Raw genomic sequence first — 55,199 nt, forward strand, 5'->3', positions numbered from 1 at the left:
TGCGCCTGGGGCAGCAGCTTGGCCTGGACATCGGCCGGCAGGGTCAGGTGCTCCGCGCGGATCGGTCGGGCATAGCCCTGGGCCAGGTTGATCTGGCCGGCGTCGGAGAAGATGTACTCGCGGGTCAGCTTGGCGGCGTTGGGGTGCTTGGCGTACTTGTTGATGATGGTGGTGTAGCCGGAGGTCACCGAGCCATCGGAGGGGATCAGCACCTCGAAGCGCGAGCGATCGATCTGGTCGCGATAGTTGAGGGCATTGAAGTCCCACACCACGCCGACTTCCACTTCACCCTTCTCGAGGTTGGCCACCACCGGGTTGGTGAAGGCCAGGCGGCCCTGCTTGGCCAGCTTGGCGAAGAAATCCAGCGCCGGCTTGATGTTCTTTTCGTCGCCGCCGTTGGCATAGGCCGCCGCCAGTACGCCGCTCACCGCCTGGGAGGCCGCGCTGACGTCGCCGATGGTGACCTTGTAGTTGCCCTTGAGCAGGTCGGCCCAGGAATGGGGAACGTCCTTGACGGTCTGCTTGTTGACGATGAAGGCGATGGTGCCGGTGTAGGCCAGCGCCCAGTGACCGTCGCTGTCCTTGGCCCAGCTCGGGACCTGGTCCCAGGTGCTGGGTTTGTAGGGCTGGGTAACGCCCTTCTGCACGGCGATGGGGCCGAAGGAAGCACCGACGTCACCGATGTCGGCGGAGGCGTTCTCGCCTTCGGCGGCGAACTTGGCGATCTCCTGGGCGGAGCTCATGTCGGTATCCTGGTGCTTGAGTCCGTACTTCTGCTCAAGGTCCTGCCAGGTGCCTTTCCAGTTCGCCCAGGTATCGGGCATGCCGACGCTGTTCACCTCGCCTTCCTTGCGGGCGGCGGCTTCGAGGGCTTTGAGATCGACGGTATCGGCGAAGGCGGTACCGGCCTGTACCGCAACGGCTGTGGCCAACAGGGAAGCAAGCAGACGGGTCATACGGGCGCTCCAGGGATTAGGGCTTGGTCTAGGTCAGCAAGACACAGGCCAATCTAGGGCCGGGGTATGACGATTTGATGGCAATCCGCCCAGGTTCTCTGCTGGCACGGGCGCTGCAGTCGTCACCAAGCGGTCATCTGGCCGTCTTAGTCTCCAACCAAACCCTAGTCGAGGCGTTACGGGTGCACCAATCTGAAACTGGTCTAGTCCAAAGAAGTGCGCCAGGTGCCGGCGCCATCCGCCAGGCCCTGCAGGAGCAGATCGCCCACGGTCTGCTGCCGGCCATGGAGCGCCTGCCGTCCGAGCGCCAGCTGAGCGAACTCTTCGCCACCACCCGCATCACCCTGCGCGAAGCCCTGCTGCAGCTGGAGGCCCTGGGGCTGATCTATCGCGAGGAACGCCGCGGCTGGTTCGTCGCCCCACCGCGCCTGGCCTACAACCCCCTGGCGCGGACCCATTTCCATGCCATGGTGGAAGCCCAGGGTCGCCGACCGGCTACCGAGGTGCTGGCGGCGCGGCAGATGCTGGCCTCGGCGGAGATCTGCCGCCTGCTGGAGTTGCCGGCGCTGTCCAGCGTCTATCAGATCCGCCGGGTCCGCCGCGTGGATGGCCGACTGGTGCTCTATGTCGAGCACTACCTCAATGCCGCCTATTTCCCGGGCCTGCTGGAGCACGACCTGCAGCGCTCTCTCACCGAGCTGTATCGCGACCGCTACGATATCCGCTACGGCGAGGTGCGCTTCGAGATCCTGCCCACGGCGCTGCTGCCGGAAGCGGCCCAGGCGCTGCGGGTGGCCCAGGGCAGTCCGGCGCTGCACATCACCCGCATCAACCACGACCAGCAGGGACGCCTGATCGACTGCGACCTGGAATTCTGGCGGCACGACGCCATCCAGGTCAGGGTCGAGGTGCCGGACTAGACCGGCGTCAGAGCGGCAATTCGCTGCTCGAATAGAAGGCCGTCAGTACCTTGATCAGATGGCCCAGGTCGTGGCTGCCGGCCAATTCGCGGATGGAGTGCATGGCGAAGGTGGGCAGACCGATGTCCACGGTGCGCACGCCCAGCTGTCCGGCGGTGATGGGCCCGATGGTGGAGCCGCAACCCATGTCGCTGCGCACCACGAAACTCTGCACCGGCACCCCTTCGCGCTGGCAGAGGTCGCGGAAGAAGGCCGCGGTCTCGCTGCTGGTGGCATAGCGCTGGTTGGCATTCACCTTGATGACCGGTCCGGCGTTCAGTTTCGGGCCGTGGTTGCCATCGTGCTTGTCGGCGTAGTTGGGGTGCACGCCATGGGCGTTGTCGGCCGAGATCAGCAGCGAGCGCTGCAGGGTGCGGGTAAAGGCATCCCCGACGGGCAGCAGGCGCTGCAGCACCTGTTCGAGGAAGGGGCCGTCGGCGCCGCAGCAGGAGGTGGAGCCCACTTCCTCGTGATCGGTGCAGACCAGTACGGCGTTTTCGTTGCCCTCGTCGGCCAGCAGGGCTTCCAGACCGGCATAGCAGGACAGCAGATTGTCCAGGCGCGCGGCGGCGATGAAATCGTCTTCCAGGCCGACCAGGGCAGCGGGCTGGACGTCATAGAAGCTCAGTTCGAAATCCAGCACCTCGGCGTCGTCGAGGCCGTGCTCCTGTTGCAGGCGGGTGGCCAGCAGGGCGCGGAAGTCGCGCCGCTCGCCGGCCGGCACCTGGGCCAGGATCGGCGGCAATTCGTTCTGGGCGTTGATGGCCCAGCCCTGGTTGGCTTCGCGATTGAGGTGGATGGCCAGGTTGGGAATGATCGCCAGCGGCTTGCGGAAGTCGATCAGTCGACTCTGCACCCGGCCGCCGGCGCGAAAGGTCACCCGGCCCGCCAGGGACAGGTCGCGGTCGAACCAGGGCGCCATCAGCATGCCGCCGTAGACCTCGACGCCCAGTTGCCAGAAGCCCTGCCGTTGCAGCTCCGGCTGCGGCTTGACCTTGAGGCAGGGGCTGTCGGTATGGGCGCCGACCAGGCGCAGACCGCGCTCCAGGGGTAGGGCGCCCAGGCGTACGGCGATCAGCGAGGAATCGTTGCGGGTGACGTAGTAGCGGCCACCCGGCTGCACGGACCAGCTCTCGCGCTCGTCCAGGCGCTGGTAGCCGGCAGCTTCGAGACGGCGGGCGAGGGTGGCGGTGGCATGGAAGGGGGTGGGGGAACTGGCGAGGAAATCGATGAGGCCTTGGATCTGATCGGTACGCATGGACGACTCCGGACGACAAGGTGTCCAGTCTAGGTTCTGGACCCGGGGGAGTCGAGCGTAGCGCCGGGTCCGGCGGCACCGCCTTGCTCAGCGGCGTTGCAGCACCAGGTGATGGATGTGCCAGTGCTTGGGCCGCCCGACCGCGGTATGGCCGTCCTCTTCCTCTTCCCGGTGCAGGAGGACGTCCCAGTCCTGGAGAAACCGCCGCAGGGCCGCGGCGTCGACTACCGTCACGCCCTTGCTGGCCCAGCTGTCCCGCTCGCCGAAGAGCTGGCCACAGAACAGACCACCCGGACGGACCGCCGCCGTGATCCCGTTCCACAGCGCGGGGAAATGGGCCGGTTCACAGAAGGGCAGGGCGAAGCTGGAATTGAGGAGGTCACAGCGGGGGAGGGTGACCGTCTCGAAGCGGGCCTGGCGGGTTTCCAGGCGCCCCCGCAGCAGGGCCGGCGTGCGCTCGCGCAGCGCGCTCAGGGCCTCGGGCTCGGCATCCAGGGCCAGCACCTGCCAGCCCTGCTCCAGCAGCACCAGGGTGTCGCGACCGGTGCCACAGCCCAGGTCCAGCGCCAAGCCTGGCGGACTCGACCAGGACGAGAGCGCCTGCAGCAAGGTCTCACGCGGACCGCCTGCGGCGGTGGCGGTGTAGTAGGACGTCCATTGCGACAAGCGGCGTTCCTCCGGTCGAGTGCCTCAGTAGGCCAGCGAAGGATCAGAAAGGCGCGGGACTGGTAAAGCTCATCCGCTCGCCCGAGACGGGATGGGTCAGCGTCAGCAGGCTGGCGTGGAGGCAGAGGCGGGGCCGGAGCGCCAGCGCCTCGCCCTGGGCATAGAGCTGATCGCCCAGCAGCGGATGACCGATGCTCAGCATATGGACGCGCAACTGGTGGGAACGGCCGGTGATGGGGGTGAGTTCCACCCGGCTGTAGTGACCGTAACGCTCCAGCACCTGCCAGAAGGTCAGGGCATGGCGCCCCAGTTCGTGATCCACCACGTGGCGCGGCTTGGTCGGCGGGTCGTAGCGCAGCGGCAATTCGATGCGACCGCTGTTGGCCTCCGGCTCGCCCCAGCAGAGGGCGCTATAGGCCTTTTCCGTTTCCCGGTCATGGAATTGCCGGGACAGCTCGCGGTGGCTGTCGGCATCCCGCGCCAGCACGATGACCCCGGAGGTCTCCCAGTCCAGGCGGTGGACGATACGGGCCTCCGGATAGCCGTTTTCCTGCAGGCGGGTCACCAGGCAGTCACGGTTGTCTTCGGCGCGACCGGGGACCGATAGCAGCAGGGTGGGCTTGTCGACCACCAGCAGGGCGTCGTCCTGGTGAATGATACGGATGTTGGAGAGGGGCATGGGCTTCCTGGGGGCCTGCTTGCGAAGCCGGCCCGCGCCTGACGGGCGCAGCGGATTCGACATGGCTTAAACGCCAACGGCGGCCCTGGGGCCGCCGCTGTCCTGCAAGACGCGCCTTAGCGGTCGGGCAGGGTGATGTTGAGTTCGAGGATCGAGCAGCTGCCCTGGTTTTCCAGTTCGACCTGGATCTGGTCCTGCTCGATGGGCACGTACTTGCGGATCACTTCCAGCAGGTCCTTCTGCAGTTGCGGCAGATAGTCCGGCTGCTCGTGGCGCCCGCGTTCGTGGGCCACGATGATCTGCAGCCGCTCCTTGGCTATCGAAGCGCTGTTCTGCTTCTTCCGATCGCGAAAGAAGTCGAAGATGCTCATTCGCCACCACCCCCGAACAGACGTTGCAGGAAGCCTTTCTTCTTCACGTCGAGGAAGCGATAGGCCACTTCCTTGCCGAGCAGTCGCTCCACGGTATCACTGTAGGCCTGGCCGGCGTCGCTCTGTTCGTCGAGAATCACCGGAATACCCTGGTTCGACGCCTTGAGCACCGCCTGGGATTCGGGGATCACGCCCAGCAGGCGAATGGACAGGATCTCTTCCACGTCCTCGACGCCGAGCATTTCGCCCTTGGTCACGCGCTCGGGGTTGTAGCGGGTCAGCAGCAGGTGTTCCTTGATGGCTTCCTCGCCCTTTTCCGCGCGCCGCGACTTGCTGGCCAGCAGGCCGAGCATGCGGTCGGAGTCGCGGACCGAGGAGACTTCGGGGTTGGTCACCACGATGGCCTCGTCGGCGAAGTACATCGCCAGGTGGGCGCCCTTCTCGATGCCGGCGGGGGAATCGCAGACGATGAAATCGAAGGTCTGCTTGAGTTCGTTGATCACGCGCTCGACGCCATCCTGGGTCAGGGCGTCCTTGTCACGGGTCTGGCTGGCGGCCAGCACGAACAGGTTCTCGAGACGCTTGTCCTTGATCAGGGCCTGGCTCAGGGTGGCTTCGTTGTTGATCACGTTGACGAAGTCGTACACCACGCGGCGCTCGCAGCCCATGATCAGGTCGAGGTTACGCAGGCCGACGTCGAAGTCGACGATGACGGTCTTGTGGCCGCGCAGGGCGAGACCGGTACCGATGGCGGCGCTGCTGGTGGTCTTGCCGACGCCGCCCTTGCCGGAGGTGACTACGAGTACTTTGGCCAAACTGATTCACCTTGATCGAAAGTAATAACTGAAGCGACTCGGTGCCCTCGGTGACGAGATTGCAGGCAGTGTCGCGCTTCGTGTTGCCGTTGGCGGCTTAGGCGCCAACTGCGAAAAATTCGCGGAAGTATCCGTTAAAGACGGGTGATGTTCAACACATCTCCCACCAGGCTGACCTGCACCGGATTGCCCCATTGTGGATGGCGTCGCAGGTCTTCGGCGACCTTGTACTGGCCGGCGATGGAAAGCAGTTCCGCGGTCAGCTGCTGGCAGAAAATCCGCGCTTTAGTATCACCTTTGACGCCGGCCAGTGCCCGGCCGCGCATGGGGCCGTAGACATGAATGTTGCCGTCGGCGAGCAGTTCGGCGCCCGGGCTGACCGGTGCCAGCACCACCAGATCACCGGCCGGAGCATAGAGCTGCACGCCGCCGCGCACCGGTGCGGTGATGATCTTGGTGGGATTGATCGGCGGGGCGGGCGGTACGACCGGTTTGGGCGGTTCCGCCGGCTTCACCGGTTCGCGATCGCGTGGTTCGACCTGGCGCTCGCGGCCGCCGGAGCTGGGCGGCAGGATCGGCAGGTCGTAGTCGTTGGCGGCGGCCAGGTCCCCGCTGCGACTGGCACGCAGGGCCAGGGTGCGCAGGCCATGACGGCGGCAGAGATCGAGGAGGGCGCCCAGGTCGAGCGGGCCGGCATCCTCGGCGAGCTTGTCCAGGCCCAGCACCAGCGGCGTTTCCTGGAAGAAGTTGGGGGCCTGGGCGACCTTCTGGGCCAGTTGCCGGTCCAGGCGCCCCAGGTCGTTGCGGAGAAGCTCCAGCACGGTCACGGCGAGCATGTTGCCCTTGAGCTGGAAGACGGAGTCGCTTTCGGAAGGATCGGCTGCGGTCATGGTGGGTACTTGTGCTTGGATGGCGGGACTTATAGCGGGATGCCCCGCGTGTCGCAACCCTCACCGGGTGCGGGGGGCCGTGACTGTGAAGGCTACGGGAAATCTGCGCGAGGCCTGTAGAATGGCGCGACTTTTTCATGCAGGAGTTCCGATGGAGCGGCCGTCTTTCCGCCTCGCCTTTCTCAATCCACGTTATTGGCCGCTCTGGCTGGGGCTCGGTCTGCTCTGGCTGGTGGTGCAACTGCCCTACGCCGTGCTGCTGCGTCTGGCCCGGGGACTCGGCTGGATCTTCTATCACGTCGCCGGGCAGCGCCGAGCCATCGCCCGCCGCAATCTGGAACTCTGCTTTCCCCAGCTCGACGAACAGGCGCGTGACCTGTTGCTCAGGCGCAACTTCGCCAGCAGCGCCATGGCCCTGCTGGAGATGGCCATGAGCTGGTGGTGGCCGCGGCAGCGCCTGGCCCGGCTGGCCCACATCGAAGGCCTCGAGCACCTCCAGGCCGCCCAGCGCGACGGGCAGGGCGTGATCCTCATGGCGCTGCATTTCACCACCCTGGAAATCGGTGCGGCGCTGCTCGGTCAGCGGCACACCATCGATGGCATGTACCGCCAGCACAAGAATCCGGTGTTCGACTTCATCCAGCGCCGTGGTCGCGAGCGCCACAACCTGGACGCCACCGCCATCGAGCGCGAGGACGTGCGCGCCATGCTCAAGGTGCTGCGCGCCGGTCGTGCCATCTGGTACGCGCCGGATCAGGACTACGGCGCCAAGCAGAGCCTCTTCGTGCCGCTGTTCGGCATCCAGGCGGCGACGGTGACGGCCACCACCAAGTTCGCCCGTTTGGGGCGGGCCAGGGTGCTGCCCTTCACCCAGGAACGCCTGGCGGATGGTTCGGGTTATCGCCTGGTGGTCCATCCGCCGCTGGCCGACTTCCCTGGCGACAGCGAGGAAGCCGACTGCCTGCGCATCAACCAGTGGGTGGAGCACTGCGTCAGCCAGTTGCCCGAGCAATACCTCTGGGCCCACCGGCGCTTCAAGACCCGCCCGGCCGGTGAGCCCAAGCTCTATCCGAAGAAGAAGCGCTAGATGAGTTTGGGCGGCGAAGGGCGCACGGGGCTGATTCTGGCCGGCGGTGGCGCGCGGGCCGCCTATCAGGTCGGGGTGGTGCAGGTGGTCGCGGACACCCTGGCGGTCCGTTCCGACAATCCCTTTCCGATTCTCGTCGGTACCTCGGCGGGGGCGCTGAACGCCGCCGTGCTGGGCTGTGGCGCCCTGGATTTCGGCCGCGCGGTGGATCGCCTGGCGGCGGTCTGGGCAGGGCTGGACACGGCGATGATCTATCGCAGCGACTGGGCGGGGGCGACCCGCCAGGCCGTGCGCTTCGGGCTGCAGACGCTGTTCGGCGCCTGGCGCCAGGAGCCCCTGGCCCTGCTCGACAACGCCCCGCTGCGAGCCCTGCTCAGCCGCGAGCTGGATTTCTCCGGCATCACCGCCGCCTTGCGCCAGCGCGCCCTGCGCGCCGTGGCAGTCACGGCGTTCGGTTACGCCTCGGGCCAGGCGATGACCTTCTATCAGAGTCATGGCGCCCTGGATCCCTGGTTTCGCCATCGGCGCGTCGGGGTTCCGGCGCGGCTGGCGGTCGACCACCTGCTCGCCAGCACGGCCATTCCGCTGTTCTTTCCGCCGGTGAAGGTGGGGCGTGAATACCTGGGCGATGGCTCGGTGCGGCAGACGGCGCCCATCAGTCCGGCGCTGCATCTGGGGGCGGATCGCATCCTGGTCATAGGGCTCGGCGCGCCCGGGGGGCACGAGCACGGCCTGCAGGGTCGGCCGCCGACGGTGGCGCAGATCGGCGGCCACCTGCTCAACAGCACCTTCGTCGATGCCCTGGACAGCGACACCGAAACCCTGCGGCGTCTCAATCTGCTGAGCAGTGCGCTGCCGGCGGGGGATCCGGTCAGCGGACGGTTCTGCCGTCCCGTGGAGATGCTGGTGATCGCGCCCAGCCAGCCGCTGGCGGATATCGCCACCCACCATCGCAAGCGCCTGCCGCCGGCCTTGCGGCAGTTGCTGCGCGGCGTCGGGGTGAACCGGCCTTCGGGCAGTGCACTGCTCAGCTATCTGCTGTTCGAGGCGGCCTATTGCCAGGAACTCATGGCGCTGGGACGGGCCGATGCCCAGGCCCGCCTACCGGAGCTGCGGGCCTTTCTCGCCGGCGCCTAGGCCTTATTCGGCGATCTGCAGTTCCCGCGCCTTGGTGTAGAAGTAGCGGATCTTCTCGTACTCGAAGGGCGAGTTGAGCTGGCCGTATCTCATGTCGGTCACGTACCTGAGGTTGATGCCGCGCAGCACCATGATCTCCGGATGACGACTGCTCTCGTCGCTGACGTTGAGGAAGTTGATCTGCGCCTCGGCGGCGAAGTCCACCGCCAGGCCACCGGTGTCGCGCAGGTTGGACGGGCCGAGGATCGGCAGCATCAGGAAGGGACCGTCACCCACGCCATAGAAGCCCAGGGTCTGGCCGAAGTCTTCCGGCTGCTTGATCAGCCCGACGCGGGTCGCCGGATCCCACAGGCCGAACACCCCCACGGTGGTGTTGAGCAGCAGCCGGCCGGTGGTGTCCAGGGCGCGGCGGCCCTTGAACTGCAGCAGGCTGTTGAGCAGGTTGTTGACGTCGCCCAGGTTGCTGAAGAAGTTGCTCACGCCCGAGCGGACGAAGCGCGGGGTGATATAGCGATAGCCATTGACCACCGGCAGCAGGACCCACTCGTCCAGCCGATAGTTGAAGTGGTAGACGTGGCGGTTCCAGGATTCGAAGGGGTCGTAGACGTCCAGCGCCACCAGTGACGCCCGTTCGAATTCGCGCTGGTCCAGCCCCGGGTTGTACTTGAGGGTCGACAGCGGATTGCTGAAGCCGTCGGCGCCCACGGGCGCGGCCGGCATGGTGTCCGAGCCGATGGTCAGGGAGGAGGAGGGCGGCGGGCTCGATTCGGCAGCAAATACCGAGGCACTGGCCATCAGGAGAAGAGCGAGCAGGGACTTAACCACGGGCGAAGAACTCCAGCATGGCGTTCGCGTTGACGCGGTAGTTGAGATTGCCGCAATGGCCGCCGTGGGGATAGACGGTCAAGCGATCGCCAAAGGTCTTGCGCAGGAAACCGAGGTCGCCCGGGCCGAGGATGATGTCGTCGGCATTGTGCATGACGCCGATCTTCGGGCTGCTCTTCAGATAGTCTTCCAGCGCGGTGAGGCTGGACTTGCGCGCCAGATCGTCGAGGTTCTGCCCCTTGAAGTTCTTTTGCCAGAACGGCATCACCTGCTCGGTCATGTAGCAGTCGAAATCGCACTGCAGCGAACGGGCGAAGAAGCGCGTCAGGCTGGTGCCCTCGCTGATCGGGTAGGTCGGCGGGGTGATCAGGCCGCGACGGTTGATCAGGTCGGAGGTAAAGGCGATGTCGGCTGCCGAGAAGCGGAAGGACGAGCCGATCAGCATGGCCAGTTCTTCGTTGCTCAGCCGCTCCGGCGAGCGCTGGAAGTCGCGCACCACGGCGTCGTTGAAGTCGACGTAGCCCTTTTCCTGGAAGTAGCGGGTCAGCTTGGACAGGATCAGCTCGTAGAAGGTGCGGTTGTTGGTGACGCCCTTCACCTCGGTCTGCACCAGGCGATCCAGGTTGCGTACCGAGGTAAGCAGATTGACCGGCGGATTGACCATCAGCACCTTCTTGAAATTGAAGCTGCGCTGGCTTTCGTCCAGGTAGGAGACGAAGGCGGCGTCCAGGCCGCCTAGGCTGTAGCCGGTCAGGTAGTAGTCGGTGACGGGCAGCTTGGGATGCTGGGCGCACACCGCCTGCATGGCCCGATAGAGGTCCTCGGCATCGTGCGGGGTGTAGCCCGGGGTGGCGGTGCGCGACACCGACACCATGAAGTCCCAGCTGGTGGGCGAGGACAGCTGCACCACGTGGTAGCCGGCCGCGTAATACAGCCGCTTGAGGTATTCCTGGGTGCTGGAAGAGTAGTTGGCCCCGGTGCCGGCGATCAGGAAGATCAGCGGCGCCGGATGGTCCTGGCGGGCGAGGCGGTAGTGGAATTTCTTCACCGGCCAGAAGTTGCCGGGCAGCTGGTATTCCCGCTCCGGACGCAGGTTGAGACTGTAGTCATCCTGGTCGATGGTGCTTTCGGGCGGCAGCTCGGGGCGGAATTTTTCCGGCGTGGTGACGATGGTGGCTTCGAAAGGATTGACCAGTGGATAGCCATAGGTGGCGGCATCCACTTCGGCGGCCGCGTGCGCGGTACCCCAGAGGCCGGAAAACAGCGCGCCCAGCAGGGCGGCGACGCGCAACGGAAGACGCATGGACAGAGTCCTTTCAGAGGGCTTGAGAGCGTAGGTAAGACAACGACTCGCCGATAGGTTGCATCGGCAAGCGAAGGTTTCTGCGAGGCGTCGATTACAGAGCGGTCGACGGGCTGCGTCAAGCGACATCGGATGTCGCGAAAAGTGCAGCTCTTGTCGCTAACCGGTCGTTATGCGTCGTCCAGGCGGTAGTGGCCATCTTGCATTGCCCGAATGATGGGGGTGGGGCAACCGCCCGACTTCCATAGCGAGAGGACTGCTGCATGAGCATGGTGAAGAAACTGTTGGGACTAGGACTCGGTGTTGCGCTGACCTCGGCCATGAGCCTGGCCCAGGCGGCCAAGCCGGAAATCACCATCGGCTATGTCGATGGCTGGGCCGATAGCGTGGCCACGACCCATACCGCAGCTGAAGTGATCCGCCAGAATCTGGGCTATGAGGTCAAGCTCATGCCGGTCGCCGCCGGCATCATGTGGCAGGGGGTCGCGCGCGGCAAGCTCGACGCCATGCTCTCCGCCTGGTTGCCGGTCACCCACGGCGCCTACTACGAGAAGATGAAGGACCAGGTGGTCGATCTGAACGTCAATACCCCCGATGCCAAGATCGGTCTGATCGTGCCGGAGTACGTCAAGGCCAACAGCATCGCCGATCTGCAGGCGCAGAAGGCCGACTTCGGCGGCCGGATCGTCGGTATCGACGCCGGTGCCGGGGTCATGCTCAAGGCCGACCAGGCGATCAAGGATTACGGCCTGGACTACAAGCTGGTGGCCAGTTCGGGCAGCGGCATGATCGCCGAGCTGACCCGGGCGGAAAAGGACCAGAAGCCGGTCGTGGTGACGGGCTGGGTACCGCACTGGATGTTCGCCAAGTGGAAGCTCAAGTTCCTCGAAGATCCCAAGGGCGTGTTCGGTGGCTCCGAGCATGTGGACACCGTGGCCAACCCGGCCCTGGAAGCCAAGGCCAAGCCGGTCTGGGATTTCCTGAAGAAATTCGCCTGGCAGCCGGGTGAGGTGAACGAGGTGATGCTGGCCGTGGAAGAGGGCAAGAAGCCGGAAGAGGCCGCCAAGGCCTGGATCGCTGCCCATCCGGATCGCGTGAAGTCCTGGCTGCCCTGAGGGTTGGCCGAATGAAGAACGGGCCCCGCGGGGCCCGTTTTGCTAGCTGTGCAGCTGCTCGGCCGCGTACAGCGTGTTCTCCAGCAGGCAGGCCCGCGTCATGGGGCCGACGCCACCCGGGACCGGGGTGATCCAGCTGGCGCGTTCGCAGGCGCTTTCGTATTCGACGTCGCCGACCAGGCGGCCATCGGCCTGACGATTGATGCCGACGTCGATGACGATGGCGCCGGGCTTGATCCATTCACCCTTGACCAGTCCGGGCTTGCCCACGGCAACCACCACCAGGTCGGCCTGGCTGACATGGTGCTCGAGGGAGCGGGTGAACCTGTGGGTCACGGTGGTGGTGCAGCCGGCCAGCAGCAATTCCAGCGCCATGGGGCGGCCGACGATATTGGAGGCGCCGACGACCACCGCATCCAGACCATAGAGGTCGACGCCGGTGCTGTGCAGCAGGGTCATGATGCCCTTGGGCGTGCAGGGGCGCAGCTGGGGATTGCGCTGCGCCAGCCGGCCCAAATTGTAGGGGTGGAAGCCGTCCACGTCCTTGTCGGTGCGGATGCGCTCCAGCAACCCGGTGGCGTCCAGGTGGGCGGGGAGGGGCAGTTGCAGCAGGATGCCGTCGACGCCGGTGTCGTCATTCAGACGATCGATCAGGGCTTCCAGCTCGGCCTGGCTGGTAGTGGCCGGCAGGTCATGGGCATAGGAGTCGAAACCGACCTCTTCGCAGTCCTTGCGCTTGTGCGCCACATAGACGCGCGAGGCGGGATCGTCGCCGACCAGGATGACGGCGAGGCCAGGGGCGCGCAGTCCGGCGCTACGACGTTGAGAGACTCGCTGGGCAATATCCTGGCGCAGGCGGGCGGCAATGGACTTGCCGTCGATCAGTTGGGCGGTCATGGGCGATTTCTGGTGGTGACGGAAAAGGGTCGGCTATTTTCGCATGGACGGGCCCGCTCGCAACAGAGAAGCCTCTGCGGCGGCTAACTCATTCTTCTGCTTAAAAATTTTTAAAAAATTAGTTGACGGACCTGCACGAGCTTTATAACATTCGCCCCGCTTGCCGAGCACAGCCCAAGTCACTGACAAGGGCCAGGCAAGAGGCTTCTCACCAAGGAAGTCTCTGCTAGGGCAGCTGCCGTAACAGGCGCCCGTAGCTCAGCTGGATAGAGCATCCGCCTTCTAAGCGGATGGTCGCAGGTTCGAGTCCTGCCGGGCGCGCCACTGGCGGTTCGGCGACGGCAAGCAGGTAAGATATGGTGGGCGTAGCTCAGTTGGTAGAGCACAGGATTGTGGCTCCTGGTGTCGTGGGTTCGATTCCCATCGTCCACCCCATATTTAGCGAACGCCAGACCTTGTGTCTGGCGTTCGTGTTTCAAGCGTCTCGCGGACGTGGTGGAATTGGTAGACACACCAGATTTAGGTTCTGGCGCCGCAAGGTGTGAGAGTTCGAGTCTCTCCGTCCGCACCAATCAAGATGCACAGCAAAAGACCGGCCCAGTGCCGGTTTTTTTGTGCCCGCGATTTAGCGGGCGGCCAGAGGATCGCAAGCGCCTGCGCCGGACCTCAGTGCAGATGCCGCAGCAGCGGCGCGCAGAGGGCGAAGGCCAGCGAAGTGCCGAACAGCAGGGCCCGGGTCCAGCGTTGCGCGGTGCGCCTGTGGCACACGGGCGGCGGCGAGCCTGCCGTGGCGGACTGATCGATGGCGCTATCGAACAGAGTGATCGAGCGGGTCAATTGGGTTCGCATGATCCGACCTCTTGCCGTATGCACTAATTGTTATTGGCACTTTCAAGATAATGCGCTGGGCGGGTAATGCAAGCTGCCTGGAGAGCCCGGACGAGTGGCGGCGGCGCCGCTGGCCGCGCAGCCGGTCAAGGACGGCCGCGCCTCGGGGCGGATCAGGCGGGAGGTGGCGACCAACGGTCAGTTGAGTGTTGAGGTCAGCAGGAAGAAGGCGCCGCCGAGGGCTCCGCCACTGATCAGGACCAGGCTGATCAAGGCGCCGCCCACGAACTGGGCGATGTCGTCACTGATTTCGTATTCCGCTTTCATGCTGGGCTCCAGAAGGTAGATGCCGCTACAGATAGCAACCGCTCGTTACAGCGCGACGACACCAGTCGCATCAAGGCTAGCTGTTCGCCCAGTTCAGCCAGAGCGTCTGTTCTTCGCTGAGCTGACCCACTTCGCGCAGCGCCTGTTCCAGGTCTTCGCGAACCCGGCGCTTGAGATCGGCGTTGAGATCGACCTGGGCGCTCTCCGCCAGCCGATCGGCGAGCGAGAGATCCGCACTGAGCTGGCGCAGGCGGGGCCCGATGAAATCCTTCTGCTGCATGAGCCGCTCCTATCTCCTGACGCTTCGGAGTGTGGCATGGGGGAGCTTCGACTGAACACAGGTGGGAAAAATATTGTCTGACTTGATTGGTCAAAAGTCGGACTTTCGGCAGCTCATGTCGTTTTCAGGTCCGAGATGTCAGCTTTATAGAGGGAAGAACAGATCATGAGCGGGAATTCGACGCGCAAGTTGCTGGTGCTGACCGCAGGTTTCGGCCTGCTGGTGATCGCCGCGGTGGCCACTACCCATCGCAGCGACTCGACCGGCAGCGAGCCGGCCGTGGTGGCCACCACCACGCCGCCGGTAGCGGCCCATGCACCCACCACGGGTACCCATCCCGTCGCCGACGAACACAAGCAGGATCTCGCGAGCTTCCTGGCCCAGGCGGCCCTGACGCCGTGCGGGTCCACCCTACCAGCGACCATCACCGACCCTGCCTGTCGCGCCGCCATCGAAACCCATGCGCGGCGCGCCGGCTATGGCGACGACGAGGTGGCGGCCTATCTGAATGCCCACCAGGGCCGATGATCCCCTGGTTTAGCGTTTTCGGTTATAAGCAAAGACTCTTTTCATATAGGTCGGCATAACCTGAGTGGTTATCCTGTGCGGCCGCAAGATGAGCCGACAACGGCAATTGGGGCTGTAATGGAAGTAGGGTCGATGGGCTTCGTGGTCGCGGGGCTGGTGGTTGGCTTCATCGTCGGCATGACAGGGGTGGGCGGTGGCTCGCTGATGACGCCCATCCTGCTCTGGTTCGGGATCAATCCGGCCGCAGCGGTGGGGACCGATCTGCTCTATGCCGCTATCACCAAGGCGGGCGGCGTCTTCGTCCACCAGCGCAATAGCAACATCGACTGGAAGGTGACCGGTTGGCTGGCCGCCGGCAGCGTGCCCGCGGCGGCCCTGACGCTGCTCGCCCTGGCCCTGCTACCCGGTGATCAGCAGGCGACCAATACACTGATCAAGCATGCCCTCGGCATCGTGTTGCTGCTGACGGCCCTGGCCATCCTGTTCAAAAAGCAGATCTTCGTCTTTGCCAGCCGCCATGCCGGCGACAGATTCCACCTGAGCGCCGGGCGGCTCAATGCCCTGACGGTCCTGACCGGCGCGGTACTGGGCTTCATGGTGACCCTGACCTCCATCGGCGCGGGTGCCCTGGGTACGGTGGCGCTCTTTCTGCTCTATCCGCTGATGGCGACGCGGCGTCTGGTCGGCACCGAGATCGCCCATGCGGTCCCCCTGACACTGGTGGCAGGGCTGGGACACGCCGGCCTGGGCAATCTGGACTGGCATGTCCTGGGCTTTCTGTTGCTGGGTTCGCTGCCGGGCATCTTCCTGGGCAGTCATCTCTCCGGACGGGTACCGGACGCTGTCCTGCGGCCCTGCCTGGCGGTCATGCTGCTGGTCATAGGCACCAAGCTGGTGGTCTGAACCTAGATGGAAAACTTAAGGTCGTTCATCGGACGACTACTGGCGATCCGCTAGTGCAAAACATCTCTAGGATAGGCGGTATTAAAACTGTTATCGCGATTGCCGATAACCTGATCGCCGAGTCCTTTCCTGGAGCTGTCCCATGTCCTCCGCCACTGCCGAATTCGCCGCTGTTGACGATGCCTCTGCCTATCACGTGCTGCGCCAGGCGCTGGACCGCTCCCTGGCGGTGATCGAATTCGATCTGCAGGGCAATGTGCTGCACGCCAACGACAACTTCCTGGAGACCTTCGGCTATCGTCTCGAGGAGATCAGTGGGCGGCATCACCGGCTGTTCTGCCCGCCCGGGGTAGCGGAAAGCGACGACTATCAGGACTTCTGGGCAACGCTGGGGCGCGGCGAATTCCATAGCGGCGTCTATCGCCGCAGGCACAAGGACGGCAGCCTGAAGTGGATCCGCGCCACCTACAATCCGTTGCTGGATGCGCAAGGGCGCCCGCAGCGCATCATCAAGTTCGCCACCGACATTACCGAGGCGCGCCTGCAGGCGGTCGAGTACGAGGGCAAGATCGAGGCCATCCATCGTTCCCAGGCGGTGATCGAATTCGATCTGCAGGGCAACGTGCTCTGGGCCAACGACAATTTCCTTGGCATGACCGGCTATGCGCTGGACGAGCTGCGCGGGCGTCATCACAGCCTGATGTGCCCGGCCGACTATGCGCGTTCGGCGGAATACGCCCTGCTGTGGAATCGCCTGGGGCAGGGCGTTTTCGATACCGGCGTCTACAAGCGCATCCGCCGCGATGGCCGGCCGATCTGGATCCAGGCCACCTACAACCCCATCCTCGACAGCGACGGTCGGCCCTACAAGGTGGTGAAGTTCGCCACCGATGTCACCGATGCGCAACTGCAGGCCGCGGAGTTCGAAGGCAAGATGGCCGCCATCGATCGTGCCCAGGCGGTGATCGAATTCGATCTGCACGGCAATATCCTGACCGCCAACGAGAATTTCCTGTCGGCCATGGGTTACAGCCTGGACGAGGTGCGCGGCAAGCATCACCGGATCTTCTGCGAACCCGAGCACGCCCGCTCGCCGGGCTATCGGCTGTTCTGGGAGAAGCTCGGCCGCGGCGACTTCGATACCGGGCTGTACAAGAGACGCGCCAGCGACGGCCGCCAGGTGTGGATCCAGGCCACCTACAACCCCATCCTCGATGCCGAGGGCAAGCCGTACAAGGTGGTCAAGTTCGCCAGCGACGTCACCGAGAGTCAGCTGCGCAACAGCGACTACGAAGGCAAGGTGGCGGCCATCGACCGCTCCCAGGCCATCGCCGAATTCTCCCTCGACGGCACGGTAATCACCGCCAACCGCAACTTCCTGCTGGCCCTGGGTTACCAGGCCGATGAAGTGGTGGGCAAGCATCACCGCATCTTCTGTCCCGACGACTATGCCCGTTCCGCGGAGTACCGGCTGTTCTGGGATAAATTGGCGCGGGGCGAATTCGACGCCGGGGTGTACAAGAGACGCAACAGCCGGGGCGAGGAGATCTGGATCCAGGCCACCTACAACCCGATCTTCGACGCCGACGGCAAGCCGTGCAAGGTGGTGAAGTTCGCCGTGGACATCACCGAGAGCCAGATTCGCAACAGCGACTATGCGGGCAAGGTGGCGGCCGTCGACCGCGGCCAGGCGGTGATCGAATTCGACCTGACCGGCAAGATCCTCGAAGCCAACCGCAACTTCCTGGCGACCCTGGGTTATCGCCTGGAAGAGATCCGCGGGCAGCATCACCGCATCTTCTGCGAGGCGGAACACGTCGCCTCCGGCGAATACCGCGAGTTCTGGGCGCGGCTGGCCCAGGGCGAGGTGTTTGGCGGACGCTTCATGCGGCTGAGCAAGTTCGGCCAGCGCATCTGGATCCAGGCCACCTACAACCCCATCTTCGACGCCGACGGTCAGGTGCACAAGGTGGTGAAGTTCGCCACCGATATCACCCGCCAGGTGGAGCTGGAGCAGCACCTGCGGCAGAAGATCGAGCAGATGAATCTCTCGCTGCATGCCCTGACCCGCTCCATCAACCAGATCGCCGAGACCACCGACGACGCCAACCGCATGGCTCGACGCACCCTGGAGGAAGCCGAGCGCGGCTCCCTGACCCTGGGCCGCTCGCTGGATGCCATGGAGGCCATAGGCACCACCGCCGGGGGCATCCAGGACATCGTTCAGGTGATCAGCGACATCGCCAACCAAACCAACATGCTGGCCTTCAACGCCGCCATCGAGGCGGCCCGCGCCGGCGAACACGGACTGGGCTTCTCGGTGGTGGCCGACGAGGTGCGCAAGCTGGCCGAGAAGTCGTCCCAGGCGACCAAGGAGATCAACAAGCTGATCCTGGAGTCGGTCAAGAGCATCGCCCAGGGCAGCGAGATCTCGCGCAGCGTGGGCGAGGCCTTTGGCCTGATCGCCGAAGGGGTGGGCAAGACCCAGCAGTCCATTGAGGCCATCAACGGCTCCACCGCGGCCCAGCTCGAGGATGCGGCGCGGGTCAATCAACTGATCCAGGAGCTGGACGCGGCCACCACGCTCACGCCGGTGACCGGGGGAGCGCGATCGTGACCGCGATCCAGGGCGTCGTGCGGATCGGCGAACTGGAAGTCGCCCTGTCCGCCCAGGCCCTGGAACGCGTGGTGCCCTGGCCGGAGCGCCTGGCCCCTCATCCGAGTCCGGTGCCCTGGCTGCTCGGCCTCTTCGAGCTGGGCGGCCAGCCGCTGCCGCTGGTGGACGGTCATCGCCTGCTGGGGCTGCCGGCGGGCGAGGGCGAGCGGCGGATCGCCGTGATCCGCCAGGGCGGTGGACGCTTCGGCCTGGCCATCGATGGCGTGGTGGATCTCCTCGGTCTGGCGGATGACGTCATCGTACGGTTGCATGGGGCGCCTGGACGCCTGCTGGGGCGGGTGTACCTGCGCCCGGACAGCGGTCGGCTGGTGCACCTGCTGGACCTAGACGCCCTGGCCGCCTTGCCGGGCTTCGAGGTCAGTGCCGACGTGCCGTCGACGCGGCAGCAGGTTGCCCGCGGCAAGGAAGGGGAGCGCCTCTATCTGCTGTTCGAGTGCGACGGGCGCCGCCTGTGCCTGGACGCGGCGGTGGTGCAGGAGCTGGTGGATCGACCGCAACTGACCCCCAGCGAATTCGCCAGCGACAGCTGTCGCCACCAGGTGCAGCTGCGGGGCCAGGCCCTGCCGGTGCTGGAGCTGTCTGAGCTGCTCGGCCTGGCCACGCCGGCGAACGGTCACCATGAGCAGCTGCTGGTGCTGGCGGCGGGCGACCAGGGTCAGTATCGGGTCGCCTTCGGCTTCCAGCGGCTGCTCGGCATGTGGCGCCGGGATCCGGCGCAATGCGCGCCACTGCTGGGCTTTGGCCTGGAGCAGCCGGGGCTGTTGCGTGGGGTATTCAGCGCCGCTGATGGCGAGGCGGCGATCGTGATCGATCACCTGGCCCTGGGGTGCCAGGAGGCGGCGGTCGCCTATGCGCGGATCTATCGCACCGATCGCGACCTGTTGCGCGAAGAGCGCCGCCAGGTGCGACGTCAGCCGTGCCTGACCTTTCTCGCCGAACTGCTGTTCGCCGTACCGCTGGAGCAGGTGGCCGAGGTCCTGCCGCTGCCGGCGCACTTCCTGCGCCTCGGTCAGCGGGATCCGCGGCTGCTGGGGGTGATGGAGGTCCGCGGCCAGCAGATCACCCTGGTGTGCCTGCGCACCCTCGCCGGCGCGGTGGCGGTCGCGCCCGGCCCCGGCGATCAGGTGATCGTGGTGGAGGGGCAGCGCCAGCGCCTGGGCTTCGTGGTGCAGCGGGCGGAAGCCATCGAGGCCTTTACCGAATTGCGCGCCGATGCCCTGGCGCGCAGCTGGCAACTGCCCGGGGAGGGCGGCGCGGTGCCGGCGCAGCGGGCGCAGAGCTGGGTAGGGGTAGGGGCTCCGGGCAACAGTCGCCAGGCGACCCTGATCGACCTCGGCGCCCTGGCGCGGCGCTTGGAAGGCCAGCCACGCCAGACCCTGCCGGAGCCCTTGGCCGCGGCGATCTGACCTACCGCCTGTCGCTTCGCTGAGCGGTCGGGTAACGGATCGCCGGCACTCTGGTCCGGCGCTGCCGGACGTCATCATCGAAGCGGCAGCGGCAGGCTAGAGCCGCTCGGGTTTTCCCTCCAATGTCAGGCCGGGCGCGCGATCGGCGCTGTTGTTGCCGGCTCGGGAGTCAGGCGTTCATCAGCACCCGGTCAAGAAATCCCGCGGCGCGTCGAACCAGAGAAAGACACAACTTTCCTGGGTGATCCCATGTTCAACGCCGCACTCAAACGTCGCATCGCCGATCTCGAAGCCGAACTGTCCGAGCACCGCCAGGTGAGCGCGGCCTTCCATCAGGATTCGCTGCATCTGCTGCTGGACGCCCAAGGCCGGATCGAGGATTTCAACGAGAACTTCGCGCTCTGCCTGGGCTACGCCCCCGGCAGTCTGACCGGGCGCAATCTGGACGACATCATTCCGGACTACGTGAAGAAGCTGGTCTGCTACGGCGACCTGAAACGCAGCTTCAGCGAAGGCCGCCAGGCCAGTGGCATCTATCGACTGCTGCGCGGAACGGGCGGCGTCGCCTGGCTCTATGCGATCTGGACGCCAGTGCGCGATAGCCAGGGCCAGGTCAAGCAGATCCGCTGCTATGCCTATGACCGTACCGAGCAGGTGGAGACCTCCACCGAACACTCGGGCATCATCAATGCGCTGCTGAGATCCACCGCGGTGATCGAATTCAACCTGTCCGGCGAGGTGCTGACCGCCAACGAGCGCTTCCTGCAGGGCATGGGCTATTCGCTGGCGCAGATCGTCGGCAAGCACCACCGGATGTTCTGCAGCCGTGAAGAGGCTGAGTCGGCCGACTATCGCGCCTTCTGGGAACGGCTCAATCGCGGCGACTACGTGGCCAGCCGCTTCAAGCGCATCGACAGCCATGGCCGTACCGTCTGGCTGGAAGCCTCATACAACCCGGTACTCAACACCCGTGGCGAGCTGTACAAGGTCATCAAGTTCGCCACCGTCATCACCGATCAGGTGGAACAGGAACTGGCGGTGGCCGAGGCCGCGCGGGTCGCCTTCGACATCTCCCAGACCACCGACGAAAGCGCCCGCCAGGGCGCGGCGGTGGTGCAGGACACGGTCGCGGTGATGACCCGCATCGCCGACGAGATCCAGGTCGCCGCCAATGGCATCGAGGACCTCGGCAAGCAGTCGCTGGTGATCAGCGCCATCGTCAAGACCATCAGCGGCATCGCCGAGCAGACCAATCTGCTGGCGCTCAACGCCGCCATCGAAGCCGCCCGGGCCGGCGAGCAGGGGCGCGGCTTCGCGGTGGTGGCGGACGAGGTCCGGCAACTGGCCGGGCGCACCAGCAAGGCCACCGAGGAGATCGTCGGCGTGGTGCAGCAGAACCAGCAACTGGCGCAGACGGCGGTCAGCAACATGGCCGCCAGCCGGCAGCAGGCGGAGCAGGGGCTGCACCTGGCCAGCAACGCCGGGGTGCGCATCACCGAGATCCAGGAGGGCGCCCGCCAGGTGGTGGGCGCGGTCAGCCAGTTCGCCCGCCGGCTGAGTTAAGGCTAGGCGTCCCAGCCGGGGGCGCTGTACCACGCATAACCGGCCGCATCCAGCTCCAGCCAGCGGCCCTGGTGGATGACCATCCGGGTCGCCACCTCCGGGCTGGCCAGGCCGAGGGCCACCAGCAGGCTGCGGATCAGGGCGCCATGGGCCACCAGCAGGGTGGGACCCTGGAGTTCCTCCAGCAGGGGGCGCACCCGTTCGGCGGCATCGGCATAGCTTTCGCCACCGGGCACCCTAAAGGTATAGGGCTCGGCCATGCGCCGGGCGTGCTGCTCGGGATAGCGCTGGGCGATGGTCGGCATGTCCAGGCCTTCCCAGTCACCAAAGGCCTTTTCCGCCAGACGCGCATCGCGGCCAAGGCTGAGCGGCGCACCGGGCAGCTGCGCCAGGATCAGATCGAGGGTTTCGCTGGCGCGTTGCAGCGGACTGCTCAGGCAGGTGAAGCGAGCGACGTCGAGGCGTTCGCGCAGGGCCAGGCCCACGGCCTCGGCCTGGGCCCGGCCACGGGCGTTGAGCGGTATGTCCTGGCGACCCTGCAGGCGGCCGCTGGCATTCCAGTCGGTTTCGCCGTGACGGATCACCAGCAAGGGAGCGGGGAAGGGCAAGGGCATCAGTCCAGGGCCGTGGGTAGGGTGAGAAGGAAACGCAGGCGGCCGTCATCCAGCCGCGCGATCAGGCTGCCGCCATGGCCGCGGGCGACTTCCTGGGCGAGGTAGAGGCTCAGCTCCAGGCGGGCGGGCAGTTCAGCTTTGGCCTGGATCAGCGCCGGCTGGAACACCTGGCTCAGGCTGCCGGGATCCACCACGGCGGTGCGGCTTTCCACGGCGAGGCGATAGCAGCGTTCGTCGAGCTCGCCGCGCAGCAGCAGGGTGCCGCCGGCAGGATTGCGGGACGCGGCCCACTCCAGCAGCGCGGCCACGGCCTGCAGCAGACGCGGCAGGTCGAGGCGCACGGCGGCGGGTAACTCCGGCAGCTCGCTGCCTAGGGTCTGGTCGGGAAAACGGGCCTGCAGCGTGGCGAGCAGGTTGGTCAGACGCTCGTTGACGCCCTCCACCAAGTTCAGTTTCAGCGGCAGGCCGTGGCCGAGACGCACACGGACGAAATCGGCGGCCGCAGCGCTGCGTTCAGCCAGGCGCCGGGCCTCGGCCTGCCAGGGCTCGGCTTGTGCGGCGCTCGTGGGCAGGTCCTGCGCGGCCAGCGCCTGGAGCGGACGCTGCAGGTCTTCTTCCAGCAGCACCAGCAGTTGCTCGCGCAGCGGTGTGAGATCGAGGTCGCCACGCGCGCCGGGGCTCGCCTCGCGACGCTGTTCTTCCCGGGCGAGCAATTCCCCCAGCAGACGGGCGAAGCCGTCCAGGGTGTCGATCACCGGGCGCTGCTCCAGCCGCGGTGCGGGCTGGGGATCGAAGGCGCACAGCGTGCCGAAGAAGGTGCCATTGGGCCGGAACACCGGCACCGACAGATAGCTCTTCCAGCCATAGAGGCCGGGCGCCGGATGGTCGCAGTAAGTAGGGTTCTGGGTCACATCGCTGATGATCACGGCGTCGTGGGAGGAGCGCACGTGATTGCACAGGGTGGATTCGAGATCCAGTTCGGCGCCGGGTTGCAGGCCGAAGGCGATGCGATCCTCCACCGCGCAGGCGATCCAGCGCTGCTCGGTGACCTCGGCCACGGTGGCGACCCCGAGGCCGCTGATGTCGCAGACCACGCGCAGGAGCGCCGCGACGGAATCCAGGGACGTCAGCAGCTCGACGCTTTCGACGGTGCTGGAGGGTTGGCTGGGCATGGCGCGGTAGTTCTCTTACGGACAGGGCCTGAACGCTAGGCCAAGAGACGGCGGAGAGCAACCGTCAGGCCGCAGAGCCAGCCGCCAGGCCGATGCCGTCTAGCCGATCAGATCGGTGGCGTAGGCCAGCACCGTGAGGCAGAGCAGCAGCAACAGCAGGTTGGCCGGGGTAATGCTTTTCATCGGGGAGATCCTCTCACGCAAGGGCTGTTCCTTGTCCAGGTACGCCTGGGACTGCCATGCCGGTGCTGGGGATCTCGGGGGGTGGAGCGGGTAGGTTCATCTCTGCGTCTCGATACTGCTGGCAAAGGACAGGACTCGGAACGCCACTGTCGCCGTTCGTTCAGCCGCCGGCAGAGGAGGTGCGACATCTGGTCGAAGCGGCAGTGCGAGCGGTTCGCAGTTGCCAAGCGGCGGGCGAGTGGGTAGCGTGGCGCCCCATGCGAACCTTCCTTTGCCCCATCAGCGCCTATTACTCCTACCTGACCAATATCGGGTGGTAGGTACTGCGCTGCATGACCGAATCGCCCAGGGCGGCTCGGTCAAGGCAACTTCTCCCGGTCTCCCAGGCACCGTCCAGCCACAGGAGACCCCATGGACAGCACCACGCAAGACCTGCTCGCCACCCTCGAAGCCCGCGGCTTCGTCCATCAGACCACTGACCGTGACGGCCTCGCCCGCGCCTTTGCCAGCGGCCCGGTGACCGGCTATCTCGGCTTCGACGCCACCGCCGACAGCCTCCACGTCGGCCATCTGCAGGGCCTGATGCTGATGCGCTGGCTGCAGCGCGCCGGCCATCCCATCCTGCTACTGATCGGCGGCGCCACCACCCGCATCGGCGATCCCAGCTTTCGCGACAGCAGCCGCCCGGTGCTCACCGACGGCCAGATCGCCCTGAACATGGCGGGCATCGCCAAGGCCTTCCACCGCTACCTGGAGGTCGGCGATGGCCACGGTCGCGCCCAGGTGGTGGACAACGCCGAATGGCTCGACGGCCTCGGCTACCTGAATTTCCTCGGCGCCGTGGGTCGGCACTTTTCCATCAATCGACTGCTGACCTTCGATGCCATCAGGAATCGCCTTGATCGCGAGCACTCGCTGTCCTTCGAGGAATTCGGCTACACCCTGCTGCAGGCCTACGACTTCGTCGAGTTGTCGCGCCGTTACGGCTGCACCCTGCAACTGGGCGGCGCGGACCAGTGGGCCAACATCATCAATGGCGTGGAGCTGTCACGCCGGCAGGGTGGCCCTCAGCTCCATGGCCTGACCATGCCACTGCTGGCCACCCGTGACGGCCGCAAGATGGGCAAGTCGGCTCAGGGCGCGGTCTGGCTCAACGAGGAGCGGCTGTCGGCCTTCGACTTCTGGCAATTCTGGCGCAACTGCGACGATGCCGACGTCGAGCGTTTCCTGGCGCTGTTTACCGAGCTGCCGCTGGACGAGGTACGGCGGCTGGCGGCCCTGGGCGGCGCGGAGATCAATCTGGCCAAGACCGTGCTGGCCAACGAGGCGACCCGCCTGGCCCACGGCGAGGCCGCCCAGCGCGCGGCCGAGGCGGCGGCCGCCGAGGTCTTCGCCGACCGGGACGGCGGTGGTCGCTTGCCGACGCTCGCCCTGAGCCGCCAGCAGCTCGATGGGGGTGTCAGCCTGGTCGAGCTGCTGGTGCAGACCGGTGTGCAGCCGTCGCGCAGTGCGGTCCGCCGACTGGCGGAAGGCGGTGGCCTGCGCCTGGACGAACTGCCCGTATCCGATCCCGATGTGCGGCTCACGGCGAGCGACGTCGGTCGACGGGTAAGTCTGGGCAAGAAGCGGCATCTGCGCATCACAGCGGTGGACTGAGGAGAAGGCGATGAAGGTCTGGGTGATAGGCGCCTCGCGGGGCATAGGACTGGGGCTGGTCGAGCGCTACCTGGGTCGTGGCGACCAGGTGCTGGCGCTGGTACGAACACCGAATGCGGCGCTGGACGCCCTGGCGGCGACCACCGCGGGACGGCTGCGGGTGGTGACCGGCGATCTCTGCGATCCCGAGCTGGGCACGCGACTACTGAGTGAAAGCCGCGATGAGTCGCTGGATCGGCTGATCGTCAATGCCGGCATCATGGGGCCGCACGAGGTGGAGGGGCAGCGGGCGACCCCCGCGGAGCTGGGCGAGCTGTTCCTGACCAATGCCGTGGCGCCGCTGCGGCTGCTGGAGGCCCTGGCGCCGCGGATGGCTGCGGCGGGAGTGGCGGCCTGCCTGAGTTCGCAGATGGGCAGCGTCAGCCTGGCACGGGCCGCCGACATGCCGCTCTATGGCGCCAGCAAGGCGGCGCTCAATAGCCTGCTGCAAAGCTGGGTCGCCGGGCAGCAACCGGCCTTCGCCGTGCTTGCGCTGCACCCGGGTTGGGTGCGTACCGCCTTGGGCGGGGTAGGCGCGCCGGTCGAGGTGGCCGCTAGCGTGGCCGGTCTGGTAGCGACGATCGAGGCACGGGCCGGCCAGCGCGGCTGTGCCTTTCTCGACTACCAGGGCCAGGCCCTGCCCTGGTGAGCAGGGGGCCGGATCGCTCAGTGCGGCTGAGCGATCCGGCCCTTGTCCGACCTCTGTCGAGGATCGAAGATGAGTCCATCATCCTGGAGAGCCCGCCCATGCGCATCGACGAGCACACCTTTCTGGTAACCGGCGCCGGATCCGGCCTTGGCGCCGCCACCGCCGCGGCGCTGATCGCGGCAGGCGCCCGGGTGGCACTGCTGGATCTGCAGGCCGACGCCGTGCAGGCCCAGGCCGAACGCCTCGGCGACCGGGCCTTGGCGCTCGCCGTGGACGTGACCGATGCCGAGGCCCTGAGCGCTGCCATGGATACCCTCCTGGCCCGCTGGGGCGGTCTGCAGGGGGCGATCAATTGCGCCGGCATCGTTGGCGGCGCACGCATCCTCGGGCGCAACGGCCCCCACGATCTCGCCGCCTTCGCGCGCATCATCAACGTCAACCTGGTGGGCAGCTTCAATGTGCTGCGCCTGGCCGCCGCGGCCATGGCCCAGGGCGAGGCCGATGCCGGCGGCGAACGCGGCGTGATCATCAACACCGCCTCCATCGCCGCCTTCGACGGCCAGATCGGCCAGGCCGCCTATGCCGCCTCCAAGGGGGGCGTCGCCGCGCTCACCCTGCCGGCGGCGCGCGAACTGGCCGGGCAGGGCATCCGGGTCATGACCATAGCGCCGGGTGTATTCGAGACGCCCATGATGGCCGGCATGACCCCCGAGGTGCGCGAGGCCCTGGCCGCCAACGTGCCCTTTCCGCCGCGCCTCGGTCGCGGCGAGGAATTCGCCGCCCTGGTCCGCCACATCATCGAGAATCCCATGCTCAACGGCGAGGTGATCCGTCTCGACGGTGCGCTGCGCATGGCCCCGCACTAGGCCCTGTACGAAAAGTCGCCGAGCGATGGTCAGGCGAGGCGAAAAGCGCTGAGGAAGCGGACCGGGCTCGCGAGCGAGTTTACGAGTGGTAAATGAGCATTGCGACGGGGCTGGCCATCCAGGCGCTTTTCAACGAAGCATCACCGAGTGTAGGCACTTTTCGTAAGGGCCTAGGAGAGTTGTCATGAACGATCCCATTGTTATCGTCGCCGCCGCTCGCACCCCCATGGGGGCCCTGGGTGGCGAACTGGCGGCGCTGTCGGCGCCACAGCTGGGCAGCGCCGTGATTCGCGCCGTGCTGGAGCGGAGCGGTTGGTCGCCGGAGCGGGTCGACGAGGTGCTCATGGGCTGCGTGCTGCCCGCCGGCCTCGGCCAGGCACCGGCCCGCCAGGCGGCCCTTGGCGCCGGCCTGGACCAGAGCACGCGCTGTACCACCCTGAACAAGATGTGCGGTTCGGGCATGCAGGCGGCCATCCTCGGCCATGACCTGCTGCGCGCCGGCAGTGCCGAGGTGGTGGTGGCGGGCGGCATGGAAAGCATGAGTCGCGCGCCCTATCTGCTGGAAAAGGCCCGTAGCGGCTACCGCCTCGGCCACGGCGCCCTGATCGACAGCATGTTTCTCGACGGCCTGGAAGACGCCTACGAGCCCGGGCGCCTGATGGGCACCTTCGCCGAGGACTGCGCGGCGCGCCTGGGTATCGGCCGCGAGCGCCAGGATGCCTATGCCCAGCAGTCCCTCGCCCGGGCGCGCCAGGCGCAGGCCAGTGGCGCCTTCGTCGCCGAGATCGCCGCGGTGGAGGTGGCGGGGCGCAAGGAAACCCTGAGCCTCGACACCGATGAACAACCGCGCCGCGCCGATCCGGCACGCATTCCCACCCTCAAGCCGGCTTTTCGCGAAGGCGGTACCGTCACCGCGGCCAACGCCAGCTCCATCTCGGATGGCGCCGCGGCATTGCTGCTGATGCGCGCCAGCACGGCGGCGCGCGAAGGGCTGACGCCGCTGGCGACGATCCGTGGCCATGCCGCCCATGCCGGCGCGCCGGGCGACTTTCCCACCGCGCCCATCGGCGCCATCCGCACCCTGCTCGCGCGCATCGACTGGCAGCTGAACGACGTCGACCTGTTCGAGATCAACGAAGCCTTCGCCGTGGTGGCACTGGCCGCCCAGGATGCCCTGGGGCTGGACCCGGAGCGCCTGAACGTGCACGGTGGCGCCTGTGCCCTGGGCCATCCCATCGGCGCCTCCGGCGCGCGGATCCTGGTGACCCTGATCCAGGCGCTGCGCCAGCGCGGTCTGCGCCGGGGCGTGGCCGCCATCTGCATCGGCGGTGGCGAGGCCACGGCCATGGCGCTGGAACTCAACGACTAGACAAGGACAAGACCATGAGCGAACCCTCTGCCGAATCGACCCTGCTGCTGGAGATCGAGGCGCGCGTCGCCCTCATCACCCTCAACCGCCCGAAGGCGCTCAACGCCCTCAATGCCCAGCTGCTGCACGAGCTGGATGCCATGCTGGCGCGTCTGGACGCCGATCCCGAGGTCGGTTGCGTGGTGCTCACCGGCTCGGCCAAGGCCTTCGCCGCCGGCGCCGATATCAAGGAAATGGCCGGGCAGGGCTATCCGCAGATCTACCTGGACGACTATTTCCGCGTCGCCGACCGCATCGCCGAGCGGCGCAAGCCGCTGATCGCCGCCGTGGCCGGCTACGCCCTGGGTGGTGGCTGCGAACTGGCGCTGCTGTGCGACTTCATCTATGCCGCCGACACCGCGCGCTTCGGCCTGCCGGAGATCACCCTGGGCGTCATTCCCGGCATCGGCGGCACCCAGCGCCTGACCCGCGCCCTGGGCAAGGCCAAGGCCATGGAGCTGTGCCTGACCGGACGCCAGCTGCCCGCCGCCGAAGCCGAGCGCGCCGGCCTGGTCGCCCAGGTGTTTCCCGCCGACGAATTGCTGGAGCGCACCCTGGAAGCCGCCCGCGGCATCGCCAGTCGCTCGCTGCCGGCGACCCTGCTGCTCAAGGAGAGCGTCAATCGCGCCTTCGAGACCAGCCTGGCCGAGGGTATCCGCTTCGAGCGCCGGGTCTTCCATTCGCTGTTCGCCAGCGCCGACCAGAAGGAAGGCATGGCCGCCTTCGTCGAGAAGCGGCCGGCGAAGTTCGAGCATCGTTGAGCGCTCCCGGCGCCTCTCGGAGGCGCTAGACTGGCCGTTTCCGCCCAGCGTCGTAGAGCCTTCGGATGCGTATCGACCCCTTGCCACCCCTGACCAATCTGATTGCCTTCGAGGCAACGGTCAGGCTTGGCAGCTTTACCCGTGCCGCGCTCGAACTCAATCTCACGCAAAGCGCCATCAGCCGTCAGGTGGCGCAGCTGGAGGCCTTTCTCGGTCGCGCGCTGTTTCGGCGGGAACACAAGCGGCTGCACCTGACCGTCTCCGGGCAGCGCTATGCCGAGCGGGTCCAGCAACTCTTGGCGGGCCTGGCGGAAACCACCGCCGAGGTCATGGATCTCAGTGGCGAGCAGCAACTGGTCCTGGCCTGCTCCTCGGGCGTCGCCGCCCTGTGGCTGGGTCCGCTGATCGGCCATTTTGCCAGTGCCTTTCCCGGCATCGACGTGCGCCTGCGGGTGCTGGACAACCTCGATACCCTGCTCAAGCCCGAATTCGATCTGGCGCTCTATTTCCTGCGGGAACCGCCGCCGCCGGGATTGGCCGGTCGCCAGTTGTTTCCCGAATGGGTAGGCGCCTATTGCGCCCCGGACTACCTGGGCGGGCAGCAGCTGTCTCCCCCGGAGCTGCTCGACCAGCGCCTGCTGATGATCGAGGACGGGCAGCGACGCTGGCTGTCCTGGACGGAGTGGTTCGCGCGGCTAGGCTATCCAGCCCCGCGGATCCGCCAGCGTCTGACCGTGAGTCAGTACCCCATCCTGGTCGATCTGGCGATTGCCGGTCACGGTATCGTCCTGGGCTGGCGCCCCATGATCGATGCCCACCTGCGCTCGGGTGCGCTGGTCGAAGCCTGTAGCGAATGCGTGCAGGGGCAGGGGGGTTACTACCTGCTGTGGCCGGGCGATCGCCAGCCGGGCCTGGCGACGCGCCGTTTCGAAGCCTGGCTTAACGACGCCCTGAGCGCGTCACCTTGACCCCTCTTGCATGCGCCTGGCGCATGCAAACCCCTGCAATCAGCGTTTTCCTGCGTCCCGGGTAGCCCCTTAAGCTCGGCGGCAGAGGGCGGAGATCCTCGTCCTGTTTCCTTTATCGAAACTGCCGTCGCCGGTGCAGGGACTCCCGAGTTTCCTGCGCGACTCGCATTCAGGGAGCCAACAATGCAGAGCGCTACGACCTTCCCCCAGCCGTCCACCGCCCACCGCCGCCAGGCCAACAAGGCGGTCGTCGCCACCGTGATCGGCAACGGTCTGGAGTGGTTCGACTTCACCGTCTACAGCTTCTTCTCCGTGATCATCGCCAAGGTGTTCTTTCCGACCGCCAGCGAACTCACCTCCTACCGTCTGGCCCTGGCCACCTTTGGCGTCGGTTTCTTCATGCGGCCAGTAGGGGGCATCCTGCTCGGCATCTACTCCGATCGCCGCGGCCGCAAGGCGGCGCTGTCGCTGACCATCCTCTTGATGGCCGCCGGTACCCTGATCATCGCCGTGACCCCGGGCTATGCCCAGTGGGGGCTGTTCGCCCCGGCGCTCATCGTCTTCGCGCGCTTGCTGCAGGGCTTTTCCGCGGGTGGCGAGATGGGCAGCGCGACCGCCTTTCTCACCGAGCACGCGCCCGCTGGGCAAAAGGCCTACTACTCCAGCTGGATCCAGGCCAGCATCGGGGTGGCGGTCGCCCTGGGTGCAGGCGCCGGCGCGCTGCTGTCGGCGTTGCTGACCCCGGAGCAACTCGAGAGCTGGGGTTGGCGCCTGCCGTTTCTGTTCGGCTCCCTGATCGGCCCCGTCGGTTTCTACATCCGTAGCCGCATCGACGAAACCCCGGCCTATGCCACCGTCGAGCGTGCCCAGTCGCCGCTGCGGGAGGTAGTGCGCATCTATCCCCGCCAGACCGCGATCACCTTTTCCATGGTCGTGCTCTGGACGGTCTGCACCTACTCCGTGCTGTTCTACCTGCCGTCCTACTCCACCCGGGTGCTCGGTCTGCCCAGTGGGCTGGGCTTCACCGCCGGCGTACTCGGTGGCCTGGTATTGCTGGTGGCAACGCCGCTGGTAGGGCGCCTGGCCGATCGCCAGGGCAAGCGACCCTGGCTGCTGGGGTCGGCCATCGCCATCTTCTGCCTCGCCTGGCCGTTGTTCTGGATGCTCAATCGCTGGCCGGGCCTGGCTTCCCTGCTGGTGTTCCAGGCCGTGCTGGGACTGCTGATCTCCGGCTATCTGGGCGGTCTGCTGGCGGCCTTCGGCGAGTTGTTGCCGACCCGGGTGCTCTCCACCGGACTGTCGGTGGCCTACAACTTCGCCGTGACCCTGTTCGGCGGCTTCGCCACCTTTACCGTGACCTGGCTGATCGCCGCCACCGGCAGCCCGCTGGCGCCGGCCTTCTACATCATGTTCGCCGCGGCCATCAGTGCCGTGGGCGCGGCGCTGTTTCGCGACGCCGCCAGCGAGCAACCTTCGGGAGAATCCGCATGACTCAAGGCACCTCTCTACTGCTGCGCAACGGCAAGCTGCTGGATCTGGCGAGCGGCATCCTGATCACCGGCAAGGAAGTCCTGGTGGAGGGTGAGCGCATTACCGCCGTGCGCGACCAGAGCGCTGCGCCGCCGGCAGGCGTCACCGTCATCGATCTGGGCGGCCGCACCCTGATGCCCGGCCTCATCGATTGCCATGTGCATGTTCTGGCCTCCAGCGCCAACCTGGGTTTCAACGCCCTGCAGCCGAACGCCATCATCATGTACCGCGCCCTGCCGATCCTGGGCGCCATGCTCGAGCGCGGCTTCACCACCGTCCGCGATGCCGGCGGCGCGGACTGGGCGCTGGCGCGCTCCATCGCCCTGGGACTGGTGCCGGGCCCGCGGATCTTCGCCTCCGGCAAGGCGCTGTCGCAGACCGGCGGCCATGGCGACATGCGGGCGCGTGGGGAGCTGCTGCTGAACGAGCCGTGCAGTTGCTGCTTCCGCGCCGGTGCCATCGCCCGGGTGGTGGACGGGGTGGACAACGTGCGCAAGGCGGTGCGTGAGGAACTGCAGCAGGGCGCCAGCCAGATCAAGATCATGGCCTCCGGCGGGGTGTCCTCGCCCACCGATCCCATCGCCAATACCCAGTACAGCGAAGCCGAGATCCGCGCCATCGTCGAGGAAGCCGAAGCGGCCAATACCTATGTGATGGCCCATGCCTATACCGCCCGCGCCATTCGCCGCGCCGTGGCGTGCGGGGTGCGCACCATCGAGCACGGCAATCTGGTCGACCGGGAGACGGCGCAGCTGATGCGCGAGCGGGGCGCCTTCGCCGTGCCCACCCAGGTGACCTACGAGATGCTCGCCGAGCACGGCGCCCGCTATGGGCTGCCAGCGGATTCCGTGGCCAAGATCGAAGACGTCCGCCTGGCCGGCCGTCGCGCCCTGGAATTTTTCGCCGAGGCGGGCGTACCCATGGGCTACGGCTCCGACCTGCTGGGCGAGATGCACGAATACCAGACCCAGGAACTGCGCATCCGCGCCGAGGTGCTGGGCAATCTGGAAGCCTTGCGCAGCGCCACCAGCGTCGCGGCGCGCATCCTCGAACGGGAGGGCGAGCTGGGTTGCATCGCGGCTGGCGCCCTGGCGGATCTGCTGGTCGTGGATGGCGATCCCTTGACCGATATTTCCTGCCTGGTGGGGCAGGGCGAGCGGTTGGACGTCATCCTGCAGGGCGGCCGTCTGGTAAAGAATCGCCTCGAGTGAAGGGAGACTTGCCGGCCTGGCGTGGTCCCCTGTAGCAGTCAATGACCATGGAGAATTCGTGATGCCCCTCGCCGCAACCGAACTCGGCAGTCACTACCAGGCCTACCTCGACTGCCTCAACCGCCAGGCCTGGACGGAGCTGGGCCGTTATGTCGACGAAGCCGTCGAGCACAACGGCCGGCCTCTGGGATTGGCGGGCTACCAGGCCATGCTGGAAGGCGATCATGCCGCCATTCCCGATCTGCACTTCGCGGCGCGCTTGCTGGTCGTGGAAGCGCCCTGGCTGGCCGCGCAACTGGACTTCGACTGCACGCCACGGGGCGAGCTGTTCGGGCTGGCGGTGAACGGACGGCGGGTGCGTTTCAGCGAGCACGTCTTCTATCGCTTCGAGAACGGGCGAATCCGGGAGGTGCGCTCGGTGATCGACACCGCCGCCATCGCCGCCCAGCTGGCCGAGGGCTAACCCGCTCGGGTCTGGCGCTGGCGATAGCCCAGGGGGCTCAAGCCCGTCCACTTGCGAAAGGCGCGCTGGAAGGAGCGGGGATCGGCGAAACCCAGACGCAGGGCCAGCTCCTCCAGGGGCAGAGCGCCCTGATCCAGCTGGCGGCAGGCCAGGCGGCAGCGACGTTCGTCCTTGAGGCGCTGGTAGGTCTGGCCGCTCGCCGCCAACTGGCGTCTCAGGGTCGCAGCCGAAAGACCCAGGGTCGCGGCCAGGCTGACGGCGTCCGGCCAGTCTTCCGGGGCGCGACTGCGCAGCAGGGCGCGGATGCGGGCGATCAGACTGGCGTCGTCGCGGTAGTGCACCAGCAGATTGCCCGGTGCGGCGGCGATGAAGCGACGCGCATCCGCGGCACTGCGGCGGATCGGCAGGCCCAATACGGCGGCGTCCAGCAGCAGCCAGTCTTCGCCGTGGGCGAAGCTGAGGTGAGTGCCGAAGCGCTGGCGATAGTCGGCCAGCAGTTCCGCCGGCGGCTCCTGGGCGGTCAGGCGAATCTCCGCGAGTGGCAAGCGGCGGCCTACCAGCCAGCAGGCCAGGCCATGCAGGATCAGCCAGAGGGTAAAGACGGCAAAGCTACCCGGCAGGCTGCCGGGGGCCAGCCGCAGGGTCGCCTGCTCGCCATTGCGCTGCAGGCGCAGGTCGACGCCCAGGGTCAGGCGCAGGAAGTCGGCGCTCTGCCGCAGGGCGTCGCCCAGGGTCGGTTGCAGGCGGGTGCTCTGGCAGAGAAAGGCAAAGCTGCCCGCCGGGAGCGGGCGTGGGCCAAGGGCGAAGAACTCGTCATCGAAACGCCGCGCCAGGCGATACCACAGCTGGCCGAACAGCGGCGCCGAGAGGCGCTCGCGGTCGAGCGGCAGGTCGGCTGGCTGGACGCCTTCGGCAGCGAGCAGGGCCTCCGGTGCCTGACCACTGCGCCGGCACAGCCCGGCCAGGGCTTCGTCGAGGATGCCCGGCGCCAGGCTGTCGCGCGGCAGGCCGGTCACAGATGCAGGGCCCGGCCCAGCGCCCGCAGCGCCGCTTCCTGCACCGCTTCGCCCAGGGTGGGGTGGGGGTGCAGGGTGGCGGCGACGTCTTCCAGTTGCATGCCCATTTCCAGGCTGTGGGAAAAGGCCGTGGCCAGTTCCGCCACCTGCTGCCCGGTGGCCTGCCAGCCAAGGATGCGATGGTCGTCCGCACGAGCCACCACCCGCACGAAGCCTTCCGGTGCCTCCAGGGTGAGGGCACGGCCATTGGCGGCGAAGGGGAAGCTGGCGACCTTGGTCTCCACCCCCTGGGCCTTGGCCTGCTCGGGGGTCAGGCCGACCACCACGATCTCCGGATCGGTGTAGCAGACCGCCGGGATGGCGACCGGCGCGAACCGCCGCCGCTTGCCGGCGATCAGCTCGGCCACCACCTCGCCCTGGGCCATGGCGCGATGGGCCAGCAGGGGTTCGCCGGTGAGATCACCGATGGCCCAGACGTCGGTCATGCTGGTACGGCAGCCGTCGTCGACGCGGATATAGCGGCCGTCGTAGTCCAGCGGCAGGCGCTCCAGGCCTTCGGTGCGGGGACGGCGACCGGCCGCCACCAGGATGCGCTGGGCCGGCAGGATCTGCTCCTCGCCGTCACCGCGGGTCATTCGCAGGCCAGCGCCGTCCGCGGCCAGACCGGCGACGGTGCAGCCCAGGTGGAGTTCGATGCCCAGGCGTTCCAGTCGCTGGCGCAGCGGCGCCGTGAGCTCGGCATCGTAGCCGGGCAGCAGGCGCGATTGAGCCTCCACCACCGCGACCCGGGCGCCCAGCTTGCGATAGGCGATGCCCAGCTCGAGGCCGATATAGCCGGCGCCCACCACCACCAGATCCTCGGGGATTGCCGAGGGCGACAAGGCCTCGGTGGCCGAGATCACCGGGCCACCGAAGGGCAGGCTGGGCAATTCCACCGAGGTGGAGCCCATGGCCAGCACCAGGTGTTCGGTACGGATGCGCAGCCGTTCGCCACCGGCGCGCTGCACCTCCACGGTCTTGCCGTCGAGGATCTCGGCCCAGCCCTCGACCACCGTCACCCCCTGCTTCTTGAGCAGGGCGGCGACGCCGGTGGTGAGGCGATCGACGATGCCGTTCTTCCAGGCCACGGCCTGGCCGAGGTCCAGTTCCGGGCGGCCATGGCGGATACCGAGGGCGCCTTGGTCGGCGCGACCGCAGGCGCGATGGAATTCCTCGGCGACATGGATCATCGCCTTGGAGGGGATGCAGCCGACGTTGAGGCAGGTACCGCCAAGGGCGGCGCCCTCCACCAGGGTGGTGGCGATGCCCAGCTGAGCGGCGCGCAGGGCGGCGACATAACCGCCGGGGCCGCCGCCGATGATGAGGAGTCGGGTGTCCATGGCTACTCCAGGAAGAGGGTGGCGGGTTGTTCGAGCAGCTGGCGCACGGCCTGGATGAAGCTGGCGGCGTCCTGGCCATCGATCAGCCGGTGGTCGAAGGAAGCGGAGAGATTCATCAGCTTGCGCGGCACCACCAGCCCATGGCGGAAGGCCGGGCGCTCGACGATTCGATTGACGCCGATGATGGCTACCTCGGGATGGTTGATGATGGGCGTGGAGGCGATGCCGCCCAGCGGACCCAGGCTGCTGATGGTCAGGGTCGAGCCGGAGAGTTCGTCGCGACCGGCCTTGCCGCCGCGCACCGCGGTGGCCAGCCGGGCCACCTCCTGGGCGCAACCCCAGAGATCCAGCGCCTCGGCGTGGCGGACCACCGGTACCGCGAGCCCCTGTTCGCCCTGGGTGGCGATGCCCAGGTGCACCGCGCCATAGCGCGTCACGGTGCTGCTCTCTTCGTCGAAGCGCGCATTCATCTGCGGAAAGTCCCGCACCGCCACCACCAGGGCGCGTGCCAGGAAGGGCAGCAGGGTGAGGTGGGCACGACGACCCTGCCAGCGCTGATTGAGGGTGGCGCGCAGGGCTTCCAGCTCGGTGACATCCACCTCTTCCACATAGGTGAAGTGGGGGATATGCCGTTTGGCGGCCTGCATCTTCTCGGCGATCTTGCGTCTCAGGCCGATCAGCGGGATGCGCTCCTCGCCACTGCGTTTCGCCAGGCCACCGCCGCCGGTGGCGGGCGGCAAGCCGGCGTCGCGTTGCTGCACATAGGCCTCCAGATCGCCGTGCAGGATGCGCCCGCCCTGACCGCTGCCGGTGACGAAGCGGAGTTCGATGCCCAGGTCCCAGGCGTGCTGGCGCACCGCGGGAGATGCCAGTGGCGGACTGCCTGGGGCCGGGCGGGAAGCTGGTCGGTCGTCGTCGCGCGGGACCTCCGCTTCCGCGCGACGCGGGGCAGGGGCCGCCGCTGGCGTGGGCGCTTCCGCCTTCGGTGCTGGCGCCGGCGCGGCTGCCACCGGCGCGGGGCGACTGGTCTCGCGCAGATTGCCGTCGCCGGCCACCTCCAGGCGGATCAGCTCGGCGCCCACCGCCAGCACCTGACCGGGCTCGCCGCCCAGGGCGACCACCCGGCCCACCACCGGCGAGGGAATCTCCACCATGGCCTTGTCGGTCATGACGTCGGCCAGGGTCTGGTCTTCGCCGACCTCGTCGCCCACCGCCACGTACCACTTGACCAGTTCCACCTCGGCGATGCCTTCGCCGATGTCGGGCATCTTGATGACATGGGTACCCATCTCAGACCTCCATCACGCGCTTGAGCGCGGCGCCGACCCGGGAGGGACCCGGGAAGTAGTCCCATTCCTGGGCGTGGGGATAGGGGGTATCCCAGCCGGTCACCCGCTCGATGGGCGCCTCCAGGCGATGGAAGCAGTGCTCCTGCATGAGGGACACCAGCTCGGCGCCATAGCCGCAGGTGCGGGTGGCTTCGTGGACCACCACGCAGCGACCGGTCTTGTTCACCGAATCGGTGAGGGTCTGCAGGTCCAGCGGCCAGAGGCTGCGAATGTCGATCACCTCGGCGTCGATGCCGGTCTCGGCGGCGGCCGCCAGGGCGACCCAGACGGTGGTGCCATAGGTCAGCACCGTGACCTGCTTGCCGGGACGGACCACCGCGGCGCGTTCCAGCTCGACCCGGTAGTAGCCGTCCGGCACGGCGCTGGCCGGATGGCCGGACCAGGGCGTCACCGGGCGGTCGTGATGGCCGTCGAAGGGGCCGTTGTAGAGGCGCTTGGGTTCGAGAAAGATCACCGGATCGTCGCTCTCGATGGAAGCGATCAGCAGGCCCTTGGCGTCATAGGGATTGGAGGGCATCACGGTGCGCAGCCCGCAGACCTGGGTGAACATGGCCTCGGGACTCTGGCTGTGAGTCTGGCCGCCATAGATGCCGCCACCGCAGGGCATGCGGAACACCAGCGGCGAGGTGAACTGGCCCACCGAGCGATAGCGCAGGCGCGCCGCCTCGGAGACGATCTGGTCGATGGCCGGGTACACGTAGTCGGCGAACTGGATTTCCGCCACCGGCCGCAGGCCGTAGGCGCCCATGCCCACCGCGGCGCCGGCGATACCGTTCTCCGAGATGGGCGCGTCGAATACCCGCGAGGCGCCATATTTGGCCTGCAGGCCCTCGGTGCAGCGAAAGACGCCGCCGAAATAGCCGACGTCCTCGCCGAACACCACCACATTGCTGTCGCGTTCGAGCATCACGTCCATGGCCGAGCGGATGGCCTGGATCATGGTCAGGGTGCTGCGGCTGCCGGCCTGGGTCGGCAGGTCGGTTTCCTGTTGTACGGTCATGGCGTCACTTCCCGAGCTGTTGGCGTTGGCGGCGCAGGTGCGGCGGCAGGTCCTGGTAGACCTCCTCGAACATGTCGGCGGCGCTGGGGGCGAGATCGCTGGCAAAGGTGCCGTGGGCTTCGGCGGCCTTCTGGGCAGCGGCCACCTCGGCTTCCAGCTCGGCGCTCAGCGCCTGGTGCTGTTCGTCCGACCAGAGGCCACGACCGATCAGGTGTGCTTTAAGCCGGTCGATGGGATCGCCCAGGGGGAAGTGCGTCCAGTCGTCGGCGGGACGGTATTTGGATGGGTCGTCCGAGGTGGAGTGGGGGCCGGCGCGATAGGTCACCCACTCGATCAGGGTCGGCCCCAGGTTGCGCCGGGCGCGTTCGGCGGCCCAGCGCGAGGCGGCCAGCACGGCGAGAAAGTCATTGCCATCCACCCGCAGGGCGGCGATGCCGTAGCCGAGGCCACGGGTGGCCAGGGTGATGCCTTCACCGCCGGCGATGGCCTGGAAGGTGGAGATGGCCCACTGGTTATTGACGATGTTGAGGATCACCGGCGCCCGGTAGACGTGGGCGAAGGTGAGGGCGGCGTGGAAATCGCCTTCGGCGGTGGCGCCGTCGCCGATCCAGCCGGCGGCGATGCGGGTGTCACCCTTGATCGCCGAGGCCATGGCCCAGCCCACCGCCTGGATGTACTGGGTGCCCAGGTTGCCGGAGATGGAAAAGAAGCCGAGGTCGCGGTAGGAGTACATCACCGGCAGCTGGCGACCCTTGAGCGGATCCCGGGCGTTGGACAGCAGCTGGCAGATCATCTCGTCCAGCGGCGCCTCGCGGGCGATGAGGATGCCCTGTTGACGATAGGTGGGGAAATGCATGTCGTCCGGGCGCAAGGCCAGGGTCTGGCCGACGGCGATGGCTTCCTCGCCCAGGCACTGCATATAGAAGGACAGCTTCTTCTGCCGCTGGGCCTTGAGCATCCGCGCATCGAACAGCCGGGTCTTGAGCATGGCCCTGAGGCCCTGCAGCAGCAATTCGGGCGCTTCTTCGGTGGCCCAGGGACCGACGGCGCGACCCTCTTCGTCGAGGATGCGGATCAGCTGGGTCGCCAGCTCGCGGGTATCCACCGGTGCCACGTCGATGGGCGGCTTTTCCGCACGGCCGGCGGGGCAGAGTTGCAGGTAGCTGAAGTCGGTGGGACGTCCCGGTCGGCCGCTAGGTTCGGGAACGTGCAAGCGCAGGGGTGGGTAGTCGCTCATGGCCGCCCCTCCTGGTGGAAGAGGGTGCGGGTGGGTCGCAGGACGGGTTGGCCGTCCGGATGCGATGCAGGGTGCCACATGGTGGAGGCCTCGGCATTCTTGTTATTGGTCGCCTGAGTATAGGCCGGCATGGCTAGCCGTTTTGCCGCAATTTCGGGGTGGGCAGTCCGGCCTTTTGGTGCTATTGAACTTCGTACAAGAACAACAGTAGAGGTTTTGCACCATGGCTGGTCTGGACCGTATCGACCTGCGCATCCTCAACGCCCTGTCCGCCGATGGCCGCCTGAGCTGGCGCGATCTGGCGCAGAAGATCGGGCTGTCGCTGACCCCGACGCTACGGCGGGTCAAGCGACTGGAGGAGGAGCGTTACATCCAGGGCTATCACGCCCAGCTCGATGAAACCCGGCTGGCCGGCAGTGTCAGCGTCTTCGTGTCGGTGCGCCTGGAAAAGCAGTCCACCGACTACCTGCGCGCCTTCGAGCGGGAGATCGTCAAGGCGCCCCAGGTGATGAGCTGTTTCCAGATGACCGGGGATGCGGACTACGTATTGCGGGTGGTGGTGCAGGATCTCGCAGCCTACCAGCACTTTCTCGCCGAGACCCTGACCTGCATTCCCGGGGTGGCCAGCGTGACCTCTGCCTTTTCGCTCAAGGCCGTGCTGTTGCGACCGGCGCCGCCGCTATGAGGCGCGTGCAACGACTAGCGGATACCGAGGGAAGTGCGGACCTGCTGCGCCTGGGTGGCGCAATAGGCGCGGTCCCGCAGGCGGGCGGTATCCAGCATCAGGGTCAGGCGACGTTCGCTGGCGGGACGACAGACTTGCACCGGCAGACCGCCATCCGGGGTCAGGGGGCCGAACAGGCAGTCGATGTTGGGCAGCTGGGCGACGAACTGGTGGGTGAGGGCAAGCATTGTTGTTGTCCGAAGTACCGAGGTGGCGATGTGACACCATTCACATCGCCAGGGTTCCTCAATCTTCAGGCGCTGGGCGTAACAGAATAGGCGACGCCATTCACGGCATCGATCAATTGACCGATCGACCAGGGCTTGGGCAGGAAGCGCACCTTGCACTTGATGCTGGCGGTAGACGGCGTTTCGTAGCCGGACATGACAATAATGGGCATATCTGCCCAGCGTTGGCACACCAGATTGGCCAGTTGAGCGCCATCCATGGAGCCGGGCATGCGGATGTCCGTCAACAGGATGTCGATATTGGCGTCCTCTTTCTCCAACAGTGACAAGGCAGCATCGGCGGAGTCAGCGGCGATGATATTGAAGCCTTCGGGTTCGAGGATCTCGGTAACGAAATCCGCGACCAGTGGCTCGTCGTCCACCACCAGGATGGTGGGTCGGAAGACAGGGGTTCCCGGCTGTTCTGCGCGCATGACTGGACCTTATATACAAGACGTTGCTGAGCCTTGGATAGCAGCGATCCGGGAAAATTCCCCAGGCCATGCGCCACTAAATCTGGCGTCAGATTTCTGTCTTCCTGCCGCGATTATTTTGTCGCGTGCAGCTTTCGCACGCTGCGACGCCATGCCACGCATATTTGGTTACGTTTCCTGCAAAGGCTCTAGAGCGGTGCTTTGCGACACCCTGCGGTCGTGCATGACCACCGCCGCGGTGAAAGGTTTCAGCGACCTGGCATATGACTTGTATTGGGTAAGGCAACTGCAGGACGCAGAGTGCTTTCTTGTCACGTCCCAGTGGCCTTACCTAAACCCAGGCTTTGCTCGTACACAAAGGACATCGACGCCACGCCTCCCAAAGCAGTATCTGTCCATGACGCCTATCCGCTCCCTCGCTACCGCCCTTCGTCGTCCGCTCGCCGCGGCCGCTACCGTTCTCGCGCTGTCCGCAGGCGTTGCCCAGGCCGAGCCTGTCAGCCTGGTCGGTCTGAATCTGTCGGGTGCGGGCTTCGCGCCCCAGGTGCTGCCCGGCATCAATGGCACCAACTACATCTTCCCGGTGGAGGCCTACTTCCAGCAGTGGAGCGCGCGGGGCGTCAAACTGATCCGTTTCCCCATCATCTGGGAGCGCCTGCAACCCAAGCTGGGCGGCCCACTGGACAGTGCCTACGTCGCCCTGGTGAACCAGACCTTCGGCTATGCGCAAAAGCACGGCATCAAGATCATCCTCGACCTGCACAACTATGCCCGCTATCGCGGTCAGGTGATCGGCACCAGCGGCGTCCCCTACGCCCGCTATCAGGAGATCATGACCCACATTGCGCGGCAGTGGAGCGGCCAGTCCTCGCTGTACGCCTACGACATCATGAACGAGCCCCACGATGCCATGGCCTACTGGCCGACCGCGGCCCAGTACGGCATCAATGGCGTGCGCGCGGTGGACAGCACCCGTCCGGTCATCGTCGAAGGCAACGGCTGGTCGAGCGCCACCCGCTGGGCCGAGTTCAACGATGCCCTGCTGGGGCTGAAGGATCCGGCCAACAACATCATCTTCTCGGCGCATTCCTACTTCGACGAGAACGCTGGCGGCAGCTACGACAAGACCGACGTCAACAAGCTCGACGCCAACTATGGCGTGACCCGGGTGAAGCCCTTCGTCGACTGGCTGAAGAAGAATGGCAAGCGCGGCTATATCGGTGAATTCGGCGTACCGGACAACAATCCGCGCTGGAACCTGCTGATGGACAACATGCTGGCCTACCTCAAGCAGAACTGCATCCCGGCCTCCTACTGGGCCGCGGGTCCGGGCTGGGGCAGCTACTTCATGTCGGTGGAGCCGATCAATGGCCAGGAGCGGCCGCAGTGGCCGACCTTGCGCAAGTACCTGGACGACAGCAGCTGCACCGCCATCGGCCCGGTCGCCAGCGGCAGCACCACCCCGGCCAACGGTGGTGGCACGGCCGGCAACAGCGGTTCGGCTGGCGGTAGCGCCGGCGCCGTGGGCAATGCCGGCAGCGGCAGCAGCGCCGGCAACACCGGAAACGCAGGCAGCAATGCAGGCGTTCAGGTGCCGCCGAGCAATGGCGCGACCGCAGGCACGGTTACCTCGGTGATCAACGACTTCACCAACTCGGACTGGCACAAGGGGGTGTTCCTCAAGAAGGCCGCTGTCTCGGTACCCGGGACCGCGGTGAATCGCGCCGCCTTCAAGGCCGGGGCCTACCTGACCACCGCGGATGGCCAGGTGCGGCGGATCTCCTCGGTGCAGGCCGGCAACAGCCTGGGGGTCTTCACCGAAGGCACGCCCTTCAACGGCAACGCCGTGGGCTATCCCAAGACCGTGACCGTGTCGCCCACCGGGGTGACCAGCGCCGCCAGCGTCAGCAGCGCCATCAACGACTTCACCAATGCCGACTGGAACCGCGGCGTTTACCGTCGCGCCGCGGCCATCTCCATCCCGGCCACCGCGGCCAATCGCTCGGCCTTCAAGCTGGGTGGCTCGGTACGCCTGGTCAATGGCCAGATCCTCAAGATCAGCTATGTGCAGGATGGCGCCAACAACCTGGGGGTGTTCTTCGACGCCAGCCGCCTGGATGCCAGCGTCGGCTACCCCAACACCCTGGTGTCCTTCAGCCGCTGATCCCCGGGATCGGGCAATAAAAAACCCGGTGGCCAAAGGTCACCGGGTTTTTTATTGCCTGCTCAGAGATGGATGAAGGTGGTGACCTCACCCGGCTGCACGCGGCATTCGTCGACGGCATGGATCACCCCGGTGGTCAGGGCCGCTTCCGGACTCAGCAGCCGGGCGTTGGCCTTGAGGCAGCTGTGGATGTCCAGGGCCTCGGCGGCACCGGCGGTGCGCTCGGCGACGATGCGGGCATAGAGATCCAGGTCGTAGTCCAGGCACATGGCGTATTCGGCCATGCGCGCATGGTCCACCGAGTTGTTCAGATTCCAGTAGAAGGAGTGGTAGAGGAATTTGCTGTGACGACTGGCGGTGCGGTGTTCGCCGGCCAGGAAGAGGATGTTGCCCATGGACTCGACGGTGCCCAGGTTGTGGGTATGCACCGGCAGCGGCAGGGACAGCAGGAAGTTGTACATCGTGAAGCCGTAGCTGCAATCGCCGCCCATGGTGGCGATCTTGAGCAGGATGCGCGAGGCGTCCTGCTGCACGGCCTGGGAGCACTGGGCGATCAGCTGGCCGCAGCTGGTGGAATTGATGGGACCGGTGAAATGGATGACATGGGTGCTCATGGGGCCTACCGACGCGCCGGGGAGCCCGACAGAGGGCAGGGCTCTATGTCTTCTGCTTCGGCGATTTTCGGGTGGGCTTGAGCGCTGGCGTCGGCTGGCCGACGAAACGCGTCCCGAGCGGATGGGCTGTGCCCGGGTAGAGGCGCGGTCTCAGCGCAGCAGCAGCATCGGTACTTCGGTCTTGTGCAGCAGCTGGGTGGTGCGACTGCCGCGCAGGAAGCGCCAGACCGAGGAGTGACTGTAGGCGCCCATGATCAGCAGGTCGGCCCGGCGTTCGTCGAGGTGGCGGGGGACGATGCGCTCCACGTCGCCATGGGCGACGGTGGTGTCGACCCGGCAACCGGCGCTGCGCAGCAGCAGGGCCAGGTCATCCAGGCGCTTGCGCAGGATCGGATCGTCTTCGCCGACGCGCAGCAGGGTGCCGCTCATGCCGGCCAGCAGCGGACTGCGCGCCAGCGCCAGGATGCCCTGGTGGGTGGCTTCCCGGCCGTCATAGGCGATGGTGAATTGCCGCGGCGGCTTGAACGGCCCCGAACAGATCAGGATCGGCCGGTGCACGGCGCGGACCACGGCCTCCAGCTGGCTGCCGATGCCGCTGTCCCCGGAGCGCTCGCCGCGCTTGCCGATCACCAGCAGGCGGGTGTCGGCTTCCAGGGTCTTGAGGGTATCCACCAGCCCCTCGGGGCGGCGCAGGATCTGCGGCGCCGAGGTCAGGCCCTGCTGCAGCAGGCGTTGGCGGGCATTGAGCAGCAGCGCCTTGGCCATGCCGGCGCCGACGTCATCGTCCAGATAGACCGGGGCGCCGTTGGCGACCTTCTTGCCGCTGCTGGCCGACTCCTGCACGTGCAGCAGGGTGACGGGCGCGTCCAGTCGTCGCGACAACCAGGCGGTGTGGTCGCAGACGCTTTCGGCGTGGGGAGATCCATCGATGCAGGCGAGCAGGGAGGCCATAACGGTATTCCTTGGCAAGACCGGGACCAGACACGATCCCTGTCAGGAGCGTAGCACCCGCCCAGTGCTGTCCAGATGACGCCTGGGTGTCATCTTCGGCTTTTGCTGGGCAGGTCACGGCCGTCATCCCGGACGCCCTCACATTTCGTAGCGATCGAGTTCCCGGGTGATCAGCAGGCGCTGGATTTCACTGGAGCCTTCGTAGATCTGGGTGATGCGGATGTCGCGGTAGTACTGCTCCACCGGGTAGTCCTCCAGGTAGCCGTAGCCGCCATGAATCTGGATGGCCTTGGAGCACACCCATTCGCCCGTCTCGGTGGCGAACAGCTTGGCCTGGGAGGCTTCGCTCAGACAGGGCTGGCCCGCCGTGCGCAGTCGCGCCGCATGCAGGATCAGCAGCCGCGCGGCATTGAGGCGCGTATGCATGTCCGCCAGCATGTTGGCGATGCTCTGGTGCTGGATGATCGCCTTGTCGAACTGGATGCGCTCGCGGGCATAGCCGAGCGCCGCTTCGAAGGCCGCGCGGGCGATCCCCAGCGCCTGGGCGGCGATGCCGATGCGGCCGCCTTCCAGGTTGGACAGGGCGATGGCCAGCCCCTTGCCGCGCTCGCCCAGCAGGTTGGCCGCCGGGATGCAGCAGTTGTCCAGGGTGACCGCGCAGGTGTCGGAGGCGCGCAGGCCCATCTTGTGCTCGGTGCGCTCGACGCGAAAGCCGGGGGTGTCGGTAGGCACCAGAAAGGCCGACAGGCCCTTCTTGCCCAGCTCCGGATCGGTCACCGCGAAGACGATGGCCAGGCCCGCGCGGCGACCGTTGCTGACGAATTGCTTGCTGCCATTGAGCACCCAGCTGTCACCGTCGAGTACCGCCCGGGTGCGCAGGTTGTGCGCCTCGGAGCCGGCCTGGGGTTCGGTCAGGCAGAAGCAACCGATGACCTTGCCGGCGGCCAGGTCAGGCAGCCAGCGGTCCTGCTGTGCGGCACTGCCGTAGCGCAGCAGCGGGCCGCAACCCACCGAGCTGTGGATGCTCATCAGGGCGCCGAGGCTGCCGTCGCCGGCGGAGATCTCTTCCACCGCCAGGGCATAGGCGACGTAATCCAGGTAGGTGCCGCCCCATTGCTCGGGCACCACCATGCCCAGCAGGCCCAGCTCACCCAGCTGGGCGACCACGGCGTCGTCGATCCACTCGGCCTTTTCCCAGGCGCGGGCGTGGGGCGCGACCTCGCGGCGGGCGAAGTCACGCGCCAGGTCGCGGATCATGCGTTGTTCTTCGGTGAGTTCGATGTCGTGCATGGGAGCCTCCCTCAGGAATGGCGAAAATCGGCGAAAAAGGCAGCGACGCGGCGTGGATCCAGGTCCTGCCAGCGGGCCGGATTCCAGTGCGGCGTGCGGTCCTTGTCCACCAGCATGGCGCGCACCCCCTCGACGATCTCGCCCTTTTCGAACCAGCGGCGATCCAGGTGCAGCTCCAGGGCGAAGCACTGTTCCAGCGACAGCCCGCCGCCCTGGCGCAGCAACTCCAGGGCAGTGGCGACCGCCAGCGGCGAACGGGCGTCCAGGGTGGCGAGGGTCTCCTGCGCCCAGTCGCGATAGGCGGGGCGCTGCTCCGCCTCCAGGCTGGCGCGCAGCTCCTCGACGGTGGCCGCCGCAAAGTGCTCGGCGATGGCCGGGCGCAGATCGGTCAGGCGCGCGGCTTCGGCCGGCGCCGCGGCGAATTCCTGCAGCAGGGCGGCCAGGTCGGTGGGGCCCTGGGCAGTGGCTGCCTCCAGGCGCTGCAGCAGGTCGGCGTTGGCCGCTTCGGGAATGAAGACATCGGCCAGGCCGGCGGCCAGGGCATCGGCCGGACCGATCTGCACGCCGGTCAGGCCCAGATAGAGACCCAGGTGGTCGGGCAGGCGCGGCAGGAAATGGCTGGCGCCGACGTCGGGGAAATAGCCGATGGCGGTTTCCGGCATGGCCATGCGGGTGCGCTCGCTGACGATCCGCAGCCGCGCCGCCTGGACCAGGCCCATGCCGCCGCCCAGCACCAGCCCCTGGGCCAGGGCCAGCACCGGCTTGGGATAGCGGTGCAGCGCCAGGTCGAGGGCGTATTCCTCGGTGAAGAAGGTCAGGTGCAGGTCATCGCCGCGCTGGTAGCTGTCGTACAGCGCCCGGACATCGCCGCCGGCGCAGAAGGCCTTGGGCCCGTTGCCGCGGAGCACGATCACCCGCACGCCCGGGTCCTGCTCCCAGTCGCGCAGCGCCCCGTGCAGGGCGCGCACCATGTCCAGATCCAGGGCATTGAGCCCGGCCGGGCGATCGAGGGTCAGGTAGCCGACCCCGCCGCGTCTTTCCAGCAGTACCTTGGCGTCGCTCATGCACCGTCCTCGTCCAGGTAGTCCTGGATGATGGCCGAGAAATCCAGCCCGCCGCCACCCGCGCGGCTGAATCTCTGGTAGAGCTGTTGCGCCACTGCGCCGAGGATCACCGGCTGCTGCACGGCGCGCGCTGCCTCGGTGGCCAGGCCCAGGTCCTTGAGCATGAGGTCGGCGGCGAAGCCGCCCTGGTAGCCGCGCGAGGCCGGCGCCTGGGGCAGTACGTCCGGATAGGGGTTGTTGACCTCCGAACTCCAGCAGCGCCCGCTGCTGGTATTGATCACTCCGGCCAGGGTCTTGGCGTCCATGCCCAGGCGGGTGCCCAGGGCCATGGCCTCGGCCACCCCGATCATGGAGATGCCCAGCAGCAGGTTGTTGGCCACCTTGGCCACCTGGCCGTTGCCGCTGGCGCCGCAGTGCACCAGGTTGCGGCCCATGGCGGCCAATAGTGGCTGGGCGCGCTGGAAGCCGGCTTCGTTGCCGCCGACCATGAAGGTGAGGGTGCCCGCCGCGGCGCCGCCGGTGCCGCCGGAGACCGGTGCGTCCAGCAGTTCCAGGCCGCGTTCGGCGGCGGCACTGGCCACCGCCCGGGCGCTGAGCGGATCGATGGTGGAGGAATCGATCAGCAGGGTGCCCGGCCGGGCCCGGGCGATCAGCCCGTCGTCGCCCAGGTAGACCGTCTTCACATGGGCAGCCGCGGGCAGCATGGTGATGATCACTTCCGCGCCGCTCTCGGCGACGGCGGTGGGCGAGGCGGCGACCTCGGCGCCTTCGGCGCGCAACGCGTCCAGGGCGGCGGTGGAAAGGTCATAGACGGTCAGCTGATGGCCGGCCTTGAGCAGGTTGCGGGCCATGGGCGCGCCCATGTTGCCCAGTCCCAGAAATCCCAGATGCATGCTGGCGTCTCCCTTACTTGAGGGTGATGGTGGTGTTGACGACCCCGGCGCTGCCGACGTCCTGCTCGTCGGGCCAGCGCGTGGTGATGGTCTTGGTCTGGGTATAGAAGAGCACCGCCTGCTTGCCATAGGGCCCCAGGTCGCCCAGCTTGGAGGCGCGCGAACCGCTGAAGGAGAACAGCGGCACCGGCACCGGGATGGGCACGTTGATGCCGACCTGGCCGACGTCGATGTCTTCCTGGAAGCGTCGCGCCGCGGCGCCGGAGCGGGTGAAAAGGGCGACGCCGTTGCCATTGGGGTTGGCGTTGATCAGGGCGATGGCCTCGTCGAGGGTGGCCGCGTGCATCACGCAGAGCACCGGTCCGAACAGCTCTTCGCGATATAGGGTCATGTCGGTGGTCACCCCGGAGAACAGCGTCGGGCCAACGAAGTTGCCCTTCTCGTAGCGCTCGACCTGGATGTTGCGACCGTCCAGCTCCAGGGTCGCGCCTTCGCTCACGCCGCGCTCGATCAGGCCGCTGACCCGGTCCAGCGCCTGGCAGGAGATCAGCGGGCCGACATCGGTGCCGTGCTCGTGACCTGCCCCCACCTTGAGGCTGCGCGCCTTGGCCACCAGGTCCGGCACCCAGCTGTTGGCTTCGCCCACCAGCACCACCACCGAGACCGCCATGCAGCGCTGACCGGCCGCGCCGAAGGCGGCGCCCACCAGGTTGGCCAGCGTCTGCTCGCGGGGCGCGTCGGGCATCACCACCGCGTGGTTCTTGGCGCCCATCATGCACTGGACGCGCTTGCCGGCTTCGCTGGCGCGGCGATAGACGTGGGTGCCCACGCGGGTGGAGCCGACAAAGGATAGCGCCTTGATGTCCGGATGATCGCAGAGGGCGTCCACCACCGCCGGTCCGCCATGGACCACGTTGAGCACCCCGGGCGGCACCCCGGCTTCCAGCGCCAATTCGGCCAGGCGCATGGTCACCAGCGGATCCTGCTCCGACGGCTTGAGGACAAAGGTGTTGCCGCAGGCGATGGCCATGGGGAACATCCACAGCGGAATCATCGCCGGGAAGTTGAAGGGGGTGATGCCGGCGCACACGCCCAGGGGTTGCAGCAGGGTATAGGTGTCCACCCCGCTGGCGACGTTGTTGGCCAGTTCGCCCAGCTGCAAGTTGCCGATGGCCGCGGCGTGCTCCACCACCTCCAGGCCGCGGAAGACATCGCCCTCGGCGTCGGCCAGGGTCTTGCCCTGTTCGGCGGTGAGCAGCGCGGCCAGTTCGCTCATGTGCTCGCGGATCAGCTGCTGATAGCGCAGGAAGATGCGCGCCCGGGCGCCGATGGGCGTCTTGCGCCAGGTGGCGAAGGCCGCCTTGGCACTGGCGACGGCGCGCTGCACCTCCTCGGCGGTGGCGAAGGGCACCCGCGCCAGCACCTCCTGGGTCGCCGGATTGATCACCTCGCGGCTTTCGCGGCTGGTGGAGGAGACGAACTGGCCGTCGATCAGCAGCGGCACGTCTTTGATGGCGGTCTGGGTCATGACAGGGATTCCTGAGCGGTGGCCGGGGTGGCCGGGGCAGGGTGGGCGGCGAAGTCTTCTTCGGCGTAGTCGTGGAGGTCGGCGCTGCCGCCGGCGCGGCGCTGGGCCTCGCCGAGGCGCAATTCGATGCGGCGGATCTTGCCGGACAGCGTCTTGGGCAATTCGCTGACGAATTGCAGGCGGCGTACCCGCTTGTAGGGCGACAGGCAGCCGCGGGCGAAGCCGAGCAGCTCCTGCGCGAGTTCAGGCGAAGGCGAATGGCCGGCGGCCAGGATGACGAAGGCCTTGGGCACATTGAGGCGCAGGGGGTCGGGGCTGGGCACCACCGCCACCTCCATCACCGCCGGGTGCTCGATCAGGGCGCTCTCCAGTTCGAAGGGGCTGATGCGGTAGTCCGCCGACTTGAAGACGTCATCGGCGCGGCCGACGAAGGTGATGTAGCCCTCGACGTCACGCACCGCGGTATCGCCGGTGCGGTAATGGCCGTCGCGCATCACCTCGGCGGTCTTTTCCGGGCTATCTTCGTAGCCCAGCATCAGCCCGGCCGGCCGTGGCTGCAGGGCCAGGGCCACCTCGCCGTCGTCGCCCGGCCGGCCATCGGCATCTAGTAGCGCGATGTGACACCCGGGCAGCGGGCGCCCCATGGAGCCCGGCTTGAGCGGCTGTCCGGGGGTGTTGCCCACCAGGGCGGTGGTTTCCGACTGGCCGAACCCATCTCTCAGGGTCAGCCCCCAGGCCGCCTGCAGGCTGTCGATGATCTCGGGATTGAGCGGTTCGCCCGCGCCGACCAGCTCGCGGAGTTGCAGGCGCTCGCGATAGGCGGCGAGATCCTCCTGGATCAGCATCCGCCACACCGTGGGCGGCGCGCAGAGGCTGGTGACCGGATAGCGCGCCAGCACCTCCAGCAGCGCCTGGGGCTTGAAGCGCGGCACGTCATGGATGAACACGCAGGCGCCGGCGTTCCAGGGCGCGAAGACGCAACTCCAGGCATGCTTGGCCCAGCCGGGGGACGAGATGTTGAGGTGCACATCGCCCGGTTGCAGACCGATCCAATACAGGGTGGACAGGTGCCCGACCGGATAGCTGCTGTGACTGTGCAGCACCAGCTTGGGCCGCGAGGTGGTCCCCGAGGTGAAGTAGAGCAGCAGCGGATCCGTGGCGAGGGTCGGGCCATCCGGCAGGAAGTCGCTGGCACAGGCGGCCGGCGCATAGGGTTGCCAGCCGGCCACCGGCGCCCCAACGCAGATGCGGGTGAGGCCGGCATCCAGACTGGCGCAACGCTCCGTGTGGGCGCTGCCCACCACCAGGTGGGCGATCCGCCCGCGCTGCACCCGATCCTGCAGATCGGCATCGCTGAGCAGAGTGGTGGCGGGCACCACCACGGCGCCCAGCTTGAAGGCGCCAAGCAGCGTCTCCCACAGCGCCACCTCGTTGCCCAGCATCACCAGGATGCGTTCGCCGCGGCGCACACCCTGGGCGCGCAGGAAATTGGCGGTGCGATTCGACGCCTGGCGCAACTCGGCGAAGCTGTAGCGCTCTTCCCGGCCTTCGGCGTCGAGGCGCCACAGCGCCGGACCGGCATGCTCCTCCGCCAGGCGATCGAAATGGTCCAGCGCCCAGTTGAACTGTTCCAGTTGCGGCCAGCGGAAATCGCGGACGGCGGTGGCGTAGTCGGTGCGATGGCGCAGCAGGAAGTCCCGCGCTTCGCGGAAGGCGTCGCCGGCCGTCATGGGTGATACCCCGCGGCCTGCAGGGGCGGGAGGGAAGGGCAGCGTCCGGCCTGGCGCCGGGATGGGGCGTGAGGGTGGGTCATGGTGGCCTGCTCGTTATTGTTGTTGGCTAGCAGAGGTTCGCGCCATCACCGCTCGTGACGCGACCTGGTAAGCAGTATAGTTCCGGCAAAAGTCTCCTGGCTTCCGACAAAAACGCCCGACCGATATGCAAAAATCCAATAACCCGGCTGCGCGTCTCGACTGGGACGACCTCAGATTCTTCCTCGAAGTGGCGCGCACCCAGAAGGCCAGCGCGGCCGCCCGGCGGCTGGGGGTCGACTACACCACCGTGTCGCGGCGGATCGCCGCCCTGGAAAAAGCGCTGGGCGCGCTGCTGTTCGAGAAGTCGCGCAGCACCGGCTTCAGCCTCACCATGGAAGGGCAGCGTCTGCTGGTGCACGCGGAAACCCTGGAGAGCACCCTGCAGACCGCCTGCGAGCAGATCTCCGATACCCGGCTGGCGCCTTCCGGCCAGGTGCGCATCGGCGCCACCGAAGGCTTCGGCAGCTACTTCGTCGCGCCCCAGCTGAGCTTCTTCCAGGATCGCTATCCGGGCATCACCCTGGAGGTGCTGCCGGTGCCGCACTTCGTCAACCTGTCGCGCCGCGAAGCCGACATCGCCATCACCCTGGAGCGGCCCGAGCGGGGGCCCTATGTCTGCCGCAAGCTCTGCGACTACCGCCTGCGGCTCTATGCCACCGCCGACTACCTGGCCAGCCATCCGCCCATCGCGCAACTGGCCGATCTGCAGCACCACCGATTCATCACCTACGTCGACGATCTCGCCTTCAGCCCCGAGCTGCTCTATCTGGAGCGGATCCTGCCCGAGGCTAGCAGCGGCCTGCGCAGCACCAGCGTGATCGCCCAGTACCAGGCGGCCCTGTGCGGGCACGCCCTGGCGATCCTGCCGTGCTTTGTCGCCGAGCCCGATCCGCGGCTGGTGGCGCTGCTGCCGGAGCAGATCCAGATCACCCGGCAATTTTGGCTCTATTACCGCGAAGACCTGCGCCGCCTGCGGCGCATCACCCTGGTGACCGACTACCTGCGCGCCTGCACCGACGCCAATCGCGACTTCCTGCTGGGTGAAACCCGCACGCCAGTGCTGGGCTGGCCGACGCCCTGAAGCCCGTTGCCGATCGGTGCGGCACCCCGGGACCCGGCTGGGGTCTCAGAGCTGTCGGTCGTCCGTCGACGGCCTCCAGTGAACAGATGGGAACGGCAATGGAACGATATCAGGCATTGAGTCAGGCGCTGAGCAAGGCGGCCGAGCGGGAAGAAGCCTATTGGCAGGGACTGGAGCGCCGCCTGCATGAACTGCCGGATTGCTTCACCCGCTACCTGGGCCTCACCCCGGCCGATCAGGTGGATGCCGGGCTGGGCCTGGAAAAGCGCGTGGATGGCAATATCGTGCGCGAACTGGAGGTCTATGCCCGCTATGACCTCACGGTGATCGTCGATGACCTCGCTGGCACGCCCCAGACCTTCGCCATCGGCCTGTCCTTCTTCTATACCAATGACCACTTCGTGCTGAAGGAGCGCGAGGGCGAATTCTCCGTCGCCCTCGAACCCCAGGACGATCCCGACCGCTTCTGGGCCGAAGGCTGCCGCGAGATCTACGACTCCCTGGCGCGCCGCATCCGCGGCAAGACCCTGCCGGCCATCGAGTAACCCGCGGTTCGCATCCGTCAGACCGGCGTGACCAGGCGCCCCTCGGCGAAATAGCGCTCCACGTTGGCCAGCACCAGGTCGGCCATGGCCTGGCGGGTCTCGTGGGTGCCGCTGCCGAGGTGCGGGGTGAGCACCACGTTGTCCAGCGCCAGCAGGGCCGCGGGCACCTCGGGCTCCTCGGCGAAGACATCCAGGCCGGCGCCACCCAGGCTGCCCGCTTGCAAGGCGGCCACCAGGGCGGGCTCGTCGACCACGCTGCCGCGGGCGATATTGATGAGATAGCCGTGCGGTCCCAGGGCGGCGAGGATCCGGGCGTCGACCAGCTTGTCGGTGGCCGGTCCGCCGGGCAGCGACAGGACGAGGAAATCCGCCGCCTTCGCCAAGTCTTCCAGCTCGGCGTGATAACGATAGGGGACGTCCGGCTGCGGTTGGCGTCCGTGATAGGCCACCTCCATGCCGAAAGCTTCTGCCCGCCGGGCGATGCTCTTGCCGATGTTGCCCAGGCCGACGATGCCGCAGGTCTTGCCGGCCAGGCGCGAGGTCAACGGAAATTTGCCCTGCCGCCAATCGCCGCGGCGCACGAAACGATCCGCGGCGCTGATGCCCCGTGCCACGTCGATCAGCAGCGCGAAGGCGGTATCGGCGACGCAGTCGTCCAGCACGCCAGGCGTGTTGCTCACCACCACGCCCAGATCCCGTGCCGCTGCGATGTCGATGCTGTCGTAGCCCACCCCGAAGCTGAACACCGCCTGCAGGCCGGGCAGGGTGCTCATCAACTCGCGTGTCGCACCGTGCACGCCGGAGGTGACCAGGGCCACTACGTCCCGGCCACGCGCGGCGAGCAGGGCGGCCTGATCGGGTGCTTCCCAGAGCCGCAGCACCTCATGGCGTGAATTTAGGGCGTCCTGCAGGGCAGGCAACAGCGGACCTACCTGCAGCAGCAGCGGACGTTCGTTCTGTTCAGGCATCTCTAGACTCCTTGAAGAGGCAGGGGCGGCGAATCCGCCCCTGAAGGGGGAGGGCCTAGCCCAGCAGCTGCAGGCCGAGCTGGATCGCGACCCAGATCGCCAGCAGGGTGGCGAAGCCCAGCGCCAGGTTCTCGAACCAGTTGTTGCGATACCTGTCGCCCAGCAGCGACTTCTGGTTGGACATGATCAGCAGCCCCAGGGAGATCACCGGCAGACCGACGATGTTGAGGGCATTCACGCCGATGGTCAGGGTCACGAAGTCGGGCATGCCCGGCAGCGACCACACCAGCGGTGTCACCAGGATGAAGAGCAGGAACCACTTGTGCGCCGGGTCCTTGTGAAAGGCCTTGCCATAGCGTTCGCGGCGTTCCGGACGGATGTGCTGCAGGGCATCGGTGATCAGCATGGGAAAGGCGGTGGTCTTGCCCACCACGCTGGCGAACAGGGTGGCGAAGACCCCTGTGAAGAAGATCAGCCAGCCGCCGGCGCCAAAGAACAGCTCCAGGGCCGCGCCCAGGTCACTCAGGGTGTTCACCTGCAACCCATTGGGTCTGAGGATCTCCACCCCGACCACCCAGATCGCCAGGTTGATGACGATGCCGACCACCACCGCGAAGAGCAGGTCGTTGCGCTGGATGCGCTTGTGTTCCGGGCCGGTCCAGCCCTTTTCCTTCATCACATAGGGATGCACGAAGTTGGCGATGGAGCCGGCCACGGCGCCGATCACCGATACGGCGACCAGCAGGGCGCCGTGCACGCCTTCGTCCGGCGGAATGCTGAAGCCGATGGTGCCGCGCAGGATGCCGCCCAGATCCGGACCCGACATCACCGCCAGGGTGATGAACGCCAGCGTCATGACCGCCAGCAGCAGTTTCATCACGCCCTCGATCAGCGCATAGAAATTGCGGCCCACCAGCAGCCAGACCGCGATCACCACCGCCGCCGAGCAGAGCAGCGGCTGGTCGAGGTGGAGCAGGGTGGCCAGGGCTTCGCCCGCGCCCTTGAGCATATAGGCATTGGTCAGGTGCCCCATGATCAGCGCATAGCCGAGCATGAACCAGGCGAACACCGGGTGCAGCTGGGCATAGCCTTCCAGGATCGACATGCCGCGGTTATTGCACAGCTGGAAACGGGCGATGATGTTGACGATGAGAAAGCGCAGCAGCAGGGACACCGCCAGCACCCACATCATGGCGTAGCCGTAGTTGGCGCCTGCCACCGAGGAGGTGATGAGGTCCCCGGCGCCCAGCCAGGACAGCACCGCGATGATGCCGGGGCCCAGCAGCTTCGCCAGGCGGCGCAGGCCGGAGTCTTGCGCCTTGTTCAGGGTTACGGATTTTTCGACGGAACCGGATCGCTCCATGGGGGCGGCTCTCCTAACGATTGTTGTTGTTGTGAATGGGCCGCAGGCGGCCTTTTCGTTAGCTTGCCCTCTAGGGTTTAGCACTACATACGACGTCGTACAACTTTAGACGGACGACAAAATGTTGCCTTCCTCGGGCTCGGCCGGGCTCGCTTCGGTGGCACCCGTACGCACCGCTGGATCAAGCCAGGTGACTTCGCCTGAGACTGTCTCTAGAATGGTCGCCCTTGATTCTGGGGGGTCGGAGTGCCGGCCTGTTCTTGTGCCACGAGGAATATCCATGCAAGTTTCCGTTGAAAACACCTCTGCTCTCGAGCGTCGCATGACCATTGGCGTGCCGGCCGAGCGTATTGAAACCGAAGTGAACAAGCGTCTGCAGCAGACTGCACGGCGTGCCAAGGTTCCCGGTTTCCGCCCGGGCAAGGTACCCATGAGCGTCATCCGCCAGCGCTACGAAGCCTCGGCTCGTCAGGAAGCCTTGGGTGATCTCATTCAGGAAACCTTCTACGAAGCCGTTGTCGAGCAGAAGCTCAACCCGGCCGGCGCACCCGCCGTCGAACCCAAGGTG

52 protein-coding genes, 3 tRNA genes and 4 pseudogenes (2 of these 59 only partly in view) are annotated in these 55,199 nt (G+C 66.9%); 28 read left to right on the plus strand and 31 right to left on the minus strand.

From position 1 onward, the window contains the following. On the minus strand, positions 1-956 hold the 5' portion of the coding sequence (locus QKY98_RS21220) for an ABC transporter substrate-binding protein (RefSeq protein ID WP_077173268.1). It extends 106 nt beyond the left edge of the window; only the first 956 of its 1,062 coding nucleotides appear in the window; its start codon is at positions 954-956; the stop codon falls past the left edge of the window. A gap of 182 nt (positions 957-1,138) precedes the next feature. Here QKY98_RS21220 and QKY98_RS21225 point away from each other — a divergent pair, with 182 nt between their 5' ends. Continuing rightward, positions 1,139-1,876 carry a UTRA domain-containing protein gene (locus tag QKY98_RS21225; RefSeq protein ID WP_044341329.1) on the plus strand — a complete coding sequence of 246 codons (738 nt, stop codon included), beginning with the start codon at positions 1,139-1,141 and terminating at the stop codon, positions 1,874-1,876. A gap of 7 nt (positions 1,877-1,883) precedes the next feature. Here the strand turns inward: QKY98_RS21225 and QKY98_RS21230 are convergent, their stop codons facing one another. The 6 genes from QKY98_RS21230 to minC all read right to left on the minus strand — a co-directional run bounded on the left by QKY98_RS21230 (position 1,884) and on the right by minC (position 6,594). Further along, positions 1,884-3,173, minus strand: a complete 1,290-nt coding sequence (locus QKY98_RS21230) for a M18 family aminopeptidase (RefSeq protein WP_284671542.1) — start codon at positions 3,171-3,173, stop codon at positions 1,884-1,886. Between the two features lie 87 nt (positions 3,174-3,260). Further along, positions 3,261-3,839, minus strand: coding sequence for a class I SAM-dependent methyltransferase (locus QKY98_RS21235; RefSeq protein WP_144960545.1), 579 nt, complete (start codon positions 3,837-3,839; stop codon positions 3,261-3,263). A gap of 43 nt (positions 3,840-3,882) precedes the next feature. Then, a complete protein-coding gene (locus QKY98_RS21240; RefSeq protein WP_284671543.1) occupies positions 3,883-4,518 on the minus strand; it encodes an RluA family pseudouridine synthase in 636 nt (211 codons plus the stop codon). Between the two features lie 116 nt (positions 4,519-4,634). Continuing rightward, entirely contained in the window at positions 4,635-4,889 is a 255-nt protein-coding gene (minE, locus tag QKY98_RS21245; RefSeq protein WP_007162175.1) for a cell division topological specificity factor MinE, read from the minus strand. Further along, a complete protein-coding gene (gene minD, locus QKY98_RS21250) occupies positions 4,886-5,704 on the minus strand; it encodes a septum site-determining protein MinD (RefSeq protein WP_007162176.1) in 819 nt (272 codons plus the stop codon). The genes minE and minD overlap by 4 nt, the downstream gene beginning before the upstream one ends. Positions 5,705-5,838: 134 nt before the next feature. Then, positions 5,839-6,594: a septum site-determining protein MinC gene (gene minC / locus QKY98_RS21255; protein WP_027597674.1), complete on the minus strand. Its 756-nt coding sequence runs from the start codon at positions 6,592-6,594 to the stop codon at positions 5,839-5,841. Positions 6,595-6,745: 151 nt separating this feature from the next. Here minC and QKY98_RS21260 point away from each other — a divergent pair, with 151 nt between their 5' ends. Together QKY98_RS21260 and QKY98_RS21265 are read left to right on the plus strand one after the other, a co-directional pair. Beyond that, positions 6,746-7,681 carry a lipid A biosynthesis lauroyl acyltransferase gene (locus tag QKY98_RS21260; RefSeq protein WP_181084532.1) on the plus strand — a complete coding sequence of 312 codons (936 nt, stop codon included), beginning with the start codon at positions 6,746-6,748 and terminating at the stop codon, positions 7,679-7,681. Beyond that, complete coding sequence (locus QKY98_RS21265) at positions 7,682-8,818, plus strand: patatin-like phospholipase family protein (protein ID WP_284671544.1); 1,137 nt, start codon at positions 7,682-7,684, stop codon at positions 8,816-8,818. 3 nt (positions 8,819-8,821) lie between these two features. Here QKY98_RS21265 and QKY98_RS21270 read toward each other — a convergent pair whose 3' ends face one another. Both QKY98_RS21270 and mlaY read right to left on the minus strand, forming a co-directional pair. After that, positions 8,822-9,538: an MlaA family lipoprotein gene (locus QKY98_RS21270; protein WP_223855461.1), complete on the minus strand. Its 717-nt coding sequence runs from the start codon at positions 9,536-9,538 to the stop codon at positions 8,822-8,824. A gap of 97 nt (positions 9,539-9,635) precedes the next feature. Then, complete coding sequence (gene mlaY, locus QKY98_RS21275; RefSeq protein WP_284671545.1) at positions 9,636-10,946, minus strand: lipid asymmetry maintenance lipase MlaY; 1,311 nt, start codon at positions 10,944-10,946, stop codon at positions 9,636-9,638. 269 nt (positions 10,947-11,215) lie between these two features. Here mlaY and QKY98_RS21280 point away from each other — a divergent pair, with 269 nt between their 5' ends. Further along, on the plus strand, positions 11,216-12,061 hold the full coding sequence (locus tag QKY98_RS21280) for a glycine betaine ABC transporter substrate-binding protein (RefSeq protein ID WP_502945097.1): 846 nt from the start codon (positions 11,216-11,218) through the stop codon (positions 12,059-12,061). Between the two features lie 42 nt (positions 12,062-12,103). Here the strand turns inward: QKY98_RS21280 and folD are convergent, their stop codons facing one another. Then, the gene (gene folD / locus QKY98_RS21285) at positions 12,104-12,958 is read right to left on the minus strand and encodes a bifunctional methylenetetrahydrofolate dehydrogenase/methenyltetrahydrofolate cyclohydrolase FolD (RefSeq protein WP_007162183.1); all 855 of its coding nucleotides are present in this window, start codon (positions 12,956-12,958) and stop codon (positions 12,104-12,106) included. 247 nt (positions 12,959-13,205) lie between these two features. On the opposite strand from folD, the gene QKY98_RS21290 reads away from it, so the two are divergent. The 3 genes from QKY98_RS21290 to QKY98_RS21300 all read left to right on the plus strand — a co-directional run bounded on the left by QKY98_RS21290 (position 13,206) and on the right by QKY98_RS21300 (position 13,529). After that, a tRNA-Arg gene (locus tag QKY98_RS21290) sits at positions 13,206-13,282 on the plus strand. Between the two features lie 35 nt (positions 13,283-13,317). Then, positions 13,318-13,393, plus strand: a tRNA-His gene (locus QKY98_RS21295). 51 nt (positions 13,394-13,444) lie between these two features. Then, a tRNA-Leu gene (locus QKY98_RS21300) sits at positions 13,445-13,529 on the plus strand. 95 nt (positions 13,530-13,624) lie between these two features. Here QKY98_RS21300 and QKY98_RS21305 read toward each other — a convergent pair. The 3 genes from QKY98_RS21305 to QKY98_RS21315 form a co-directional block, all read right to left on the minus strand. Then, on the minus strand, positions 13,625-13,807 hold the full coding sequence (locus tag QKY98_RS21305; RefSeq protein ID WP_007162184.1) for a hypothetical protein: 183 nt from the start codon (positions 13,805-13,807) through the stop codon (positions 13,625-13,627). Positions 13,808-13,984: 177 nt separating this feature from the next. After that, a complete protein-coding gene (locus tag QKY98_RS21310) occupies positions 13,985-14,113 on the minus strand; it encodes a hypothetical protein (protein ID WP_007162185.1) in 129 nt (42 codons plus the stop codon). A 76-nt stretch (positions 14,114-14,189) separates the two neighbouring features. Then, positions 14,190-14,393, minus strand: a complete 204-nt coding sequence (locus QKY98_RS21315) for a hypothetical protein (RefSeq protein WP_007162186.1) — start codon at positions 14,391-14,393, stop codon at positions 14,190-14,192. Positions 14,394-14,558: 165 nt separating this feature from the next. On the opposite strand from QKY98_RS21315, the gene QKY98_RS21320 reads away from it, so the two are divergent. The 7 genes and pseudogenes from QKY98_RS21320 to QKY98_RS24095 all read left to right on the plus strand — a co-directional run. After that, positions 14,559-14,921: a hypothetical protein gene (locus QKY98_RS21320; RefSeq protein WP_007162187.1), complete on the plus strand. Its 363-nt coding sequence runs from the start codon at positions 14,559-14,561 to the stop codon at positions 14,919-14,921. 117 nt (positions 14,922-15,038) lie between these two features. Further along, entirely contained in the window at positions 15,039-15,824 is a 786-nt protein-coding gene (locus QKY98_RS21325) for a sulfite exporter TauE/SafE family protein (RefSeq protein ID WP_027597679.1), read from the plus strand. 142 nt (positions 15,825-15,966) lie between these two features. Then, positions 15,967-17,835, plus strand: a pseudogene (locus tag QKY98_RS21330) (PAS domain-containing protein); the annotation flags it as partial. 159 nt (positions 17,836-17,994) lie between these two features. After that, a pseudogene (locus QKY98_RS24085) lies at positions 17,995-18,441 on the plus strand (methyl-accepting chemotaxis protein); the annotation flags it as partial. Continuing rightward, positions 18,438-19,907: a chemotaxis protein CheW gene (locus tag QKY98_RS21335; protein WP_044341325.1), complete on the plus strand. Its 1,470-nt coding sequence runs from the start codon at positions 18,438-18,440 to the stop codon at positions 19,905-19,907. The pseudogene QKY98_RS24085 and the gene QKY98_RS21335, both read left to right, overlap by 4 nt. A 249-nt stretch (positions 19,908-20,156) precedes the next feature. After that, positions 20,157-20,927 (plus strand): annotated as a pseudogene (locus QKY98_RS24090) (PAS domain-containing protein); the annotation flags it as partial. Between the two features lie 105 nt (positions 20,928-21,032). Further along, positions 21,033-21,470, plus strand: a pseudogene (locus tag QKY98_RS24095) (methyl-accepting chemotaxis protein); the annotation flags it as partial. 2 nt (positions 21,471-21,472) lie between these two features. Here the strand turns inward: QKY98_RS24095 and QKY98_RS21345 are convergent. Together QKY98_RS21345 and QKY98_RS21350 are read right to left on the minus strand one after the other, a co-directional pair. Beyond that, complete coding sequence (locus QKY98_RS21345) at positions 21,473-22,078, minus strand: histidine phosphatase family protein (protein WP_186380396.1); 606 nt, start codon at positions 22,076-22,078, stop codon at positions 21,473-21,475. A gap of 5 nt (positions 22,079-22,083) precedes the next feature. Beyond that, positions 22,084-23,256: a GAF domain-containing protein gene (locus QKY98_RS21350; protein ID WP_284671547.1), complete on the minus strand. Its 1,173-nt coding sequence runs from the start codon at positions 23,254-23,256 to the stop codon at positions 22,084-22,086. 594 nt (positions 23,257-23,850) lie between these two features. Here QKY98_RS21350 and tyrS point away from each other — a divergent pair. The 9 genes from tyrS to QKY98_RS21395 all read left to right on the plus strand — a co-directional run bounded on the left by tyrS (position 23,851) and on the right by QKY98_RS21395 (position 32,990). Next, positions 23,851-25,095, plus strand: a complete 1,245-nt coding sequence (gene tyrS, locus QKY98_RS21355) for a tyrosine--tRNA ligase (RefSeq protein ID WP_284671548.1) — start codon at positions 23,851-23,853, stop codon at positions 25,093-25,095. A gap of 10 nt (positions 25,096-25,105) precedes the next feature. Further along, on the plus strand, positions 25,106-25,783 hold the full coding sequence (locus tag QKY98_RS21360; RefSeq protein ID WP_108581977.1) for an SDR family NAD(P)-dependent oxidoreductase: 678 nt from the start codon (positions 25,106-25,108) through the stop codon (positions 25,781-25,783). 98 nt (positions 25,784-25,881) lie between these two features. After that, a complete protein-coding gene (locus QKY98_RS21365) occupies positions 25,882-26,649 on the plus strand; it encodes an SDR family NAD(P)-dependent oxidoreductase (protein ID WP_284671549.1) in 768 nt (255 codons plus the stop codon). A gap of 184 nt (positions 26,650-26,833) precedes the next feature. Then, positions 26,834-28,018 (plus strand): acetyl-CoA C-acyltransferase, encoded by a 1,185-nt coding sequence (locus tag QKY98_RS21370; RefSeq protein WP_284671550.1) that lies wholly within the window; start codon positions 26,834-26,836, stop codon positions 28,016-28,018. Positions 28,019-28,032: 14 nt separating this feature from the next. Beyond that, positions 28,033-28,818 (plus strand): enoyl-CoA hydratase, encoded by a 786-nt coding sequence (locus tag QKY98_RS21375; protein WP_007162199.1) that lies wholly within the window; start codon positions 28,033-28,035, stop codon positions 28,816-28,818. Between the two features lie 65 nt (positions 28,819-28,883). Then, complete coding sequence (locus QKY98_RS21380; RefSeq protein ID WP_074584526.1) at positions 28,884-29,786, plus strand: LysR substrate-binding domain-containing protein; 903 nt, start codon at positions 28,884-28,886, stop codon at positions 29,784-29,786. Between the two features lie 183 nt (positions 29,787-29,969). Further along, on the plus strand, positions 29,970-31,277 hold the full coding sequence (locus QKY98_RS21385) for an MFS transporter (RefSeq protein ID WP_284671551.1): 1,308 nt from the start codon (positions 29,970-29,972) through the stop codon (positions 31,275-31,277). Beyond that, positions 31,274-32,527: a metal-dependent hydrolase family protein gene (locus tag QKY98_RS21390; protein WP_284671552.1), complete on the plus strand. Its 1,254-nt coding sequence runs from the start codon at positions 31,274-31,276 to the stop codon at positions 32,525-32,527. Before QKY98_RS21385 ends, QKY98_RS21390 begins: the two co-directional genes overlap by 4 nt. A 61-nt stretch (positions 32,528-32,588) precedes the next feature. After that, complete coding sequence (locus tag QKY98_RS21395) at positions 32,589-32,990, plus strand: ester cyclase (protein WP_027597692.1); 402 nt, start codon at positions 32,589-32,591, stop codon at positions 32,988-32,990. Here the strand turns inward: QKY98_RS21395 and QKY98_RS21400 are convergent. From QKY98_RS21400 to QKY98_RS21420, 5 genes are read right to left on the minus strand one after another with little or no spacing between them, the layout of a single operon-like run. Continuing rightward, the gene (locus tag QKY98_RS21400; protein ID WP_284671553.1) at positions 32,987-34,006 is read right to left on the minus strand and encodes an AraC family transcriptional regulator; all 1,020 of its coding nucleotides are present in this window, start codon (positions 34,004-34,006) and stop codon (positions 32,987-32,989) included. The genes QKY98_RS21395 and QKY98_RS21400 overlap by 4 nt on opposite strands. Next, entirely contained in the window at positions 34,003-35,385 is a 1,383-nt protein-coding gene (gene lpdA, locus QKY98_RS21405; RefSeq protein ID WP_284671554.1) for a dihydrolipoyl dehydrogenase, read from the minus strand. The genes QKY98_RS21400 and lpdA overlap by 4 nt, the downstream gene beginning before the upstream one ends. A gap of 2 nt (positions 35,386-35,387) precedes the next feature. Further along, positions 35,388-36,674: a dihydrolipoamide acetyltransferase family protein gene (locus QKY98_RS21410; RefSeq protein WP_284671555.1), complete on the minus strand. Its 1,287-nt coding sequence runs from the start codon at positions 36,672-36,674 to the stop codon at positions 35,388-35,390. Position 36,675: 1 nt separating this feature from the next. Next, entirely contained in the window at positions 36,676-37,734 is a 1,059-nt protein-coding gene (locus QKY98_RS21415) for an alpha-ketoacid dehydrogenase subunit beta (RefSeq protein ID WP_007162204.1), read from the minus strand. Between the two features lie 4 nt (positions 37,735-37,738). Next, positions 37,739-38,971 carry a thiamine pyrophosphate-dependent enzyme gene (locus tag QKY98_RS21420; RefSeq protein ID WP_007162205.1) on the minus strand — a complete coding sequence of 411 codons (1,233 nt, stop codon included), beginning with the start codon at positions 38,969-38,971 and terminating at the stop codon, positions 37,739-37,741. 223 nt (positions 38,972-39,194) lie between these two features. Here QKY98_RS21420 and QKY98_RS21425 point away from each other — a divergent pair, with 223 nt between their 5' ends. Further along, entirely contained in the window at positions 39,195-39,656 is a 462-nt protein-coding gene (locus QKY98_RS21425; RefSeq protein ID WP_027597697.1) for an Lrp/AsnC family transcriptional regulator, read from the plus strand. Positions 39,657-39,670: 14 nt separating this feature from the next. Here the strand turns inward: QKY98_RS21425 and QKY98_RS21430 are convergent, their stop codons facing one another. Further along, positions 39,671-39,883: a hypothetical protein gene (locus tag QKY98_RS21430; protein WP_007162207.1), complete on the minus strand. Its 213-nt coding sequence runs from the start codon at positions 39,881-39,883 to the stop codon at positions 39,671-39,673. A 65-nt stretch (positions 39,884-39,948) separates the two neighbouring features. Further along, a complete protein-coding gene (locus QKY98_RS21435) occupies positions 39,949-40,356 on the minus strand; it encodes a response regulator (RefSeq protein ID WP_007162208.1) in 408 nt (135 codons plus the stop codon). 397 nt (positions 40,357-40,753) lie between these two features. Between QKY98_RS21435 and QKY98_RS21440 the strand changes: the two genes are divergently transcribed. After that, positions 40,754-42,520, plus strand: coding sequence for a glycoside hydrolase family 5 protein (locus QKY98_RS21440; protein ID WP_007162209.1), 1,767 nt, complete (start codon positions 40,754-40,756; stop codon positions 42,518-42,520). 62 nt (positions 42,521-42,582) lie between these two features. On the opposite strand, the gene QKY98_RS21445 is transcribed toward QKY98_RS21440, so the two are convergent. From QKY98_RS21445 to QKY98_RS21475, 7 genes are all read right to left on the minus strand, one after another. After that, positions 42,583-43,134: an ATP-dependent Clp protease proteolytic subunit gene (locus tag QKY98_RS21445; RefSeq protein WP_007162210.1), complete on the minus strand. Its 552-nt coding sequence runs from the start codon at positions 43,132-43,134 to the stop codon at positions 42,583-42,585. A 150-nt stretch (positions 43,135-43,284) separates the two neighbouring features. Beyond that, a complete protein-coding gene (locus QKY98_RS21450) occupies positions 43,285-44,085 on the minus strand; it encodes a universal stress protein (protein ID WP_007162211.1) in 801 nt (266 codons plus the stop codon). Positions 44,086-44,223: 138 nt separating this feature from the next. Then, the gene (locus QKY98_RS21455; RefSeq protein ID WP_284671556.1) at positions 44,224-45,375 is read right to left on the minus strand and encodes an acyl-CoA dehydrogenase family protein; all 1,152 of its coding nucleotides are present in this window, start codon (positions 45,373-45,375) and stop codon (positions 44,224-44,226) included. An 11-nt stretch (positions 45,376-45,386) separates the two neighbouring features. Next, the gene (locus tag QKY98_RS21460) at positions 45,387-46,439 is read right to left on the minus strand and encodes an enoyl-CoA hydratase/isomerase family protein (protein ID WP_027597699.1); all 1,053 of its coding nucleotides are present in this window, start codon (positions 46,437-46,439) and stop codon (positions 45,387-45,389) included. After that, complete coding sequence (gene mmsB / locus QKY98_RS21465) at positions 46,436-47,332, minus strand: 3-hydroxyisobutyrate dehydrogenase (RefSeq protein WP_027601235.1); 897 nt, start codon at positions 47,330-47,332, stop codon at positions 46,436-46,438. The genes QKY98_RS21460 and mmsB overlap by 4 nt, the downstream gene beginning before the upstream one ends. A gap of 13 nt (positions 47,333-47,345) precedes the next feature. Next, positions 47,346-48,860 (minus strand): CoA-acylating methylmalonate-semialdehyde dehydrogenase, encoded by a 1,515-nt coding sequence (locus tag QKY98_RS21470; RefSeq protein WP_027597701.1) that lies wholly within the window; start codon positions 48,858-48,860, stop codon positions 47,346-47,348. Continuing rightward, positions 48,857-50,590, minus strand: a complete 1,734-nt coding sequence (locus QKY98_RS21475; RefSeq protein ID WP_284671557.1) for an AMP-binding protein — start codon at positions 50,588-50,590, stop codon at positions 48,857-48,859. The genes QKY98_RS21470 and QKY98_RS21475 overlap by 4 nt, the downstream gene beginning before the upstream one ends. A 208-nt stretch (positions 50,591-50,798) precedes the next feature. On the opposite strand from QKY98_RS21475, the gene QKY98_RS21480 reads away from it, so the two are divergent. Beyond that, positions 50,799-51,755: a LysR family transcriptional regulator gene (locus QKY98_RS21480; protein WP_077173088.1), complete on the plus strand. Its 957-nt coding sequence runs from the start codon at positions 50,799-50,801 to the stop codon at positions 51,753-51,755. Between the two features lie 98 nt (positions 51,756-51,853). Then, positions 51,854-52,300: a hypothetical protein gene (locus QKY98_RS21485; protein WP_169742432.1), complete on the plus strand. Its 447-nt coding sequence runs from the start codon at positions 51,854-51,856 to the stop codon at positions 52,298-52,300. A gap of 17 nt (positions 52,301-52,317) precedes the next feature. Here the strand turns inward: QKY98_RS21485 and QKY98_RS21490 are convergent, their stop codons facing one another. Both QKY98_RS21490 and QKY98_RS21495 read right to left on the minus strand, forming a co-directional pair. Then, positions 52,318-53,268, minus strand: coding sequence for a 2-hydroxyacid dehydrogenase (locus QKY98_RS21490; protein ID WP_077173087.1), 951 nt, complete (start codon positions 53,266-53,268; stop codon positions 52,318-52,320). Positions 53,269-53,323: 55 nt separating this feature from the next. Next, positions 53,324-54,631 (minus strand): Nramp family divalent metal transporter, encoded by a 1,308-nt coding sequence (locus tag QKY98_RS21495; protein ID WP_284671558.1) that lies wholly within the window; start codon positions 54,629-54,631, stop codon positions 53,324-53,326. Positions 54,632-54,911: 280 nt separating this feature from the next. Here QKY98_RS21495 and tig point away from each other — a divergent pair, with 280 nt between their 5' ends. After that, positions 54,912-55,199, plus strand: partial view of a trigger factor gene (gene tig, locus QKY98_RS21500; RefSeq protein WP_007162221.1) — the start only. Its footprint extends 1,023 nt past the window's final position; 288 of the gene's 1,311 nt are visible here — the first part of the coding sequence; its start codon is at positions 54,912-54,914; its stop codon lies beyond the right edge, outside the window.

Source organism: Pseudomonas sp. HR1 (genome assembly GCF_030175875.1).
In the GTDB taxonomy this organism is placed as follows: Bacteria; Pseudomonadota; Gammaproteobacteria; order Pseudomonadales; family Pseudomonadaceae; genus Chryseomonas; species Chryseomonas oryzihabitans.

Excerpts from the sequence above, each read along its gene's own strand:
- QKY98_RS21230 (WP_284671542.1), bottom strand. The coding sequence starts at position 3,173 with ATGCGTACCGATCAGATCCAAGGCCTCATCGATTTCCTCGCCAGTTCC.
- QKY98_RS21240 (WP_284671543.1), bottom strand. The coding sequence starts at position 4,518 with ATGCCCCTCTCCAACATCCGTATCATTCACCAGGACGACGCCCTGCTG.
- minE (WP_007162175.1), bottom strand. The coding sequence starts at position 4,889 with ATGAGCATCTTCGACTTCTTTCGCGATCGGAAGAAGCAGAACAGCGCT.
- minC (WP_027597674.1), bottom strand. The coding sequence starts at position 6,594 with ATGACCGCAGCCGATCCTTCCGAAAGCGACTCCGTCTTCCAGCTCAAG.
- QKY98_RS21260 (WP_181084532.1), top strand. The coding sequence starts at position 6,746 with ATGGAGCGGCCGTCTTTCCGCCTCGCCTTTCTCAATCCACGTTATTGG.
- QKY98_RS21265 (WP_284671544.1), top strand. The coding sequence starts at position 7,682 with ATGAGTTTGGGCGGCGAAGGGCGCACGGGGCTGATTCTGGCCGGCGGT.
- QKY98_RS21270 (WP_223855461.1), bottom strand. The coding sequence starts at position 9,538 with ATGCCGGCCGCGCCCGTGGGCGCCGACGGCTTCAGCAATCCGCTGTCG.
- mlaY (WP_284671545.1), bottom strand. The coding sequence starts at position 10,946 with ATGCGTCTTCCGTTGCGCGTCGCCGCCCTGCTGGGCGCGCTGTTTTCC.
- QKY98_RS21280 (WP_502945097.1), top strand. The coding sequence starts at position 11,216 with ATGGTGAAGAAACTGTTGGGACTAGGACTCGGTGTTGCGCTGACCTCG.
- folD (WP_007162183.1), bottom strand. The coding sequence starts at position 12,958 with ATGACCGCCCAACTGATCGACGGCAAGTCCATTGCCGCCCGCCTGCGC.
- QKY98_RS21305 (WP_007162184.1), bottom strand. The coding sequence starts at position 13,807 with ATGCGAACCCAATTGACCCGCTCGATCACTCTGTTCGATAGCGCCATC.
- QKY98_RS21310 (WP_007162185.1), bottom strand. The coding sequence starts at position 14,113 with ATGAAAGCGGAATACGAAATCAGTGACGACATCGCCCAGTTCGTGGGC.
- QKY98_RS21315 (WP_007162186.1), bottom strand. The coding sequence starts at position 14,393 with ATGCAGCAGAAGGATTTCATCGGGCCCCGCCTGCGCCAGCTCAGTGCG.
- QKY98_RS21320 (WP_007162187.1), top strand. The coding sequence starts at position 14,559 with ATGAGCGGGAATTCGACGCGCAAGTTGCTGGTGCTGACCGCAGGTTTC.
- QKY98_RS21325 (WP_027597679.1), top strand. The coding sequence starts at position 15,039 with ATGGAAGTAGGGTCGATGGGCTTCGTGGTCGCGGGGCTGGTGGTTGGC.
- QKY98_RS21350 (WP_284671547.1), bottom strand. The coding sequence starts at position 23,256 with ATGCCCAGCCAACCCTCCAGCACCGTCGAAAGCGTCGAGCTGCTGACG.
- tyrS (WP_284671548.1), top strand. The coding sequence starts at position 23,851 with ATGGACAGCACCACGCAAGACCTGCTCGCCACCCTCGAAGCCCGCGGC.
- QKY98_RS21360 (WP_108581977.1), top strand. The coding sequence starts at position 25,106 with ATGAAGGTCTGGGTGATAGGCGCCTCGCGGGGCATAGGACTGGGGCTG.
- QKY98_RS21365 (WP_284671549.1), top strand. The coding sequence starts at position 25,882 with ATGCGCATCGACGAGCACACCTTTCTGGTAACCGGCGCCGGATCCGGC.
- QKY98_RS21370 (WP_284671550.1), top strand. The coding sequence starts at position 26,834 with ATGAACGATCCCATTGTTATCGTCGCCGCCGCTCGCACCCCCATGGGG.
- QKY98_RS21375 (WP_007162199.1), top strand. The coding sequence starts at position 28,033 with ATGAGCGAACCCTCTGCCGAATCGACCCTGCTGCTGGAGATCGAGGCG.
- QKY98_RS21380 (WP_074584526.1), top strand. The coding sequence starts at position 28,884 with ATGCGTATCGACCCCTTGCCACCCCTGACCAATCTGATTGCCTTCGAG.
- QKY98_RS21385 (WP_284671551.1), top strand. The coding sequence starts at position 29,970 with ATGCAGAGCGCTACGACCTTCCCCCAGCCGTCCACCGCCCACCGCCGC.
- QKY98_RS21390 (WP_284671552.1), top strand. The coding sequence starts at position 31,274 with ATGACTCAAGGCACCTCTCTACTGCTGCGCAACGGCAAGCTGCTGGAT.
- QKY98_RS21395 (WP_027597692.1), top strand. The coding sequence starts at position 32,589 with ATGCCCCTCGCCGCAACCGAACTCGGCAGTCACTACCAGGCCTACCTC.
- lpdA (WP_284671554.1), bottom strand. The coding sequence starts at position 35,385 with ATGGACACCCGACTCCTCATCATCGGCGGCGGCCCCGGCGGTTATGTC.
- QKY98_RS21410 (WP_284671555.1), bottom strand. The coding sequence starts at position 36,674 with ATGGGTACCCATGTCATCAAGATGCCCGACATCGGCGAAGGCATCGCC.
- QKY98_RS21415 (WP_007162204.1), bottom strand. The coding sequence starts at position 37,734 with ATGACCGTACAACAGGAAACCGACCTGCCGACCCAGGCCGGCAGCCGC.
- QKY98_RS21420 (WP_007162205.1), bottom strand. The coding sequence starts at position 38,971 with ATGAGCGACTACCCACCCCTGCGCTTGCACGTTCCCGAACCTAGCGGC.
- QKY98_RS21425 (WP_027597697.1), top strand. The coding sequence starts at position 39,195 with ATGGCTGGTCTGGACCGTATCGACCTGCGCATCCTCAACGCCCTGTCC.
- QKY98_RS21430 (WP_007162207.1), bottom strand. The coding sequence starts at position 39,883 with ATGCTTGCCCTCACCCACCAGTTCGTCGCCCAGCTGCCCAACATCGAC.
- QKY98_RS21435 (WP_007162208.1), bottom strand. The coding sequence starts at position 40,356 with ATGCGCGCAGAACAGCCGGGAACCCCTGTCTTCCGACCCACCATCCTG.
- QKY98_RS21440 (WP_007162209.1), top strand. The coding sequence starts at position 40,754 with ATGACGCCTATCCGCTCCCTCGCTACCGCCCTTCGTCGTCCGCTCGCC.
- QKY98_RS21445 (WP_007162210.1), bottom strand. The coding sequence starts at position 43,134 with ATGAGCACCCATGTCATCCATTTCACCGGTCCCATCAATTCCACCAGC.
- QKY98_RS21450 (WP_007162211.1), bottom strand. The coding sequence starts at position 44,085 with ATGGCCTCCCTGCTCGCCTGCATCGATGGATCTCCCCACGCCGAAAGC.
- QKY98_RS21455 (WP_284671556.1), bottom strand. The coding sequence starts at position 45,375 with ATGCACGACATCGAACTCACCGAAGAACAACGCATGATCCGCGACCTG.
- QKY98_RS21460 (WP_027597699.1), bottom strand. The coding sequence starts at position 46,439 with ATGAGCGACGCCAAGGTACTGCTGGAAAGACGCGGCGGGGTCGGCTAC.
- mmsB (WP_027601235.1), bottom strand. The coding sequence starts at position 47,332 with ATGCATCTGGGATTTCTGGGACTGGGCAACATGGGCGCGCCCATGGCC.
- QKY98_RS21470 (WP_027597701.1), bottom strand. The coding sequence starts at position 48,860 with ATGACCCAGACCGCCATCAAAGACGTGCCGCTGCTGATCGACGGCCAG.
- QKY98_RS21475 (WP_284671557.1), bottom strand. The coding sequence starts at position 50,590 with ATGACGGCCGGCGACGCCTTCCGCGAAGCGCGGGACTTCCTGCTGCGC.
- QKY98_RS21480 (WP_077173088.1), top strand. The coding sequence starts at position 50,799 with ATGCAAAAATCCAATAACCCGGCTGCGCGTCTCGACTGGGACGACCTC.
- QKY98_RS21485 (WP_169742432.1), top strand. The coding sequence starts at position 51,854 with ATGGAACGATATCAGGCATTGAGTCAGGCGCTGAGCAAGGCGGCCGAG.
- QKY98_RS21490 (WP_077173087.1), bottom strand. The coding sequence starts at position 53,268 with ATGCCTGAACAGAACGAACGTCCGCTGCTGCTGCAGGTAGGTCCGCTG.
- QKY98_RS21495 (WP_284671558.1), bottom strand. The coding sequence starts at position 54,631 with ATGGAGCGATCCGGTTCCGTCGAAAAATCCGTAACCCTGAACAAGGCG.